This window comes from Promicromonospora sp. AC04 (genome assembly GCF_003058225.1).
GTDB lineage: Bacteria > Actinomycetota > Actinomycetes > Actinomycetales > Cellulomonadaceae > Promicromonospora.
Window position 1 is genome coordinate 57672 of record NZ_QBUG01000010.1, and the last position, 56564, is coordinate 114235.

Genomic DNA, 56564 nt, shown 5'->3' on the forward strand with positions numbered 1-56564 from the left:
GGGGCCGGGCAGTACGTCAACCCGGACTGGTCGGCGTTGGTCGAGACGGCGGCCGCCGAGGTGGGGGATCCCGGCGTCGCCGCGGACATGCGCGCCATCGCCGACGAGCCGACGTCGGTCTGGATGGACCGCATAGCGGCGATCGAAGGCACCGAACGGCAGCACGGCCTGCAGTGGCACCTCGACGAAGCGGTGGCCCAGTCGGGCGGTTCGCCCCTGGTGTTCAACGTGGTCATCTACGACCTGCCGGGCCGCGACTGCCACGCCCTCGCCTCGAACGGCGAGCTGCCCGCCACGGCGGCGGGGATGGCGCGGTACAAGACCGAGTACATCGACCCGATCGCCGCGCTGCTGAACCAGCCGGAGTACGAGAACCTGCGGATCGTCGCCACCATCGAGCCGGACTCGCTGCCCAACCTCGTGACCAACCAGTCCGACGCCGACTGCGTCGCCTCGGCGCCGTACTACCGCGAGGGCGTGCAGTACGCGCTCACCGAGCTGTACGAGGTCGGCAACGTGTACTCCTACCTCGACGCGGCCCACTCGGGCTGGCTCGGCTGGCCCGACAACTCCGGCCGCTCCGCGCAGGAGTTCGCGAACGTCATCGAGGGCAGCACCTACGGGTGGGACGCCGTGTCCGGCTTCGTCACCAACACGGCGAACACCACGCCGCTGGAGGAGACGTTCCTGCCCAACCCCGATCTCCAGGTCGGCGGCGGCCAGGTCAAGTCGGCCGGCTGGTTCGAGTGGAACCCGGACTTCGACGAGATCGACTGGACGGCACACCTCTACGACCTGATGATCGCGCAGGGCGCACCGTCGAGCATCGGCATGCTCATCGACACCGGGCGCAACGGCTGGGGCGGCGCGGCCCGTCCGACGGCGGTCAGCACGTCCACCGACCTGAACACCTACGTGAACGAGTCCCGGGTGGACCGCCGCAACCACCGTGGCGCCTGGTGCAACCCGTCGGGCGCCGGCATCGGCCAGCGGCCGACCGTGACGCCGTCGGGCCACGCCGAGTCGCACCTGGACGCATTCGTGTGGGTCAAGCCCCCGGGTGAGTCGGACGGCTCGTCGGTGGAGATCCCGAACGACGAGGGCAAGCGTCTCGACCGCATGTGCGACCCGACGTACCAGTCCAGCGAGCTGGGCGGGCGGCTGACGGGCGCCCTCCCGGACGCGCCGCTGTCGGGCCACTGGTTCCAGGCCCAGTTCGAGATGCTCGTCGCGAACGCGTACCCCGCGATCGGCTAGGGGCACCGGGCGCGGAGCGGAACCGGGCGCGGAGCGGAACCGGGCGCGGGGCAGCACCAGGTACCGAGGGGCAGGGCCACAGCGCGGTGGCCCTGCCCCTCATCGTCCCGCCGGTCCGGGCGCGCCGAGCCGCAAGTTACTGGTCAGCGCGAGGGCCGAGCCGCAAGATGCCCGTCAATCCGGCCAGCCTCGGACGCCGAACCGCAGGTTGCTGGCCTGTGTGTACGCCGAGCCGCAAGTTGCCGGTCCAAACTGGCGATGATCGACACGTATCTTTCGGCTCGAGCGGCGGGAGTGGGTAGTGACTTGCGGGTCGGCGGGCGGGGCTGGCTTGGCGTGGCCGCCGCGCCCGCAGGTCTTGGTGTGCGGCGGTTTTATCTCCGGGAAACTTGGGTGACGCTAATATCGCGGCCTGTCGACAGGGGAGTAGCCGTGGCTGAGCGCGTCACGTTCGAGAGCACTACGGGGCCGCGCCTCGCGGGCATCATCGACCTGCCCGACGGCGAGGTGCGCGGCTGGGGCGTGTTCTCCCACGGGTTCACGCTCGGCAAGGACTCGCCGGCCGCGGCGCGAATCTGCAAGCAGCTCGCGAGCGAGGGCATCGGGATGCTCCGCTTCGACAACCTGGGCCTGGGCGACTCCGAGGGCGACTGGGGCGACGGCTCGTTCACGCACAAGGTCGCGGACACCGTGCGGGCCGCCCAGTTCATGGCCGACGGCGGCCGGCCGGTGCACCTCCTGGTGGGGCACTCGTTCGGCGGCGCGGCAGTGATCGCGGCCGCCGGGGACGTCCCGGGCGTGCAGGCCGTCGCGACGATCGGCGCGCCCGTCCAGCCGCGGCACGCGGAGCACAACTACGACGCCGTCCTGGGCCGGGTGTTCGACGAGGGCCACGCCCAGTGGATGGTGGGCGGGCGCGCGCTGACGCTGAAGCGGCACTTCGTGGAGGACGCCCGGCGGGCCGAGCTTCGGTCGAAGATCCGGGAGCTCGGGTCGCCCCTGCTGGTGATGCACTCGCCGACGGACAGCACCGTGGACATCTCGAACGCCGGGGAGATCTTCCGGGAGGCCCGGCACCCACGCTCGTTCGTGTCCCTGGAGGGCGCCGACCACCTGCTCACCGCGCCCGGCCAGGCCAAGCGCGCGGCCCGGATCATCAGCGCCTGGGCAGACCAGTACCTGACGGCGTGACGATCAACTACGAAAAGGTAGTCGTCGACGATGACTACGTCTTCGTATTCGCCGCACAACGGCGATGAACCTCGTATGCCTCAGGACGGAGCCGTCACCCGCCTCCGCGTCAGCGTCTCCGGCGTCGACCGGTGGCCGCAGAACGCGAGCCCGTAGAGGAACGTGACGACGACGGCGAGCATCAGCACCTCCCCGCCGTCCTCCAGCGCGCTCAGGACCACGTGCCAGACGCCCCGGTTCGTCGTGAAACCGTGCACGGCGTCGATCCCGACGCCGCACAGCACCAGGAGCGCGAGGAGCACCGTGAGCACGCGGGACGCCGCCCGCCACTCGGGCGCCGCGAACCGGTACCCGACGGCGACGGCCGTCAGCAGGACCGTCCCGATGAACGCCAGCCACACGATCTCGCCGACCGGCTGCCCGTACGGGTACGGGATGGTGACGTTCGCGGAGACCACCTTGGCCATGCGCTCGTGCAGCATGAAGTAGTCGTCGGCCAGGAGCACGGCGAAGACCGCGGACCACCCCGCGAGCACCACCTGCCGGTGCGCGATCGCGAGGTAGAGCGCCAGCCCGGCCGCCCACGCCGCGAACAAGTACCCGACCACCTCAGGGACGCTGCGCTCCATCGCGAACCGGAAGCCCGTCCACTCCGGGATCCCCAGGAACGAGTGCGTGAGGAAGATCAGGTTCAGGCCGAGGGCCACCGTCACCAGCATGCCGAAGAGGCCCACGACGGGACGGTTTTCCAGCCCGAGGGCTACGGCGGCTCGCGTGTGCACTGAAGTTCTCCTCTGGTGACCCGATGACGCGGATGCGGACACGCTTCCGTGACGGGATGAGGCGGTGAGGAGAAGTTGATGAGAGTCCTCTCATCTGGCGTCGTCGGGGCAGCCGCGGCGCCGCGGCGCAGGTCACTCCCGCCGGACGGCGGGGCACCCCGGAGCGCCAGTAGACTTTGCCAGTAATTCCCTCACCTTCAAGGAGCCTTCGTGGGACGCGTCGTCGTCGAGGTCATGCCCAAGCCCGAGATCCTGGACCCCCAGGGCAAGGCTGTGGTCGGAGCGCTGCCGCGCCTCGGCTTCACCCAGTTCTCCGGTGTGCGTCAGGGCAAGCGGTTCGAGCTCGAGGTGGACGGTGAGGTGACGCCGGAGATCCTCGCCGCCGCTCAGGAAGCAGCGGCCACCCTGCTGTCCAACCCGGTGATCGAGGACGTCGTGTCGGTGACCGACGCGTCCGCCGAGGTGACCGGCGCGACGGTGAGCGCCTGATGTCGGTGACCGGGCCGGCGTCCGGCGCCGTGGCGGTGCCCGGGATCGACGGCGCCCGGATCGGCGTCATCACGTTCCCCGGCACGCTCGACGACCGGGACGCGGCACGCGCCGTGCGCCTGGCCGGCGCCGAAGCCGTGTCGCTCTGGCACGCCGACGCGTCGCTCCAGGACGTCGACGCCGTCGTGCTGCCCGGTGGGTTCTCCTACGGCGACTACCTGCGCGCGGGCGCGATCAGCCGGTTCGCGCCGGCGATGGCCGCGGTGGTCGACGCCGCCAAGGGTGGCATGCCGGTGCTCGGCATCTGCAACGGCTTCCAGGTCCTCACCGAGGCGCACCTGCTGCCGGGCTCGATGGTCAAGAACGACCACCTGCACTTCGTGTGCCGGGAGCAGTCGCTGATCGTCGAGAACGCGCGCACCGCCTGGACCAACGAGTTTCGCCGCGGGCAGCGGATCACGATCCCGCTGAAGAACCAGGACGGCCAGTTCGTCGCCGACGAGCGCACCCTCGACGAGCTCGAGGGCGAGGGCCGCGTCGTCTTCCGGTACGACGGCTGGAACCCGAACGGGTCGCGCCGCGACATCGCGGGCATCACCAACGACCGCGGCAACGTTGTGGGGCTCATGCCGCACCCGGAGCACGCGGTGGAGGCCGGCTTCGGCCCGGCGTCCGCCGAGGGACCGCGCGCCGGCGTCGACGGGCTGACGTTCTTCACGTCGGTGCTGTCCTCGCTGGTCCACGCGTGACCGTCGGCTCGGCCGGGGCAGGCACGCATGGCCGCTGAGGTTCTCTCGGATACCGCTATCGAGACGGTCGCCTGGGACCACGCCGACGCCGTGCGCCTCCGCGCCGACCAGCAGCGCGAGATCGACCTGCGGTACGCGCAGCCGGGCATGCCCTCGGTGACGGCCGGGCCGGACCCGCGCGACCAGGTGGATCCCTCGATCGTCTTCGCGACCCTGCTGCTGCGTGTTGGCGGCGAGCCTGCCGGGCACGCCGCGATGCGCGACCTGTCGGGCCGCGACGACCACCAGGGCGGCCTGCACCCCGAGGGGACCGCCGAGGTCAAGCGCGTGTACGTAGCGCCGGGTTTCCGCGGTCGCGGGCTGTCCCGCACCCTGATGAACGCGGCGGAGGACGCGGCCCGCGCCGCGGGCGTGCGGCACCTGATCCTGGAGAGCGGGCTCATGCAGCCCGAGTCGCTGGGGCTGTACCTGCGGCTGGGCTACGACCCGGTCGAGCCGTTCGGCGTGTTCGCGGACGAGCCCGACTCGCGGTGCTTCGGGAAGTGGCTGGTCCCGGCGCAGAGCGTCCCGGGCGGTGTGCCGGACGGCGGCGCGGTGGGCGGCGGCGCGGCGGACGGCGGCGCGGTGGGCGGCAGCGTGGCGGACGGCGGTGTGCCGGACGGCGGCGCGGTGGACGGCGGCGCGGTGGCGGGTGCCGCTGCCGAACGCCTGCCCGCTCCGTCGTCGGGCCCGGAGATTCGTGAGGTGCCCTGGGGCGATCCCGATGCGGCGGCGCTGCGGCGCGGCATGTGGGCCTTCCTGCGGGAGCTGTACCCCGACCTGGTGCGCGACGTCGAGGCACGCGGCGGGTACGACGCCGCTGACGCCGAGCGCGGGCGCGCCGCGTGTGCGACCTTCCTGGCGACGCTCGACGGGCGGCCGGTCGGCTGCGCGACGCTCGCGGCGGCGCAGGTGGGTCCCGCACACCTCACGATGGACCCGCTGATCGGTTACGCCGGGCTCGCGCAGTCGGGCGCCGAGCCGAGCGCCGACGACCCCGGCGGCTTCGAGATGCGCAGCGTGTTCGTGGACCCGTCCGCCCGGCGGGCGGGCGTCGCGAAGGCCCTGGTCCGGCAGATCGAGGACGCCGCCCGACGCCGTGGCGGGCTCGCGCTGTACCTCGCGACGGGCGTCCGGCAGCCCGAGGCGCTGCGGCTCTACGTGGGGGCCGGCTACCGGCCGGTACTACCGTTCCCGCCGCACGACGACCCGCAGAACGCGGAGCTCCTGTTCCTGGGCAGGAAGCTCGCGTAAGTCTTCTTGCTGGTTTCCCTCATACGCAACAAGCCTGGACATGTGCTGGTGCGTGTGGGTGCGACCCGGGCGTCGGGTGTCGGGGAGAGATCATCCGCTGGGGCTGAGTTGCTGACAGTAGACGTTGTCTACTGTCAGCAACACAGCCCGGGGGTACATGTTTCCCCCGGGGGCGACTCTCCGACGAGGTCACCGCTCCCGCAGGAACTCCAGCTGTGCGCGCACCGAAGAGCGAGCCGCGCCGAGTACGGACCGCTCGACGTCCGTGTAGACAGCGGCGGTCACCGCGTCCAGGAGCGGATCCGGGAGCGGCGTCTCGCCGCCGGGCAGCTCCGCCCTGAGCGTTGCGAGCGCCGAGCGCACCTGGTCCAGCCGCTCCAGGCGATGCTCGCGGTACGCGTGCACCGCAGCGCCGAGGTCTGGGATGACGGGTCCGTGCCCCGGCAACCCCATGACGCCGGTCTCACCCAGCCGTTCCGCCGTGCTGGAGAGCCGGTCGAGTGAGGCCAGGTAGTCCCGCAGCGAGCCGTCCGGCTCGGCCAGCACGGTGGTCCCGCGGCCCAGCACCGTGTCACCGGTCAGCACCACTGTGTCCGACGTCGCCCCGGTCGCCTCTCCCGTCGGCTCGCCCTCGGCGGCGGTGCCGCTCGCAGACACGACGAAGCACACCGAGTCCGCGGTGTGCCCCGGCGTGGCCAGCACCTCGATGCGCAGGCCGGCGACGTCCAGCACCTCGCCGTCGGCCAGCGGCCCGACGCCCGCGCCACCAGCGCTACCCGCGCCGTCGTCAGAGACGCCCGCGCCGTCGCCCCCGGCGCAGAACTCCGGCAGCGCACCCCGCGACGGCGCCCCGGTCAGCTCCCGGAACCGTGCCAGCCCGCCGGTGTGGTCCGCGTGCCGGTGGGTCACGAGCACCAGGTCCACCGGGCCGGATCCGGCCAGCGCGGCGAGGTGCGGCTCCAGCTCCGGCCCGGGATCGACCACCACGCAGCCCCGCGAACCGGGCGCACGCAGCACGTACGACCGGGTTCCGTCGAGCGTCATCGGGCCGGGGTTGTCGGCGCGCAACGCCCTCGCAAAGGGGGCAATGAGGTCCACCGGCTCACCATATCCAGTGGTCAACTGGGGTTGTTCCGGGACGGACTCCGGTGTGTGATCGGTAAGCACCTCCCAATGACGAGAGGATCCCCAGGATGTCCGCCAGTCCAGGCACGGCGCAGCAGCACCTCCACACCCGCAGAGTCCCCGCACTACTCGCCACGGCAGCACTAGCCTTGACCACTCTCCTCTTACCCACCCCGGCCACCCAGGCGAACCAGGCTGCCTCCGCAGCCGCAGACTCCGAGCTGGTCATCAGTGCGGGTCCGGTCGCCTTCGTGGACGACGGCGACACGGCGACCGTCACCCTCACCGTCCGGGCGGCCGACGACGGCGCGCTCGCCGAGCCCGTCAGCGTCGACTGGAGGACGGGCTCCGGCACCGCGACGGCCGACGCGGACTACGCCGCCGGCTCGGGCACCATCGAGTTCGCGGCGGGGACGCCGTCCGGCACCGAGCGCTCCATCCGGATCCCGACCCGGGAGTCGGACGGCGGCGAGACGGCGGAGACCGTTCCCGTGGTCCTGGAGTCGCGAGATGCCGAGGTCTCGGGTGCGTCCGCCGTCGTCGTGCGGGCGCACGACCTGCCGTACCTCGACCCGCGCCTGTCCACCAAGCGGCGTGTCGCGGACCTGGTGAACCGCATGACGCTCGAGGAGAAGGTCGGGCAGATGACCCAGGCGGAGCGCGGGAGCGTCGCGGGCGACCCGGCGGTCATCACGGAGCTCGGCCTCGGCTCGGTCCTGAGCGGCGGCGGCTCGCCGCCCGCCGAGAACACGCCAGAGGGCTGGGCCGACGCCATCGACGGCTTCCAGACGCAGGCGCTCGCGACGCGGCTGCAGATCCCGCTGATCTACGGCGTCGACTCCGTGCACGGCCACGGCAACCTGAACGGTGCCACGATCCTGCCGCACAACATCGGGCTCGGCGCCACGCGCGACCCGCTGCTGGTGGCGCGGGCGGAGCGCATGGTCGCCACGGAGACACGAGCGACCGGCATCCCGTGGACGTTCGCGCCGTGCGTGTGCGTGGCGCGCGACGACCGCTGGGGCCGCACGTACGAGTCCTTCGGGGAGCACCCCGCGCTCGCGAGCGTGCTCGGCGCCGCCGCCGTCGCCGGGTTCCAGGGCACGCGCCTGGACAGCAGCAAGTCCGTCCTCGCGACGGCCAAGCACTTCGCGGCCGACGGCGACACCGCCTACGGCACCGGCGAGGGTGACTACACGGTCGACCAGGGCATCACCGAGCAGAGCCGTGACCACGTCGAGGCAGTGGACCTGCCGCCCTACGTGGCCGCGCTCGCGGTCGGCGTCGGCTCGGTCATGCCGAGCTTCTCCAGCATCGACTGGACCGACGACGGCCTCGGCAACCCCGTGAAGATGCACGCCAACGACGAGCTGATCAACGGGTGGCTCAAGGACGACCACGAGTTCGACGGCTTCGTCATCAGCGACTGGCAGGGCATCCACCAGATCCCGCCGCTCGCGTCCGACTCGCCCACCACCGCGCAGATCGTCACCAGCGTGAACGCGGGCATTGACATGTTCATGGAGCCGTCGCAGTTCGAGCGGTTCCACACGCGGCTGGTCGCTGCGGTGCAGGACGGCCAGGTCACCGAGGAGCGAATCGACGACGCCGTGTCCCGGATCCTCGCCGCGAAGTTCGAGCTGGGGCTGTTCGAGGAGCCGTTCGCGGACCGGTCGCACGCCGACGAGATCGGCTCCGCCGAGCACCGGGCGATCGCCCGCAAGGCCGTCGCCGAGTCGCAGGTGCTGCTCAAGAACTCGCGCCGCGCGCTGCCGCTCGACGAGGACGAGAGCGTGTACGTCGCGGGCCGCAACGCCGACAACCTGGGTAACCAGGCGGGCGGCTGGACCGGCACCTGGCAGGGCTTCTCGGGCGACGTCACCGAGGGCACCACGATCCTGGAGGGCATTCAGGCGGTGGCCGACGACGTCACGTTCAGCGAGGACGCGTCCGCGCCGACCGACGGGGCCGACGTCGGCGTCGTCGTCGTGGGCGAGACCCCGTACGCCGAGGGGTTCGGCGACGTCGGCGGGCCCGAGTGGGCCTACGACCCAGCCGACGGCGGGGTGTTCCGCGAGGAGAAGTCGATGTCGCTGCAACCTGGCGACGCCGAGCTCGTGGAGAGGGTCTGCGCCGAGATCAAGACCTGCGTGGTCCTGGTCGTGTCCGGGCGGCCGCAGGTGCTCACCGAACAGCTCGGGTCGATCGACGCACTCGTCGCGTCGTGGCTCCCGGGCACGGAGGGTGCTGGCGTCGCGGACGTGCTGTTCGGCGACCGGCGGTTCACGGGCAGGCTGCCGGTCTCGTGGCCGCGGTCCGCGGACGACCCGGTCGTGAACGTCGGCGACGCGGACTACGACCCGCTGTTCCCGTTCGGCTGGGGCATGTCGACAGGCGGCCGTACGTCGCACCTCGACGACCAGCGGATCGCGCTGCAGGACGCGGTGCTCGACCCGGTGAACGGCGTGCCGCCGGCGGCGTCGAAGGCGATCGCAAGGTCGGACGTAGCGCAGCTGGAGGGCCGCGAGGCCGTGGCAGGCCGGATTCTGAACGCGGCGGCCCCTGAGGACGGGCACTAAGGGCAGGCGCTAAGGACGGGCGCTGAGGGAGGGTCGCCTCCGTCGAACCCGTCGGGAGAAAACCTCCCCGCGACAGGTGTGTTGCTCTGCGTCGACATCGTCTACGCAGAGCAACACACTCCCGGTGCGATGGTTCTCCCCCGCGGGCCTACCTCGTCGAGGCCAGGGCCTGTTCCACGTCCTCGATGAGGTCCAGCGGGTCCTCGAGGCCGATCGAGAGCCGGACCGTCGTCTCCGCGATGCCGACGGCGGCCCGGCCGGCGGCGCCGAGCTTGCGGTGCGTGGTCGTCGCGGGGTGCGTGATCAGGGACTTCGCGTCGCCGAGGTTGTTCGAGATGTCGATCACCCGCAGGGCGTCGAGGAATCCGAACGTGTGCTTCTTCGCGCTCTCGGCGTCGGTCCCCTCGGGGACTGCCAGATCGAACGTCACGACGGTGCCGCCGCCGCTCATCTGGGCCCGCGCGAGCTCGACCTGCGGGTGGGAGTCGAGGAACGGGTACCGCACCGCGCCCACCGCGGGGAGCGCCTCCAGGGCGTTCGCGACGGCGAGCGCGCCGGCGCCCTGCGCCGCCAGCCGCACCGGCAGCGTCTCCAGCCCCTTGACCAGGGTCCACGCGTTGAACGGCGACAGCGACGGCCCGGTGTTGCGGATGAACGTCTGCACAGGCCCGGTCACGTACTCGGCGGAGCCGAGGATCGCGCCGCCCAGCACGCGCCCCTGCCCGTCGATGTGCTTGGTCGCCGAGTAGACGACGACGTCGGCGCCCAGCTCCAGCGGCTTCTGCAGCAGCGGGGTGGCGAACACGTTGTCGAGCACCACCTTCGCCCCGGCGGCGTGCGCCAGGTCCACGACGGCGCGCACGTCCACGATGTCCTGCATGGGGTTCGACGGCGTCTCGAAGAAGACGACGTCCGCCGGCGTCGAGAGCGCCTCCTCCCACTGGGACAGCACGTGCCCGTCCACGTAGTCGGTGCGCACGCCCCACTTCTTGAAGATCTCCTCGAAGATCACCACCGTGGACCCGAACAGCGCCCGGGCCGCCACGATCCGCGAACCCGACTGCACGAGCGCGGCCAGCGACGTGAACACCGCGGACATGCCCGTCGCGGTCGCGTAGCAGGCCTCCGCGCCCTCCAGCAGGCGCAGCCGCTCCTCGAACGTGTGCACCGTCGGGTTGCCGTAGCGCGAGTACACGAACCGGTCGAGGTCGCCCGCGAACGCGGCCTCGGCGTCGGCCGCCGTGTCGTAGACGTAGCCCTGGGTGAGGAAGAGCGCCTCGCTCGTCTCCTGGAACTCGGTGCGCTGGTGGCCGCCGCGCACGGCGAGGGTCGCGGGGCGGACGCCGCCGGGGAGCGGCTTGCGGCCGGACCCGCCCGGGCTCGCGTCGGGCGGGAACGCGCCGGTGACCGTCATTCGGCGCCCTCCGTCCAGGGCAGCCCGGCGACCTTCCAGCCCTGCTGGTCGCGGACGCCGTCGGCCCCGGGAGCGCCCTCGAAGCCCTCCAGCACGTTGTACGACGGCGCGATGCCCGACGCCGTGGCGAGGCGCGCCGCGCCGATCGAGCGCTGGCCGGAGCGGCAGAGGAAGACGACGGGGCCGTCCGCGACGCCTGCCGCCTTGAGCTCCTCCAGGAACCCGGTGTTGGGGCGGCCACCGGCCCGCACCCACTCGGCGAAGACCGGCCGCTTCTCGATCGACGCGGTGTCGGGGATGCCGATAGTGCGCCACTCACCCTCGGTGCGGACGTCCACGAGGGTGGCGCCGGGGTCTGCGGCGAGCAGGTCCCAGGCCTGCTGGGGCGTGATGTCGCCGGCGTAGCCGTCGGCGGGGCGGGCTTCGAGGTGCGCGGGATCGCTCATGGTGCTCCTCCATCGGTCGTGGCGGTAGCACCCTCGTCCGTCCTCCGCTGTTGCGGGGAACGCTGGGTTGCTGCGGCGTCGTCGTGCCACGTCACTCGGCCGCTCGGGATGGTCGTTCGCAAGCCTACGACACGTGTCCGGTGGGTGGAATCCCGCCTCAGGATATGGACGGTACGGTGTTCCTGGCGGTGTCGTCCTGACCGCCGATCTTCCGCCGGCCCAACGGTTTGTAAGGTTTGACTTCGACGATCTGTAAGGTTTGAGTCTGACGATCTGTAAGGTTTGACGTCGACCATCTGTCGCGGAACGGTGGCCCGGCGCCTATGGTTCCTGCATGGACTACCTCCCTCGCGTGGTTGACGGCGAACTCAAAGACATGGTCGGGGGACTGCCTGCAGTGGCTGTCGAAGGCCCAAAGGGTGTGGGTAAGACGGCAACGGCGGCGCGCCTTGCCAGGACGACGATCCCCCTCGACGATCCTGGCCAGCGCCAACTTCTTGAATTGGACCCGGGCCGGCTGCGCGATGCGCCTGCCCCGATTCTTATCGACGAATGGCAGCTCCTGCCGAGTTCCTGGGACATGGTGCGCCGGGCCGTGGACGATGGTCATGGTCCGTACATCCTGACCGGGTCAGCAACACCTCGTGCGCGTGTCCATTCCGGTGCTGGTCGCATAGTCCGTCTACGGATGCGTCCGATGGGTCTTGATGAGCGCGGCGTCACTGAGCCGACGGTCTCGTTTGCAGAACTTGTCGATGACGGTGTCGCCACGGTCGAAGGGCGAAGCGACTTCAATCTCAACGACTACGCCGAAGAGGTGGTCCGGTCGGGATTCCCAGGTATGCGACAGCTCTCGGGGCGGAGGTTGGTGCAAGCGCTGGACGGGTACTTGGCCCGAGTGGTTGAGCATGACTTTGCCGAGCTGGGGCATGTCGTCAGGCGCCCTGAAGCACTTCGCTCCTGGTTGACGGCATTCGCTGCAGCGACTGCGTCCACCGCGTCATACGAGACGATCCTGAACGCTGCAACACCTGGCATCGCCGAGAAGCCCACCCGACAAGCCACGATCGCTTACCGGGACACCTTGGCAAGGTTGTGGATACTCGACCAGCTTCCAGCCTGGGTCGGGAGTCGCAACCATCTCGCATCGTTGACTCAGGCTCCGAAGCACTACCTGGCAGACCCTGCTCTTGCTGCGCGTCTGCTCGGAGTGGGAGCCAAAGCGCTGGTAGCCGAACCGCAGGCGCAGAAGTTCATTGCCCGTGACGGAACGCTTCTAGGTTCCTTGTTCGAGCACCTCGTCGCGCTGACGATCCGAGTCCATGCCGAAGCGAGCGGAATGAGAGTTCTCCACCTGCGCACCAAGGGTGGTGAGCACGAGGTCGATCTGATCGTAGAGCGTGACGACGGGAGGGTGCTGGCGATCGAGGTGAAGCTCGGCCCGATTCCTTCCGATCGGGATGTGCGGCACCTGCGCTGGCTAAGAGAGAAGCTCGACGACGACCTTGTGGACGCCGTCGTAATCACGACAGGTCCACTCGCATATCGTCGGCCACAGGACGGAATCGCAGTGGTTCCGTTGGCGCTGCTCGGGCCATGACACCAGTTGAGGAGCCGCTCGACGGCGGGAATATGACCGCGGTCGTGCGGGTCGGTGACACCGTCCGCCGGACCGCCGGGCCCTGGACGTCCACGATCCACACCTATCTGCGTCACCTGCGGGGATGCGGCGTGACAGAGGTGCCGGAGCCCTTCGGACTCGACGAGCAGGGGCGCGAGATCGTCTCGTTCCTGCCGGGGGACGTGCCAGGCTGGCCGGCCCCGGAGTGGCTCTGGTCCGAGCAGGTCCTGCACGACGCTGGGCGCCTCCTGCGGCGTCTCCACGACGCGTCCCTCGACCTCGAGCTGCCCGACGCCGTCTGGCGGCTCCCGGCGCGCGAACCCGCCGAAGTGATCTGCCACAACGACGCGGCGCCGTACAACATGGTGTTCCGCGAGGGGCGACTCGTCGGCCTGATCGACCTGGACATGTCGTCGCCCGGACCACGCCTGTGGGACCTCGCATACACCGCGTACCGACTCGCCCCGTTCTCGGGCGACGCGTTCGCGGGAGCGGGTTATGCCGTCGGGCATCTCGACCCGCTGGCACGCTTGGACGCGCTCGTCGCTGCGTACGGCATCGCGTACTCGCGCACGGAGGTGCTCGGCACGATGGTGAAGCGGCTGGAGGAGCTCGCCGCTTTCAGCGAAGCGCGGGCCGACGACGGCGGCCCGGCCGAGCTGCGCGAGCACGCCGTCATGTACCGCGCGGATGCCACCCGCATCGAGGGCCTCGCGCGCTGATCCGTAGTCCAGGGGGCGTCCGACTTGTAGCACATGGCGACCGGATCGTGAGACCAACATCTGAGACGCTCGTTGACATCAGTTTTGCCGCAGCACAGGATGTCGTCAGGTCATGAGCGCCAGCGTCAAGCCCCGGCTCGCTGGCCGGCAACCCTCCCTCCGCGGCGGGGTGCCCCGGGTGACGACCTGGCCGCGCGCAGCCCGCGCGTGGCAAGCGCGGGGGAACCTCCCCCAGGACTGTGCTGGAGGACGCCATGTCTGCAACCACTCTCAACCGTGACGCCACGGTGGCCGACGTCGCCCCGCTGCGCCCCGTGGTCGGCGGCGGCACGCTCGTCCCGCTCGTGGACGGCACCCGGGTCTCGTACGCGAACCTCGACGTCGCGGCGTCGGCCCCCGCCCTGCAGGCCGTCGCGGACCGCGTCACCCAGGTGCTCCCCCTGTACGCGAGCGTGCACCGCGGCGCGGGGTACCTCTCCCAGGTGAGCACGGCGCTCTACGAGACCGCCCGCCGCACCATCGGCGCGTTCGTCGGCGCCCGCGAGGACGACCTGACGATCATCACGCGGAACACAACCGACTCCCTCAACCTCCTCGCCGGCTGCGTCCCCGCGCAGCCCGACGGCGAGCCCGGTCGCGTGCTCGTCCTCGACGTCGAGCACCACGCGAACCTGCTGCCCTGGCAGCGCACCACCGGCGCGACCGTGCTGACCGGCGGGTCCACCGTGGCCGAGACCCTCGCCCAGATCCGCGAGGAGCTGGCCGACGCCGCCCCGCACCGGCCGTTCGCCCTCCTCGCCCTCACCGGCGCCTCCAACGTGACGGGGGAGTCGCTCCCGGTCGACAAGATCGTCGCGATCGCCCACGAGTTCGGGGCGCGCGTAGTGCTCGATGGCGCCCAGCTAGTGCCGCACCGCCGCATCTCCCTGGAGTCGACCGGGGTCGACTACCTGGCGTTCTCCGGGCACAAGACCTACGCCCCGTTCGGTGCGGGCGCCCTGGTGGGCCGCCGCGACTGGCTCGATGCCGGCACGCCCTACCTCGCGGGCGGCGGTGCCGTGCGGCGCGTCCGGGTCTCCGGCACCGACTGGCACGAGGGCCCCGCCCGGCACGAGGCCGGCTCGCCCAACGTGATCGGCGCCGTGGCCCTCGCGGCGGCCTGCGAGGAGCTGGCGGCTCTCGATCCGGCCGACGTCGCCGCCCACGAGAACGCGCTCCGCCGTCGGCTCGTGTCGGGGCTCGAGGCGATCGACCGGGTCGAGGTCGTGCGGGTCTGGGCCGACGCCGTCGACCCCGTCGGCGTCGTGACCTTCACCGTCACCGGCTACGACCCGGGCCTCGTGGCCGCGTACCTGTCCGCGGAGCACGGCATCGGCGTGCGGGACGGCCGCTTCTGCGCGCACCCGCTTCTCGGCCGCCTCGGGTTCGACGCCGGGGCGGTGCGGGCCTCGGTCGGCGTCGGCACCGCGGGCGAGGAGGTCGAGCGCCTGATCGCGGCCGTCGGCCGCCTGGTGGCGGAGGGCCCGCAGGCCGGGTACGACGTCGTCGACGGGCTGTGGGTGGTGACCGACGACCCGCGCCCCGTCCCCGAGGGCTCCGGCCTCGCGGGTCTCCTGGCGACGGCAGCAGCGGGCTTCGAGGACGACTTCGGCTGCCTGCCCGACGAGTCCTGAAACGGGTCGGGCGTGCAGGTCACCCGGTGACCTGAGCGTCTGACGCGTGAGCGGCTCACAGCGCGAGCGCCACGCAGATGCCGCCCATCGTCAGGTCGAGGCCGATGCACCACAGCGCCAGCGAGCGGTTGACCACGATGTCGCGGCGGTAGTGCACCAGGTCCCATCCGGCGTGCCCGGCCAGGGCGAGGCCCGCGAGGGCCAGCCCGACGCTCGGCTCCAGGTACAGGGCGACGGCGGCCACCCCGAGGTACGTGACCATCGCGGCCGCCTGTGGCCAGGTCGCGCGGCGTCCCAGCGCCAGGCCGATACCGGCAAGGACCAGGCCCACCAGCGCGAACGTCACCCAGCGCGGCATGCCGGTCAGCTCGGACACGACCGGGATCGCCGACGCCGGCACCACGGCCAGCCATGCCGTCCAACGGACGCCGGTCACCGCGGCGGCCAGGTAGCACAGGGCCGCGACGCCGACGGCGGTGGTCGGATCCTGCGCGACGGCGTCCTGCCAGGTGCCGCCGTCCAGAGCCGTCCCGGCCACCAGCAGGCCGAAGCCCGTGACCGCGCCGAGCACTATCCAGGCGGTGTTGGTGGGCCAGGTTCCGGTCCATGGGCTCGGTCGCGCGGGTGCGGCCGTCTCGAATGCCTCGGTCATCGTTCCGTTCCTCTCGTGTCCCCGTCGCCAGATACCCCAGAGGGGTACCAAACCACGGGTCGTCGAGCAGCGAAACCCCCTTCGGCGAGGACCGAAGCCCGGTGTCAGAGGTGCAGGTCGTCAGAGAGGGAAGCCGCTCGGGCGCGGGAGGGCTGCTTCCAGCTGGGCCGCCAGCGCCAGGAGCGTGAGCTCGCCGCCCGGCCGGCCGATGACCTGCACCCCCATCGGCAGCCCGGCGGGCGCCTCGGCGGTGGGCTCGGTCCAGTGCGTCGGCACGGTGATCGCCGGGAGCCCGGCGACGTTGAGCATGGACGTGAACGGCGTGTACTGGCACTGCTGCTCGAAGTTCAGCTCCGGGTCCTCGGCGTCGTACCACCCGATGGGCCGGGGCGTGAGCGCGAGCGCGGGCGTCACGACGGCGTCGTACGCGCTGACCTGCGCGACCAGCGACCGCTCGTAGGCGGTGAGCGTGCGCATCGCCTCGGCGAGCCGCCGCGCGGGCACCTCGCGGCCCGACCGGATCAGCCACTGCGTCAGCGGCTCCAGCTTGCCGAGCGTCTCCGGGTCGTCGATCGGCACGGCCGACGCGCCGCCCATCCACAGGGTCCGGAACGCGGGCGCGTACTCGGGCGCCTCGTCGAGGACCAGCTCGTCGATCTCGTGCCCGAACCCCGCCAGCGCGCGCAAACCCGCGTCCAGCCCGGCCCGGGCCTCCGGCGACACGGTGATGTCGTAGAACCCGTCCCACGCCGACGAGGTGGTCACCCCGATCCGGGCGCCGCCGCCGCTCAGCCCGGCGGCCGTCCCGGCGTTGGAGGTGGGCAACGTGGCATGCTGCGCTGCCGCGAGGTACGCCCCCGCCGCGTACGACGGCGCCCGCAGCGTGTACGGGTGCGCGACGCCGCCCCCGGCGCGCCTCGGGAGCATCGCCTCCAGCAGGAGGGCTGCATCGGCGACGGTGCGTGCGATCGGCCCGTTCACGACCAGCCCGCCCAGTGAGTCGATGCCGCTGCCCGCCGGCAGCAGCCCGCGTGTCGGCTTGAGGCCCACCACGCCGCAGGCTGCCGCGGGGATGCGGATCGAGCCGCCGCCGTCGGACCCGGGCGCGAACGGCAGCATGCCCGCGGCCACCGCCGCGGCCGCCCCGCCGCTGGACCCGCCCGCGCCGCGGGTCAGGTCCCACGGGGTGCGCGCGGGCGGGGCGCCCAAGGGCTCGGTGTAGGCGGGGAAGCCCAGCTCGGGCGCGGTGGTCTTGCCGAGGCTGACGATGCCGGCGGCGTCGAGCACCTGAACGATCTCGTCGCTCTCCTCGGCCGGCGGGAGCCCCGCGAAGGCGCGCGACCCGAAGCCGGTCGGCACGCCCGCGCGGTTCCACAGGTCCTTGTCCCCGGTGGGCATCCCCCACAGGCTGCCCGACGGCGGTTGCGTGCCCGCCGGACCGTCGCCGCGGGACCGCTGGAGCGCCTTGGCCCGTTCCCGGGCGAGGCCCGGTGTGACGGTGGCGAAGGCGCCGACCTCCGGGTTCAGCAGCGCCACCCGGGCGAGGAAGTGCTCGGTGACCTCGGCAGGAGTGAGCTCTCCGGCGGCGAGGAGGTCGCGGAGCTCAACGGCGGTCCGCTCGTGCAGGGCATCCATCCGGCCAGGTTAGGCGCACTCTTGCCGGGGCGGTAAAGCCACCGCGCGCAGAGTGCGGTTCTCGCGGCCGTGAACCAGATCGGCATCGGCACCACCTCCCCCTGGCGCCCGGAGGTCCGGACGCCCGGAGGCCCTGGCGCCCGGAGGTCCGGAGGCCCGGACGCCCGGAGGCGAGGTCCAGAGCTCTGGTGCGGAGGCGGAGAGCCGGTCAGTCCTTGCTCAGCAGCTCCCGGGCCTCGCCCAGCACCCCGATGAGCCGCTCGACGTCCGGGTCGTCCTCGGACGCATAGATCGCCACGGTGTCCGCGCCGGCCGCACCGAACCGGCGCACGCCGTCGGCCACCGCCTGGGCCTCGCCCCATACCGCGTAGCCCGCCAGCGCGTCGTCGGCCGCGTCCGTGCCCCAGGCGGTGAGCTCCGCGCGCAGGCGCGCCTCGGCGTCGGGCCCGGTGCCGCCGTACACGAACTGGATCACCGGGAAGGCGTCCGTGGCGGCCCGGCCCGCGGCGGCCCGGCCCTCGGCGATCCGCTCCAGCGTGGCCGGCAGCCCGGTCAGCCCGACGGATCCCTCGAGCACCACGCCGTCGCCCACCTCGCCCGCGAGGCGGAGAGACTTCGGCCCCGTCGCGGCAACCGGCACCGGCACGGGTCGTGCGGGCGGCCAGTCCAGCGCGACGTCGTCCAGGGACACGTACCGGCCCGACGTCGTCACGCGCTCCCCGGCCAGCAGCGCACGCAGCGCCGTCGAGTACTCCCGCATGAGCGTCAGCGGCGAGGCGGCCTTGGCCCCCACCTGCGCCATCCATGACTGGACGCCGTGCCCGATCCCGGGGATGAGCCGGCCCGGGAACATCCCGTCGACCGTTGCCACCTCCATCGCGGTGAGCGCCACGTTCCGCAGGGGCGTCGGCATCACGCCGATCCCCACGCGGACGCGTTCGGTGGCGGCCAGGATCGCGCTCGCGGCGGAGATCCCGCCCGACTGGAAGCAGTCCTCCCAGAGCCAGATCTCCTCGATCCCCGCGGCCTCGACGGCGCGCGCGAGCGGGACGATCCGGGACGGCGGGGTCGAGGGACGGATGATGCACGCCAGTGTGGTCATGGTCCCCACGCTGTCACGGAGCGAGCCGTCAGATCCAGCCCTTTCGCGCGGCGTGCCAGCCGAGCTGGATGCGGGTCGAGACCCCGGCGATGTCCATCAGCACCTTGACGCGCCGCTGCACGGTCCGCAGGGAGAGGCCGAGCTGGTTGGCCACCGACTGGTCCGTGAGGCCGGCCAGCATCAGCCCGAGGATCCGGGCGTCCTGTTGGTCGAGGTCCGTGCCGGCAGCGTGCTCGCCCGGCCGGGCGAACGGGGTCGCGTCCCGCCACACGCTCTCGAACAGGGCGATCAGGGCGTCCAGCAGCCCCGAGGGGTGGATGACCAGCGCGCCCACCAGGTCGGGCGCGACGTCGGAGCCCTCGGAGTCGACGACCGTCTGGATCGGCACGAACGCGAGCCGGCGGTCGATGATGAACAGCTTGATCGGCACCCGCTCGGAGAACCGCACGTCCTCGCCGTGCTCGATGGCCGCGGCGACGTCGTCCACCCGGAGCGTGCCGGTGTCGAGGAAGACGCGGTCCACCACCACCCGGTAGCGGACGCCGCGCGCCACGGCCTGGTCCTCCGCGGTGTTGTCCTCGGCGGACATCACGAAGACGGGCGGCTTGGTGAACGACTCGACGGTCTCGCGCGCGCCGAGCTGGAGCTGCATGATGCGGTGCTTCACGGCGTCCGCCCCGCGCACCACGTCGACGACGTCGGTGGCCGGCCGCAGGGCGGACGAGCGCCGGAACTCCTCCTCGAGATCGATCAGCTCCACCTGCGCCGCGCGGATCTCGTCGTTGCGCTGGGCGAGCAGCGCACCCAGCGCGATCTCGGGCGGAGCGGCCTGGAAGCGGGAGTCGTCGGCGCTCTGCCGGGTCACGAGGCCGTGGCTCTCCAGCCCGCGGAGCACGTCCAGCGCGTCGCCCGGGTCGCACCCGAGCCGGCGCCCCAGTTCTGCGGCATCCAGCGACGGAGACGCCACGAGCTCGCGGTACGCGAGCGACTGCGACTTCGTCAGGCCGAGCACATCGCCGAGCATGGCATCCTCCCGCCGGATGAATTTCACCGTGCCGTGGCGACGATACGCCAGGGCGCGTTTACGACATATCCCCCGACGCCCGATGTTGCGACTCGCCGCCAGGACCGGAGCCGGATTGGTAGCCTCCGGCACGTGATCACCGAAGACGTGAGCTTCCCCGCCGACGACGGCGAGCCCATCGCCGGCCGCTGGTTCCTGCCGGACGGCGACCCCGTCGGCGTCGTCGCGATCGCGCCCGCGATGGCCATGCCGATGCGGTTCTACCGGCACACCGCCGCCTGGCTCGCGGAACACGGCTTTGCGGTGCTCACCTTCTCGTACCGCGGCTCGGAGCCCGAGTTCTACGGCCCCATGCGGGACTCCACGGCGACCGCCCTGGACTGGTACCACGACGCCGAGGTGGCCGCGGTCCACGCCCGCACCAGGGCCGACGCCGCCGGCGTCCCGCTCACCTGGGTCGGCCACTCGTTCGGCGGCCAGAGCCTGGGCTTCCTGGCCGACGTCGGCGTCGACCGCTGCGTCATGGTCGCCTCGGGGACGGGCTGGCGGGGCAAGGCGTCGCCGGTCATCAGGACGTGGTCGCCGCTGTTGTGGCGGGTCATCGCGCCGGCCGCGATCGCCGTGCTGGGCTACTACCCGGGCCGGCGGCTCCGGATCCTGGACGATCTGCCCGGCGGCGTCATGCGCCAGTGGGGCCGCTGGTGCCTGCACCCGGACTACCTGTTCAGCGAGCACCCCGAGCTGCGGGACCGCTTCGCGAAGGTCGAGACGCCGGTCGCGGCCCTCTGGACCGCTGACGACGAGCTGCTGTCGGCCGACTCGATCCGGTACTGGTGCCGGGAGTTCCCGAGTGCGGAGATCGAGTTCGTCGAGATGCGGGCCGCCGACCACGGCCTGGGCCGCATCGGGCACTCGGGTTTCTTCCGCCCGAAGCGCGCGATCCTGTGGGAGAAGGTGCTGCTTCCGCGCCTCGCTGCCGGCTCGGCGTCGTCGTAGGGCGAGGAACGTGGGCGGGACCGCCGCCGACGTCGCCCCGGGGTGACTGCATGACGGCGGGGTATGTTGCTGTGCGTAGACATGGTCTACGCACAGCAACACACCCGGCGGGGATACACGTTCTGCGCGACGCCCGGCAGGCTTGCACCGGCGTCACAGAGGCGTGATCGTGCCCCGGAAGTGGCGGGTGTCCTTGCCGGACCGCCAGCCGTCGTACACGAAGCCGGTCGCCGCGCGGTCCTCGCGCTGTGCCCCGCCCGCCCCGCCCGCGGCGGCGTCGGCCGCGTAGCGGATCGCCACGTCCACGGTGCTCGGCAGGAGGACCGGCTTGAGGAACTCGACGGTCCACTCGTAGGTCTCGCCGCGGAGTGCTGGTCCGACCTCGGCCAGCGCGCGCGCCGCGCTGTACATCCCGTGCGCGATCGCCCGCGGGAAACCGAATGCCTTGGCACCGAGGTTCGACGTGTGGATCGGGTTCAGGTCGCCCGACACCGCGCCGTATGCCCGTCCGGTCCCGCTGCCGAGCTTCCAGCGCGCGGTCGGCAGGGGCGCCGTCCACTCCTCGCGCGGGGCCTCGGCGTCGGGCGCCGCCGCGCCGTCCGGCGCCGTGAAGCCCTTGGCGAGGTACGTCGAGACGCCCCGGTAGGCGAGGTCCCCGTCCACGAGGACCTCCGCGACCAGGTCCACCTGGACGCCGCGGCGGTGTGCGCGGGCGTCCTGGGCCCAGGCTCGCACCTCGATCGTCTCGCCCAGCCGCACCGGCCGGAGCACCCGGGCCACGTTCCTCAGGTGCACGAGGCCGAGCAGCGGCAGCGGGAAGTCGCTGCGCACCATCACGGCCGTGGCCAGCGGGAACGCCAGCACGTGCAGGAACCCGGCCGGCAGCACCTCGGACGACGGCTCACCGACCAGGTCCTGATACGCCGCCAGGTGCGCCGCCTCGCCCGCGGTGTCCACGCCTGCGACGCGGTAGGTCACCTCGGGCAGCCGGACCGCACCCTTCGGGCGCTTGCCGGCGGACCCGGCGACGCCCTTCGTGAACAGCCCGCCCAGCTTCGGCAGCTGGGCCAGCTCGCTCACGCCGTACGACGCCGGTGCGCCCGCCTCCGGCGCGTTCGTCACCTCGTCGGCGCTGCCCGTCACTTGCCCACCATGGACTGACCGCAGACGCGCAGCACCTGGCCGTTCACGCCGCTCGCCACGGGCGACGAGAGGAACGCGATGGCCTCGGCGACGTCGATCGGCAGCCCGCCCTGCTGGAGCGACGGGACGACGTGGCGGGCCACGACCCGCGTGCCGACCGGGATTGACCTGGTCATCTCGGTCTCGATGAAGCCCGGCGCCACCGCGTTCGCGGTGCCGCCCAGCGCCGCCACGAGCGGCGCCGTTGCGGCCGTGTGGCCGATCACGCCGGACTTCGAGTACGCGTAGTTGGTCTGGCCCTTGTTACCCGCGATGCCCGACGTCGAGGCGAGCGAGACGATGCGCAGCCCCTCGACCCCGGCGGCCAGCAGCTGCTCGTTGATGCGCAGCTGCGAGGCGAGGTTCACCGCGATGACGGCGTCCCACTGCGCGGGCTTCATGTTCGCGAGCAGCTTGTCGCGCAGGATCCCGGCGTTGTGCACCAGAATGTCGATCCCGCCCAGGTGCTTCGTCGCCTCCAGGATCTTGGTGCCGGCGTCGGGCGCCGTCACGTCGAGCTGCAGCGCGGTGCCCTTGATCTTGTTGGCGACGGCGGCCAGCGACTCGCCCGCCGCGGGCACGTCGACGACCAGGACCTTGGCGCCGTCGCGGGCCAGGGTGCCGGCGATCGCCGCGCCGATGCCGCGCGCGGAACCGGTGACGACGGCGACCTTGCCTGCCAGCGGCCGCGCCCAGTCGACGTCGGCCTGCGCGTCCGACGGGCCGACGGGCAGCACCTGGCCGTCGACGTACGCCGACTTGGCGGACAGGAAGAAGCGGAGCGTGCCGAGCGCGGAGGCCGAGTCGACGGCGGCCCCGCCGGTCAGCTGCACGCCGTTCGCCGTGGCGCCGCCCCGCAGCTCCTTGCCGACCGAGCGCGTGAAGCCCTCGAAGCCGGCCCGGGTCGCGGCGAGCGTCGGCGAGTCGCCGGCCTCGGGCGCCCGGGACACGACGACGACGCGGCCGTTGCCCGCGAGCTTGCGCAGCGTTCCGCCCAGGGCGAGCACCGCCTCCGAGACGGCCTCGGGCGACTCGGCTGCCGTGCCCACGAGCACGACGCCGCCCCAGCGGATGTCCGCGGAGTCGTCGCCCGAGCGGCGCACGTCGACGTCCCAGGCGACGAGGGCCTTGGCGAGCGCATCGGCGTCGCCGGCCGAGGCGTCGTCGGACACCACGAGCACCGGGCCCACCGTCAGCGGGGCGTCGGGGGCGTAGCGGCGCAGGATGGCCGGGCGGGGGAGGCCCAGCTGCTTCGAGAGCTTCTTGCCGAGTCCGCCGTTCACGAACTTGGTGTAGTTGTCAGCCACGAAATTCCTTCCAGATCTGAGGTCGAGGTCAGGCGGACTCGACGAGGGCGACGGCGCCGAGGCCGCCGGCGGCGCAGACCGAGATCAGCGCACGCGCGGGCTGCCCGGTCTCGGCGGCCTTCGCGGCCACCAGCTTCGCGGCGGTCGCGATGATGCGGCCGCCGGTCGCGGCGAACGGGTGGCCCGCGGCGAGCGAGGAACCGTTCACGTTGAGCTTGCTGCGGTCGATCTTGCCGAACGCGCCGTCGAGACCGAGCTCGGTGCGGCAGTACTCCTCGTCCTCCCACGCGGCCAGGGTGGTCAGCACCGTGGAGGCGAAGGCCTCGTGGATCTCGAAGAAGTCGATGTCCTCCAGCGTGAGGCCGTGGCGGGCCAGCAGGCGGGGGACGGCGGCGGCCGGCGCCATGAGCAGGCCCTCGTGGCCGTGCACGAAGTCGACGGCCGCGGTCTCGGCGTCCACGAACTTCGCCAGGACCGGCAGGTCGCGCTCCTCGGCCCACTCGCGCGAGGCGAAGAGGACGGCGGAGGCGCCGTCGGTCAGCGGCGTGGAGTTGCCGGCGGTCATCGTGGCGGCGGTGTCGAGCGACGAGCCGAACGCCGGCTTGAGCTTCGCGAGCTTCTCGAGCGAGGTGTCGGGGCGCAGGTTGTCGTCGCGCGTGAGGCCCCTGAACGGCGTGACCAGGTCGTCGAAGAACCCGGACTCCCAGGCGCGGGCGAGGTTCTGGTGCGAGTTGAACGCGATCTCGTCCTGGGCCTCGCGGCTGATGCCCCACTTGGCGGTGGTGATGGCCTGGTGCTCGCCCATGGAGAGGTGGGTGCGCGGCTCGCCCGTGCTCGGGCTGACCGGGGCCAGGTCCTTGGGGCGGATCGCGGCCAGCGCCTTGAGCTTCGCGCCCGTCGTCTTGGCGTGGTTCGCGTCCAGGAGCGCGGCGCGCAGCCGGTCGCTGACGACGATCGGCGCGTCCGACACGGTGTCCGTGCCGCCGGCGATCGCGGACTCGATCTGGCCCAGCTTGATCTTGTTGGTCACCGCGATGGCGGCCTCGAGGCCCGTGGCGCAGGCCTGCTGCACGTCATAGGCCGGCGTCGTGGGCGACAGGGAGGAGCCCAGCACGGACTCGCGGATCAGGTTGAAGTTCTTGCTGTGCTTGAGCACGGCGCCTCCGACGACCTCGCCGAGGCGCTCGCCCTGCAGGCCGAAGCGGGCGACGAGGCCCTCCAGCGCCGCGGTGAACATGTCCTGGTTGCTGGTCCGGACATACTTCTTGCCGGCGCGGGAGAACGGGATGCGGTTGCCGCCGATGATCACGGCTTCGCGCGTGGACGGGACGGGGGAGGGCGTAGTGGACACGGCGCTGTTCCTTCTCACTTCATCGTCGGGCAGATGGCCTCGCTGGTCGAGCTCGTCGAGGCCGATGAGGGCGGCGACCCGGATCGCCCCGGGGTGGTGCCCAGGACTCACAGTACCTGATACTCTCAGTCTCGTGAGACGAATCACAAGACCTCTAACGAGTCAAGGTGGGGAGGCGGACCGATGAGCATCGGAGTCGACGGTCGTTCGACCCGCTGGGACGACCACCGCACGGCCCGTCGGGCAGAGCTCGTCCGCGCCGCGCGCAAGGCCGTGCACCGCCTCGGACCTGCGGTCTCGATGGACGAGATCGCCGCCGCCGCGGGAACCTCCAAGTCAATCGTCTACCGGTACTTCGACGACAAGGCGGGCCTGCGGCTCGCCGTCGCCGAGACCGTGGTGATGCAGATGCACGACGCGCTCCGCGCCGCCGCGCAGCAGGCGGACAACCCCGAGATGGCGCTGCGCGAGATGGTACGGGTCTACCTCGAGATGATCGAGAGCTCGCCCAACGTCTACTGGTTCGTCACCCGGACCGCGATCGGCGGCAACGAGCCCGCGCCCGTCGAGAGCGGCCGCCGCGGCCGCCGCGCCCCGGCCCCGGCCCCCGCCGCCGACGACGCCGGCGCCGGCTCGCCCGCGGACCTGCACCCGCTGGGCGCCTACCTCGACTCGGTGATCGAGCTCGTCGCCGAGCCGTTCGCGCGGGCCACCGACGTCCCGCACGCCGATGCCGCGGCCTGGGCCGCTGGCGCCGTCGGCTTCGTACGCGGCTCCGGTGAGTGGTGGCTCGGCCACCGCAGCATCGAGACCAAGCCTCTGACCCGCGAAGAGCTGACCGAACGCGTGACGCTCTGGCTCTGGACCGGCCCCGTGGGCGTGCTGCACCACGACCGGCCCGGCGCCGCACCCGCAACTGCCTGACCCGACCCACCCTCCCGACACTCAGACCTGGCCCTCCGGCCGAACACCGAGGAGAACCGATGACGACCACCTCCGAGCCCGTGACCACAGCGCCGGCCCCTCAGGCCGCGGCGCCCAAGCCCGAGGCGACCCGTCCGTCGTCGGGCACCCGCGTGGACGTGCCCGCCCTGCAGCACATGCTGCTCGGCCGCTGGCCCGAGGTGCGGTCCGAGGCGCGTCGCCTGATGGCGGAGCACCCCGAGCTCTGGAAGAAGGAGGGGATCACCAAGGAGGAGCACCGGGAGATCGCCCTGGGTCAGCTCAAGGCGCTGGTGCCCTACGGGCAGGTGCTGCGGGCCTTCCCCGAGCGCCTCGGGGGCCGCGACCAGGCGGGCGCCAACCTCGTGAGCTTCGAGGAGCTCGTGACCGCCGACCCCTCGCTGCAGATCAAGGCGGGCGTGCAGTGGGGCCTGTTCGCCGCGGCGATCCTGCACCTCGGCACCGAGGAGCAGCAGGACCGGCTGCTCCCCGGCGCGATGGACATGACCGTTCCCGGCGCGTTCGCGATGACCGAGACGGGCCACGGCTCCGACGTCGCCTCCATCGGCACCACCGCGACGTACGACCCGGAGACCGAGGAGTTCGTCATCAACACCCCGTTCCGCGGGGCGTGGAAGCAGTACCTCGGCAACGCGGCGAAGGACGGCGTGGCGGCGACGGTGTTCGCCCAGCTCATCACCAACGGCGTCGACCACGGCGTGCACTGCTTCTACGTGCCGATCCGCGACCCGCGGACGCTGGAGTTCCTGCCCGGCGTCGGCGGCGAGGACGACGGCCAGAAGGGTGGCCTCAACGGCATCGACAACGGCAAGCTGCACTTCACGAACGTGCGCGTGCCGCGCCGCGACCTGCTCGCCCGCTACGGCCAGGTGGCCGCGGACGGCTCCTACACCTCCTCGATCGACAGCCCCGGCCGCCGCTTCTTCACCATGCTCGGCGCCCTGGTGCAGGGCCGCGTGTCTCTCGACGGCGCGGCGATCACCGCGGCGAAGGTCGGCCTCGCGATCGCCACGAAGTACGCCGACCAGCGTCGCCAGTTCTCGCCGTCGGCCGGTGCCGACGAGCTGACGCTGCTCGACTACGCGACGCACCGTCGCCGGCTCTTCCCCCGTATCGCCGAGGCGTACGCGATGCACTTCGCGCACGACGAGCTGCTGGACCTGTTCGACGACGTGTTCTCGGGCCGCGAGGACACCCCCGCCAAGCGCGAGGACCTGGAGACGACGGCGGCGGCGCTCAAGGCGACCTCCACCTGGTACTCCCTCGACACCCTGCAGGAGTGCCGCGAGGCTTGCGGCGGCGCCGGCTTCCTCTCCGAGAACCGCTTCACGAGCCTGCGCGCGGACCTCGACATCTATGCCACCTTCGAGGGCGACAACCACGTGCTGCTGCAGCTCGCGGCCAAGCGCCTCGTGGGTGACCACGGCAAGAAGATGGCGAAGGCGGCCAAGTCTCCGGCTGGCCTGGCGGGCATCGTGGCCGGGCAGGCCAAGGACGCGGTGCTGCACAAGCTCCCGCTGCGGAAGCTCGGCCAGTCGGTGGCCGACGGCGGCGGCGCGCGCGCCGCGGGTCGCCTGCTCGACGCCGACGTGCAGCGCGGGCTGATCGCCGGCCGCTACGAGGGCATGGTCGCTGCCACCGCGATGGGCATGCGCCCGGCGCTCAAGGCCGACTCGATCAGGGCACAGGAGATCTTCGACGACAACCAGGTGCGCCTGCTCGGGTCCGCGGCCGCATGGGCCGAGCTCGTCCGCTGGGACGCGTTCACGAAGGCCATCAACACGGTGTCCGACGCTGGCACCCGCAAGGTGCTCACCCTGCTTCGCGACATCTACGGCCTCACCACCATCGAGCGCCACCTCGACTGGCACCTGACCAACGGCCGCCTCTCGACCGGGCGCGCGAAGGCCGTGACGGCGACGATCGACCGGCTGCTCAAGGCGCTCCGCCCGCACGTGCTCGACGTCATCGACGGCTGGGGCTTCTCGCAGGAGCACCTGCGCGCCCCGATCGCCGACGGCTCCGAGAAGGTGCGCCAGGACGAGGCGCGCGCCTACTACCGGGAGCTGCGCGCGAGCGGCACGGCGCCGATCAGCGAGAAGGAGCTGCGCAAGCGGCAGGCGAAGCCCGCCTGATCCACGCGAAGAACCGCAGCGAGAGAGAACCGCAGAACCTGGGCTGTCCAGGCTGCGGTTCTCTCTCGCTGCGGTTCTACTTCGCGGTGATGAGGGTGGTCACGCGGCGTCCGGCACCGCGGCGACGGCCGGGACGGGGAGCTGCTGCACCGGAGCCGGGGCGGCCGGCTCGGTCGCGGGCTCCTCTTCCTCTTCCTCCTCGTCGTCGACGGGGCGCGCGAGCGGCCCGCCAAGGGTGACCGGGGCGCGCAGCAGCGCTGGATCCGGTTCGGGTGTTGCTCGTACCGCAGCAAAAGTGCCCGCCAGCCCGAGGAGGGCGGCGAGCACCGCGAGCGGTACGAGCTGATATGCGAGCGTGATTCCTAGCAAAGCGCCGCCGCCCACGGCGGCGATCGATCCGAGGACGATTACACGGGCCATCTGGAGCCTCCCTGCCAAGGTGTCTCCGAGGAGAAATTGCCTGACCCCAGGGGGGAACTCTTGTGGTGCCGGGCCCCCGCAGATGCCGCTCGGGCGTCTGGGAGCGCACGAAGGCATGGGCTGGAGTCCAGCTGAGCTGGGGCTCATCAGAATTTTTTGGCGAGCCTGCCTCGCCGTCGTTCCAGCAAACCTCAACCGGCGCGGCTCCGCACCTCGAATCACACCGGTCCTGGTCACGACTGGGTCACGACCTGGGCTGGCCGGCACTCACACCGGGTTGCAGTGCGCGGTGGCGGTGAGGATCAGCCCGACGTCGGGCCGCCAGGGCTCGAGGTTCCACGTGGTCTTGTCGGGCGCGCCCACCGCGTGGCACACGAGCTGGTGCTCCATGGTGGTGCTGTCCGCCTCGGGCTGGGCGGCCACGAGCTGGGTGCGGATCAGGTCGAGCCCGGCCTCGCCCGCGCGCCTGGCCCAGTCCGTCGGGTCGACGGCGAGCGACCGTCCGCCCTCGTTCTCGCCCCAGGTGGCGCTCTCGATCGCCTGCGTGCCCACCACGAACGTGACGCGTAGCGGCTCGGTGCCGGCGGTGCCGGCGTCGGGCGCTGTTCCGGCGGACCCGTCGTCGACCTCCAGCCGGGCGTGGGTCGCGTCCGTGTCGGTGACCTCGATGCGCGGCACGTCGTCCCCGGTGCCCGACGGCGGCGTCGGCGGGCTGACTGCGGCGACCGGCGTGCCGTTGCCGTCGAGCACGGTGATGCTGCCGTCGGAGTCGACGTCGAGCGCGCCGGGCGAGGCGAGGGCGAGGCGGGCGGAGCGGCCGGGGGCGAGGCTGAGGGTGACGGTCCGCGTGCCCGGCCCGTGGGCGTCGGCCTGCACGACGGCGGCCTGCTGCGATCCGACACGAAGGACGACGTCGTCGACGGTGACCGCGCTGGTGTGCAGCCTCGGCGCGGCGTCGTCCTGCCCTGGTGTCAGTGTCGAGTGTGATGCTGTGGACGTCGGCTCCCCGGCCCGGTCCGATCCGGCCGCGCGCTCGGTCAGGCCGCAGCTGCTCAGGGCAAGGATCGTGGCCAGTGCGGCGCACGCGGCGAGGGGCGACGTAACGGCTCGGCGGATCGGCACAGGCCCATTGTGCGGGTAGCGGGCGACCGGCACAGGTTGGCGTGCCGGGTGGCGCGCGTCGGCGTCACCCCCTATGGTTAGAACATGCGTTCGAACAAGGTGCTGGTGACCCGGGTTCCGGCCAACGTGCCGGGCCAGTCTCCGCGCGGTGCAGCTGCGCCGCGCGAGTCGGGGTTCGTGAGCCGTTTCGCGAACCTCACGGAGGCGGTCGACGCTGTGGCGGCGGTCGACTCCCTGCTTGCCTCGCTCGCGGCTTCACGTGCCGTGCTCATGGAATCGGTCCGGGAGTGGGTGGCCGATCAGCCCGAGCGGTTCGACGCCCCCGAGGTCGAGGCGGACGACCCGGCAGGGCTGGCGCCAGAGCTCGTCGAGCAGCTTGCTAGGGCGTTGCGGGTGCCGGAGGGCTCGGTCGTCGCCTTCATCGAGGAGTCCCGGGCGCTGGTGCACGAGCACCCGCGTACGCTCGCTGCGCTGCGCGGCGGGCACATCACGCACGCGCACGCGCAGACGATCATCGGCTACACGGACGGGCTGCGCCGGGGGAACCGGGTGGCGCTGGAGACTCGCCTGCTCAAGCAGGCACGCAGCACGACGCCCGGTGAGCTGAGCCTCGTCGCGCGGGCCGAGCGCGAGCGCCGGCTACGTCCGGAACGGAGGGCGGAGCCGCGGACCGCGCCCCGGAGTGCGCCGCAGGTCGAAGCGCCGTCGGAGCGCCGGGCCGGGCGGTCTGCGGGAGGGCTGGCCGGGCGCCAGGCCGCGGCCAGGTCCAGGCGTCAGCGGATCAGCGCTTTCCCCACAGGTCGTCCCACGCCGTGAACGGGTCGTTGGTAGGTGGGGTCTGCTTCTGGCCACCACCGGCGGCCGCCGGGGGAGCCGGTCTGCCCCAGGTGGGCGCGTCCCACACCGGCGCGCTCTGACCGTGCTGGTCCTGGCCGGGGCTGTACGGGGCCCAGTTCTGCTCGGCCGTTCCGCCGGACTGCTGATCGGCCGCACCGGTCCCGTACTGCTCCGAGGGCTGCTCGGGGGCGGCGGGGTACGAGTCGTGCGGGGCGTCGTACCCCTCGTCCGGGGTTGCGGGCTGGGCCGCCTGGTACGGCTCCAGCCAGGGCTGTGCCGACTCGGTCTGCCCCGACCAGAGCGGCGCGGCCGCGTTCTGCCCGGACCAGGGCTGGGCGGGGGCGGCGGGCGTCTCGTAGCTCGGAGCGCCACCGCCCGGAACGTCAAAGCCCAGGGCGTCGTAGCCCTGTGCGGCGTAGTTCTGTGCGGCGTACGGCACCTGGCCGAACCCCTCGTGCTCGCGGCCCGGCGACGGCGGGAGCGACGGAAAGCCGTCGTCGTTCCGCTGCGGGGCGGCGACCGCTGCGAAGGTCGTGGTGGCCAGGTACTGCTCGAACGGGACGTCGAAGGTCTCGTCCTCCGACCATGCCGGGTCCCAGGACTCGACGACGGGCGGGGCCGCCCGGCGGCCGCCGTCGGGCAGCGGGGGCAGGCTGATCTCGCCCGAGCTGTGCAGCACCCGGTCGTGCATCTGCCCCACCCAGTTGAGGGCGAGCTCGAAGCGCATCGTGCCGAGGCCGTTCACGCCCAGCTCACCGCCGAGGGCGGGGTGCGGGTTGAACGTGTAGACGTCCTCCTCGGTGAGGCGGATGCCGCGGCTCCGTGCGTCGCGGACCAGGTCGTCCATGAGGTAGGTGGCGCGGCCGTCGGGCGACTCCAGCTCCTCGTACATGGTGACGGCGGAGGTCCAGCGGAGCTCCAGGGTGCCCTCGACCGTGTCCAGGAACCACCATCCGTCCAGCGACTCGAGGAAGATGTCACCGAAGCAGGTGGCGAAGCGCGGGGTCTGCTCGCGAAGCCCCAGCCACTGCCAGGAGGCAAGCCCGAACTCGAAGGCAACCTTCGGGAAAGTCCGGAGCAGCTTCATGTCCGAATGAAACCACTATCGGGTAAACGTCGGGAACCCCCATGTGACATCTTTGTTTCACCCTGAGCGTGAGCCGACGAGCTCAGGCCAGGCCCGACTGGTAGGCGAACACCACGAGCTGGGCTCGGTCGCGCGCCGAGAGCTTGATCATCGCGCGTGAGACGTGCGTCCGGGCGGTGGCCGGGCTGAGCACCAGCTCCTCCGCTATCTCGTGGTTGCTCATCCCCTGCGCCACGAGGCCGACGACCTGGTGCTCGCGGTCGGTGAGGTCCCCGATCCGCGGGTGCGGCTCCAGTGCACGCGGGGAAGCGGCGGTGAACTCCCGGATCAGCGTCCGCGTGGCCGACGGCGCCAGCAGCGCACCGCCGTCGTGCACCGTGCGGATCGCGGCCACGAGATCGGCCGGCGGGGTGTTCTTGAGGAGGAACCCGCTGGCCCCGGCACGCAGGCCGTCGACGACGTACTGGTCGTGCTCGAAGGTGGTGAGCACGACGACGCGCGTGGCGGTGAGGTCGGGGTCCTCGGCGATCCGCCGCGTCGCCTCGATGCCGTCGATGCCGGGCATCCGGATGTCCATGAGCACCACGTCCGGCCGCAGGCGGCGGGCCTCGGCGACGGCGGCGATCCCGTCCGCCGCCTCGCCCGCGACAGTGGTGTCCTCCTCCCCCGAGATGAGGGCGCGCAGGCCCATCCGGACCAGGTCCTGGTCGTCCACGAGCAGTACCGAGATCATGCGACACCTCCCGCGGGCAGTGCCGCCCGCACCTCGAAGGACTCGTCGACGGGCCCGGCGTCGAGCCGCCCGCCCAGGGACTCGACGCGGTGCCGCATCCCGGTGATGCCGAACCCGGCGACGAACGCGCCGTCGGCCGTGCGCGGGTTGCGGACCGCCAGCCGGACGGCGTCCGGCTCGTACGCCACCTCGACCCGGGCGGCTGAACCGGCTCCGTGCTTGACCACGTTGGTCAGCGACTCCTGGAGCACACGGTAGGCGGCGAGGTCGACGGCGTCGGGCAGCGGCCGGGGTGTGCCGGTGACGGCGAGGTCCACAGAGACCCCCGCGGAGCGGACGCGCTGCGCGAGCACCTCGAGGTTGGCGAGCCCGGCCGTCGGCGCGCGCTCGGGACCGGCACCGCGGCCGGAACCGGGCCGGATCTCCGCGAGCGTGGTCCGCAGCTCGGTCAGCGCCTCGTTCGCGGCCTTCGAGATGGCCTCCAGCGCGGTGGTGGCGTCGTCCGGCGTGCCCAGGTGGAGCGCGATGTCCGCCTGCATCTGGATCGCGGCCAGGCCGTGCCCCACCACGTCGTGCACCTCGTGCGCGAGCTGCAGCCGCTCGTCGTCGCGTGCCTGCTGCTCCGCCGCCGTCCGCTCCGCCGCGCGCGCCTCGTGCCACATCCGCCGGGCGATGCCGATGCTGAACGGCACCGCCACGATGGCGCTCGCCGGCACCAGCGCGACCGGCAGGGGGAGCGCGGCCGGATGTGTGAAGACGTGGATCAGGAGCAGCGCCAGCGTCGCAGCGCCGTACAGCAGCGCCGGGCGGAGCGGGCGACGTCGGGCCAGGGAGTAGACCGCCACCACCAGGCACACCATCGCCGGGCCGTACGGGTAGGCGAGGAGCAGGTAGGTGACGGTGGCGGCGGTGACGACGCCCAGCGTGAGCACCGGCCAGCGGGTACGGAACACCGTCCCCACCGCCGCGATGGTCGCCAGCGTGTACGCCAGGCCGTCGACCGGGCGGACCCCGGCCGGTGCAGGCAGGAACTGCAGCGTGAGCAGCGTGAGCGCCGTAAGCGCTGCCGCCACCCCTACGTCGACCAGACGCAGCTTTCCCATGTCTCCCTCACCTCCAGCCCCACTGTGTCCGACGGCGGACCGTGCGTCACCCCCTGCGCGCCGTAGCCCGGTGTACGTAGTGGGACGTACGCGGAGCCGCCCGCCGACGTCGGGCGGCGCACTGCGGGTGGGTGGCCGTCAAGCTCGTCATGAACGTGCTGCTGTGCGTGCTGATCGTCGTCGCGCTGCAACCGGGCATGGCCGACGTCGGCGCGGCCGGTGTCGCGGTCGAGGCCGGGCAGGTCCCGGCTACCGACCTGTCCTCGCTCGTGTACCCGCCCACCGTGTCGCTCACGATGCTTGCGGTGGCCACCGTGCTGTCCGTGTACAAGCCGTGGGGGCGGGTGCGCCGGCGCTCGCGGGGCGTGCCCGCGAGAGCGTCACGGCCCACCGTTCCTGTATGACCCGGCGTGGACCTGCTCTGCTACGTGCTCGAGCCGTAGCGCGGCCTGCCGGGCGTCACCGCGCGACCCGCGGTGTCCGGCCCGCGCCCGGCCACCGCAGCAGCCCCGACGTGATCGCCACACCCAGCAGGAGCAGCAGCCCTCCGCCCGCCTCGGCCGCGTTCGGCACCTCGCCCTGCGCGAGCCAGGCCGCCGTCATACCGACCACGGGCACCAGCATCGTGAACGGCACCACCGCGCCCGCCCGGTAGCGGGCCAGCAGCGTGTTCCAGATGCCGTAGCCCACCAGGCTCGCGAGCCACGCGGTGAAGAGCGTGGACAGCACGGCGGCCCAGGTGGGGTGCGTGAGCGAGTACCCGACGTCGGCCGGGCCGTCCAGCACGAGCGCCAGGGCGAACATCGGCACCGGAACCACCAGCGCGGACCACACGGTCATGGACAGGCCGGCCAGCGGGCTCGGCCGGGCACCGGCCACCTGCGTCGCCGACCCGAGCCGCCGCACGATCACGTTGCCGGTCGCCCACGACGCCGCGGCCGCGAGAGTGAGCAGGAACGCGAGGCCCGGCGTCGCCGCCGACCGGCCGAGGCCGACGATCACCAGTCCCACCGCGCCGAGCAGGACCCCCACGAGCTGCGGCGTCGTCGGGCGCTCGCGGAGGGCGAGGCTCGCGAACAGGACCGTGAGGACCACCTGCGCCTGGAGCACGAGCGAGGCGAGGCCGGGCGGCATGTCGAGCCAGATCGCCGTGTACATGAGCGCGAACTGGCCGAGGCTGAGGAACAGCCCCACCACCAGCACGTCCTTCATGGGCACCGCGGGGCGAGGGACCAGGAAGATCGCCGGGACCAGCACCACCACGAAGCGGATCGCGAGGAACAGCACGGGCGGCACGTCGTCGACGCCGATATCGATCGCGAGGAAGTTGGTGCCCCAGATGATCATGACGAGCACGGCGAGGAGCGAGTGGCGCAGGGGCATGCGGTCATCGTTGACCGCGCCAACCCTGTACGTCCATCGCGTATCACTGGCTGACTCTTCAGCGGGGCTGAACAGTGGTCGCGCCCCGAGTACGTACTTTCACCATCTTGTTCCACGAGCGGGTGAAAAGTAGCGTCCCTGACAGCTTGCCAGTGCGATCGATCGCCAGGCCCGTCCCGCCTCCTGTACGGCGGGAGACACATCTTCGCGAAGGAGCGTCCGATGCGTAGCACCAGACACCGCACTATCCGTACCACCGTCACGGCGGCCGCCGCCGCGACCCTCGTCCTGTCCGCCTCGCTCGTCGCCTCCGCGGCAGCACCGAAAGCGCACGACGCCGGCTCGGCCCTGTCGGCGCAGGACGCGGCGCCGGCCGCCGTCGGCGCCCTGACCTGGTCGGACGAGTTCGACGGCGCAGCGGGCAGCGCCCCCAACGGCGCCAACTGGAACCAGGAGACCGGAGGCGGCGGCTGGGGCAACAACGAGCTGCAGGTCTACACCAACTCCCGCGACAACTCGGCCCTGGACGGCAACGGCAACCTCGTCATCACCGCCCGCTCGGACGGGAACGGCGGCTACACCTCCGCCCGGCTGACCACGGCGAACAAGGTCGAGCCGCAGTACGGGCGCCTCGAGGCCCGCATCAAGATCCCGCGCGGCCAGGGCATCTGGCCCGCCTTCTGGATGCTCGGCGGCCAGATCGACTCCGGTGTCCCGTGGCCCAGCTCGGGTGAGATCGACATCATGGAGAACGTCGGCTTCGAGCCGCACATGGTGCACGGCACGCTGCACGGCCCGGGCTACTCCGGCGGCAGCGGGATCGGCGCCGCGTACACCCACCCGCAGGGCTGGTCGTTCGCCGACGACTTCCACACCTTCGCGATCGACTGGCAGCCCGGCCGGATCAGCTGGTCGGTGGACGGGAACGTCTACCAGACCCGCACCACGGCGGACGTCGGCGGCAACCAGTGGGTCTTCGACCAGCAGTTCTTCTTCCTGCTGAACGTCGCGGTGGGCGGCAACTGGCCCGGCTACCCCGACGGCACCACGCAGTTCCCGCAGCAGATGGTCGTCGACTACGTCCGGGTGTACGACTCACAGCTCTGACGCGCACAGCAGGGCGGTCTCGTCGTCGCCGGACGGCGGGACCGCCCTGCCGCGTGACGCGTCGTAGACTGGCGGGGCGCTCCGGCGCCCAGAAACCTACCCCGCACGCGAGGAACTACATGACCGCGCCCGCGTCCCAGGCACCCTCCCGCTCGAAGCTCGCCGTTCCGAAACTGGACACGGTGGAGGCCGCAGCCGCCACCCCCGATGAGGTGCAGCCGTACGGAGAGCTCGGACTCAAGGAGGACGAGTACCAGCGCATCAAGGACATCCTGGGCCGCCGCCCCACCGCGGCCGAGCTCGCGATGTACTCCGTGATGTGGAGCGAGCACTGCTCCTACAAGTCGTCGAAGGTGCACCTGAGCAAGTTCGGCGAGAAGGTGACCGACGAGATGAAGGAGCACCTCCTCGTCGGCATCGGTGAGAACGCCGGCGTCGTCGACATCGGCGACGGCTGGGCCGTCACCTTCAAGGTCGAGTCGCACAACCACCCGTCGTTCGTCGAGCCCTACCAGGGCGCCGCGACCGGTGTGGGCGGCATCGTCCGCGACATCATCTCGATGGGCGCGCGCCCCGTCGCCGTCATGGACCAGCTCCGCTTCGGCGCCGTCGACCACCCCGACACCGCGCGCGTCGTGCACGGCGTCGTCTCGGGCGTGGGCGGCTACGGCAACTCCCTCGGCCTGCCGAACATCGGCGGCGAGCTCGTCTTCGACGGCTCCTACCAGGGCAACCCGCTCGTCAATGCGCTCTGCCTCGGCGTGCTGCGGCACGAGGACATCCACCTCGCCAACGCGACCGGCCTCGGCAACAAGGTCGTGCTGTTCGGCGCCCGCACGGGCGGCGACGGTATCGGCGGCGCCTCGATCCTCGCGTCCGAGACGTTCGAGGACGGCGTCCCCGCCAAGCGCCCGAGCGTCCAGGTGGGCGACCCCTTCATGGAGAAGGTGCTCATCGAGTGCTGCCTGGAGCTGTTCTCGGCCAAGGTCGTGGAGGGCATCCAGGACCTCGGCGCCGCGGGCATCTCCTGCGCCACCTCGGAGCTCGCCTCCAACGGTGACGGCGGCATGCACGTGGACCTCGACGACGTGCTGCTGCGCGACCCCACGCTGAACGCCGGCGAGATCCTCATGTCGGAGTCGCAGGAGCGCATGATGGCCGTGGTGCGCCCCGACCAGCTCGACGCGTTCCTCGCGATCACCGGCAAGTGGGAGGTCGAGACCGCCGTCATCGGCGAGGTCAACGGCTCCGGCCGCCTCACGATCGACCACCACGGCCAGCGGATCGTGGACGTCGACCCCAAGACCGTGGCGCACGAGGGGCCCGTGTACCACCGGCCCTACGCCCGTCCGGCTTGGCAGGACGGCCTGCAGGCCGACACGACGACGGCGGCCGGCCTGGCGCGTCCGGCGTCCGGCCCGGAGCTGCGCGAGACCGCGCTGAAGCTGCTGGCCTCGCCGAACCTCGCCTCCAAGGCGTGGGTCACCGACCAGTACGACCGCTTCGTCCAGGGCAACACGGCGCTCGCCCAGCCCGACGACGGCGGCGTCATCCGGGTCGACGAGTCCACCGGGCTCGGCGTCGCACTGGCGACCGACGCGAACGGCCGCTACGGCAAGCTCGACCCGCGCACGGGCGCCGCGCTGGCCCTCGCGGAGGCGTACCGTAACGTCGCCACGTCCGGCGCCGAGCCGCTCGCCGTGACGGACTGCCTCAACTTCGGCTCGCCGGAGCACCCCGACTCGATGTGGCAGCTCGTCGAGGCGATCGAGGGCCTCGCCGACGCCTGCCAGGAGCTCGGCGTCCCGGTCACCGGCGGCAACGTCTCGCTCTACAACGGCACCGGCGAGCCGGGCCAGATCGACTCCTCGATCCACCCCACCCCCGTGGTGGGCGTGCTCGGCGTGCTCGACGACGTCAGCACCGCCCTCCCGTCCGGCTGGCAGACCGAGGGCCTCTCCCTCCTCCTGCTGGGCACCACGCGGGACGAGCTCGACGGCTCGGCCTGGGCCGACGTCGTGCACTCGCACCTCGGCGGCCTGCCGCCACGGGTGGACCTGGCCGCCGAGAAGGCGCTGGCCTCGGCCCTCGTGGAGGCGCGGAAGGCGGGCCTCGCGGCCGCCGCGCACGACCTGTCCGAGGGCGGCCTGATCCAGACGCTGCTCGAGGCGTCGCTGCGCTTCGGCGTCGGCGCGTCGGTGGCGCTCGAGGGCGTGACCGGCCGCGACAAGGTGGACCCGTTCGTTGCGCTGTTCGCGGAGTCGACCGGCCGGGTCGTCGTCGCGATCGATCCCGAGCACGAGGGCGAGCTGACCCACCTGGCCGAGGACGCCGGCGTGCCGGTGCTGCGCCTCGGCACCACCGGCGGCGACGCCGTGGTGATCGAGGGCCAGTTCGAGATCCCGCTGGCCGAGGCCCGCGAGGCGTTCGAGGGGACCCTCCCGAGCATCTTCGGCTGAGCCCGACCCGTCAGTAGAGCGCCTGACCGGCCCACCCGCACCGAGGTAGCGGGTGAAGTCGGGCGGGCGCTCTACTTGTGCGCCCAGGTCACCACATGCGCAACCGCCCAGCCGATAGGGTCCGGGAGTGCGATTTGTCCATGGCTTCACCTCTTCCGTGCTCTGGATCATCGCGATCCCCTTGCTCCTGGTCGCGCTGGCCAGGGTGCTCCCGTTCGACGGCGTGGTTCCCCTGCCGCACCTCGTGGCGTTCACGCCGTGGGCGACGCTCGCGACGCTGCCGCTGCTGATCATCACGCTGTTCTCGCGCCGCTGGGTCCTGAGCCTGCTGCTCGCGGCCTCGCTCGCGGGTTTCTTGTACTGGATGGTGCCGTTCTTCACGCCCCCGGAGACGTCGACGGTGGCCGACCCGGCCGACGCAGGCACGCTGCGGGTCATGACGGTGAACACCCTGTACGGGCAGGCCGACGCCGAGAGCGTGGTCGAGCTGGTGGACTCGCAGAACGTCGAGGTGCTCGCGGTCCAGGAGCTGACCCCCGCCTTCGAGGAGGCCCTCGCCGACGCCGGGCTCGACGACCTGCTGCCGCACAGCTTCACCGTGCCCGCCGACGACGGCCCCGCCGGCAGCGGGCTCTGGTCGTCCACGGAGCTCACGGAGGTGGAGCAGCTGGCCGGCACGAGCTTCGCGATGCCGTCGGCCCTCGTCGCGGTGGGCGGCACCGACGTCCGGGTCACCGTGGTGCACCCGCACCCGCCGATGCCGAACGACATCACGACGTGGCGCACCGAGCTCGCCGCGCTCGCGGATCAGGTCCAGGCGGACAAGACGCCGCAGATCATGGCCGGCGACTTCAACGCCACCTACGACCACGCGAGCTTCCGCGCGCTGCTCGGCTCGCGGTTCTCCGACGCCACCCGCGAATGGGGTGCCGGACCGGCCGTGACCTGGCCGGAGGGCAGCCGGGTGCCCGCGCTCTTCGCGCTGGACCACGTGGTGGTGGAGAAGGACATGCCCGTCTCCGACGTCGTCTCCATGCAGGTCCCGGGCACCGACCACCGGGCGCTCGTGGCCACCGTCGTCGTCGAATAGCACAGCGACACCGCGCGAGGAGCGCGGAACCGGCTTATGTTCGCACTTGTGCCGACACGTCAGATGCGCCTCGCGCCCGCTGCCCCCGACGACGTGAGCGCTGCCCTCGCGGCACTTCGCGCCGAGGTCGGCCTGCCCGCGATGTTCCCGCAGGACGTGCTCGAGGAGGCCCGGACGGCCGTCGGGAAGGACTTCTCCGCGGGCCGGAAGGACCGCCGCGACATCGAGTTCGTCACCATCGATCCGCCCGGTTCCAAGGACCTGGACCAGGCGGTTCACGTGGAACAGTCGGGCGAGGGGTACGTGGTGCACTACGCCATCGCGGACCTCGGCGCCTTCGTGACACCGGGCGGCGCCCTCGACGCCGAGGTGCGCAAGCGCGGCATGACCGTCTACGGCCCGGACGCCCGCACCCCGCTGCACCCGAAGGTCCTGTCCGAGGGCGCGGCGAGCCTCCTGCCCGAGGAGAACCGCCCGGCCGTGCTGTGGACGGTCACCCTGGACGCGCGCGCCATCATCACCGGCGCCTCGCTGGAGCGCGTGGTCGTACGCAGCCGCGAGCGGCTCACCTACGCGGAGGTGCAGTCCAGCCTCGACGCGGGCACGGCGAGCGAGTCGCTGCAGCTCCTGGCCGACGTCGGACGCCTGCGCCAGTCGCTGGAGGCCGCGCGCGGCGGCGTCTCGCTGGAGGTGCCCGAGCAGGAGGTGGAGTGCCGCGAGGACGGCACGTTCACGCTGTCGTTCCGGCGCAACCTGCCGGTGGAGGAGTGGAACGCCCAGATCTCCCTGCTCACGGGCATCGTGGCCGCCCACCTCATGCGTCAGGCGGGCGTGGGGATCCTGCGCACCCTCCCCGAGGCCGACCCGCGCGACCTGGCGCGCCTGCACCGCACCGCCCGCGCGCTGCGCATCGAATGGCCCGACGACGTCCCGTACTCGCGCCTGGTCCCGACCCTCGAGTCGCGCATCCCGGAACACGCGGCGTTCCTCAACGAGGCGGTGACGCTCTTCCGCGGCGCGGGGTACGTGGCGTTCGGCATGCCGGGGCCCGACGGCGCCGTCGTGCCGCCGCCCGAGAACACCCGGCACGCCGCCATCGCCGCCGACTACGCGCACGTCACGGCGCCCCTGCGCCGCCTGGTGGACCGGTACGCGACCGAAGTCTGCCTCGCGATCCATGCCGGCACCCCCGTGCCCGCCTGGGTGCTGGAAGCCATGCCCGCACTGCCCGCCGTCATGGCCGAGACCGGCCGCCGCGCCTCGTCGTTCGAGCGGGAGTGCGTGGACATCGTCGAGGCATCACTCCTCGCCGACCGCCTGGGTGAGGAGTTCGACGGCGTGGTGGTCGACATCGACGACCCGGACAAGGAGGTGCAGCGCGGCCAGGTGGTGCTGCGCGACCCGGCGGTCCGGGCCCGCGTCGTCGGCCCGCGGCTCCCGCTGGGCGACGAGGTGCGGGTCACGCTCGCCGAGGCCGACGTCGCCGAGCGCCGCGTCACGTTCACGCTCGGGGGCCGTCCGGTCGACCCGGTGGCCGGCCGGTCGGCTGTTCCGGAGCGCGCCGGACGGCGTCCGTCGGCGGCGCGGCGGCCGTCCTCGGGGACGGGACGGCGCTCGGCCGCTCCGGCACCGTTCGCGACCCCGGGCGACGGGCCGGTCCCCGCGCACGGGACGGTCGTGCGGCCCGAGCGCGAGCTCGAGGCGGCGGGGAGCCCGGAGCCGCCTCCGCGGCCGGAGCCGAGCCCGAGCCCGCAGCCGCGCCCCACTCCCCGGCCGCAGCCGCGTCCCACTCCCGGGCCGCAGCCGCGTCCCACTCCCGGGCCGCGGCCGACCCCTCCTCCCCAGCCCCAGCCGCGTCCCCAGCCCCAGCCCCAGCCCCAGCCCGAGTCCGTTCCGGAACCGCGGGCCGGTGCCGGACTGGCGACCCCCGACCTGCCGCGCCGCCGTTACGACCTGGGCTATCCGCCGATGAGCCGGCCCGTGCGTCCCCAGGTCCGGGACGAGATGCCGCTGTCGGAGCCCTGGCCGCGGCACGCGCCGACCGCGGGCGCGCCGTCGCGGCCGGTGCCCGAGGTGCAGGCGGGGGTGCACCCGGACGTCGTCCAGGAGGCCGACTATTCGATCGTGTCGTCGCTCGAGCTGCCGGTGGTGGTGGCAGCGGACCTGCTCGCCGTGGAAGGTCGGGCGTCGCACGAGTACCGGTACTGAAGCGGCGGTCCGCAATACTGACCCCATGACCAATGCTGTTCCCGGTGCTGCCCGGAGGGCGGGTGCCGCCGCCGCGCTCGGCGCGGCGTTGCTCCTGACCGCCTGTACGCCGTCGGACGGCGCCGAGGAGCTGGAAGCCCTCTTCGACGAGGAGCAACAGTCCGACGACGTGCTCCCCGACAGCGTGCTCGACGACGTCGCCGTGGACGGCGGGACCACCCGCCGCCTCGGCACGGACGACGACGCCACCTTCTACGCCGCTCGGTCGAACGAGGGCGCCTCCACCTGCCTGGTCCTGGTCGACGACGCCGCGGGCGAGGGCGTCTCGAGCTGCACCATGACGCCCAACCCGACGGGCACCGAGGTCTCGAACGGCAGGAGCAAGGTCATGTTCGTCATGCCCGGCACCGACTTCACCGGCCTCGAGCAGTCCGGCTGGACGCGGCTCGGCGACTTCCTGGCGGTGCAGTAGTGCCCCCGCGGCGCCGGACGGATCCGGCGACCGGGCGTGCCGCCGTCGCGATGTGGGCGCGGGGTGAGGCGGAGCGCCGGGACGTGACCACTGCGGTGCGGTTCACGCTGGAGGAGCTGGCCGACATCGCCCCCGGGAACTCCGTGGAGGTGCGCGTGCCGCCGGCGGGCGCGGTGCAGGCCGTCGCCGGGCCCCGGCACACGCGGGGCACGCCGCCGAACGTGGTCGAGACCGATCCGGAGACCTGGCTCGGCCTGGCCACGGGCACCGTGGCCTGGGCGGACGCCGTCGCGGACGGGCGCGTGCACGCCTCGGGCGACCGCTCCGACATCTCCCATCTGCTGCCGCTGACGGTCGGGCGCCGGGCGGCGTCCGGGACCGGCGGCGAGCCGGAGCCTCCAGTCGTTCCAGGGTGAACCTGACGCCGGCGGCGTGTGCCGGGCAACGGATGTCGGTGACACCCGCTAGCCTCGGCGTCGATCTCGTGGCTCGGTTGCGGGCGGGTTCACCCGGTGCGGGGACGTCAGTTCTCCCGACCGGTGTCCGGCCGTAACCGCAGGTTAACGATGCAGTGATTGGTTGGTGGCACTCGTGCCGGACCGCCTGCGCAATCGATGCGCGCCCGGCCGCGGCGATGCCGCCGAGCAAGTCGTCCAGCAGCAGTGCACTCCACCCCGGCCACTCGGTCGGCTATTGCAGAAGGAGTCAGCGTGAGACCCAGCACGCTCCGGTCCCCGCGACCGAACCCCCGACCCCGTGGAAGGGCCGCAGTCGCAGTGGCGCTCTCCGCAGCGCTCGCCGTGCCCGCGACGGCGGCTGTTGCCGCGCCCTCGGCCACCGAGGACGGCCCGGACTCCGGGCACGTCGTCATCAGCGAGGCATACCTGGTGGGCGGCAGCGCCGGCCAGCCGTACCGGAACAAGTTCGTGGAGCTCTACAACCCGACGGACGAGCCCGTCAGCGTCGACGGCTGGTCGGTCCAGTACAAGTCTGCGACGGGCGCGTCGTTCTCCGGAGTCACCGCGCTGAGCGGCACCATCGCCGCCGGTGGCCACTACCTGGTGCAGGGCGCCTCGAACGCGGCCAACGGCGAGCCGCTCCCCACGCCCGACGCCGTGGGCAGCCTGAACCCGAGCGGCACGGCCGGCGTGGTCGCGCTCGCGTCGCAGGCCACCGCCGTCACGCCCGCCAAGGGCGCTGTGGCCGAGGGTGCCGCGGGCGTCGTCGACCTGCTCGGTTATGGCACCGCCGACACGTTCGAGACCGCTCCCGGCCCGGCCGGCCAGGGCACGGGCGTGGTCGGGTCACTGGAGCGCACCGGCGAAGCGGGCGACAACTCGGCCGACTTCGTGTTCACCGCCGAGGTGACCCCTAGCAACGGCGAGAGCTCGGAGCCCGAGCCCAGCCCCACCCCGTCGGAGCCGACCGAGCCCGCCGAGATCACCCCGATCGCCGAGATCCAGGGCACCGGCGACGCCTCGCCGCTCGCCGGCGCGACGGTCACGACGCGTGGCGTCGTCACCGCCGTCTACGCGACCGGCGGATTCAACGGGCTGTACCTGCAGACCGCTGGCACGGGCGGTAGCGAGGACCCGACGCCCGGCGCGTCGGACGGCGTCTTCGTCTTCTCGGCAGCGGCCGCCGCGGATCTGTCGGCGGGCGACCACGTGGAAGTGACCGGCGCGGTCTCCGAGTACAACGGGCTGACGGAGCTCACACCGTCGTCGAGCGGCTGGACCGTCCTGGACGAGCCCGCGACGGTTGAGCCGACGGCGACCGCCTGGCCCGCCACCGCCGCAGGGCGCGAGGCGCTCGAGGGCATGCTCCTCGCGCCACAGGGTGAGTTCACGGTGACGGACAACTACAGCACCAACTACTACGGCACGGTCGGCCTGGCCGCGGGCGACAGCCCGCTGGTGCAGCCCACCACGGCGGGCCGCCCGCTGTCCGCCGAGTACGACGCACAGATCGCGGACAACGCGGCGCGCGGCGTGCTGCTCGACGACGGGTCGAGCTGGAACTACAACTCGACCGCCAACAAGGCGCAGCCGCTCCCGTGGCTGACTGGTGGTGACCCTGTGCGCGTGGGTGCGGCCGTCACGTTCACGCGTCCTGTTGTGCTGGACTACCGGTACGACGCATGGGGTTTCCAGCCGACAGCGCAGCTGACACCGGACGTCGCCGACGCCGTGCAGCCCGCGACCTTCGAGGACACTCGCGAGGCAGCGCCCGCCGAGGTGGGCGGCGACCTGCAGGTCGGCACGTTCAACGTGCTGAACTACTTCAGCACCACGGGTGACGAGCTCACGGGCTGCACCTACTACAACGACCGCGCGGGCGACCCGGTCACCGTCTCGGGCGGCTGCGACGCTCGCGGCGCGGCCGAGGAGGAGGACCTGCAGCGTCAGCAGACCAAGATCGTCGCGGCGATCAACGCGCTCGGCGCGGACGTCGTCTCGCTGCTGGAGGTCGAGAACTCGCGCTACTTCCTGGGCAAGTCCCGGGACCAGGCGCTCTCGGACCTGGTGGACGCGCTCAACGCCGCAGCGGGCGCGGGGACGTGGGCCTACGTGGCCTCACCCGCCGAGGTGCCTGCCGACGAGGACGTGATCCGCAACGCCTTCATCTACCGCACTGCCACGGCCGAGCCGGTGGGCGAGTCGCACATCCTGCTGACGGGCGACGCCTTCGACAACGCCCGCCGTCCGCTGGCGCAGGTCTTCCAGCCCGCGGGCGGTGCGGCCGAAGCGAGCGACGACGTCCTCGTGGTGTCCAACCACCTCAAGTCGAAGGGCTCGGCCGGACCGTGGCCGGGCGACGCCGACCAGGGTGACGGCCAGGGTGCGTCGAACGAGTCGCGGGTGCGTCAGGCGAACGACCTCGTGGCCTTCGCGGACGCCCAGGCCCAGGCGGCCGGGACGGACAAGGTCCTGCTGGTCGGCGACTTCAACGCCTACGAGCAGGAGGACCCGATCCAGGTCCTGGCCGACGCCGGCTACGTCGACCTCGGCGCCGAGACCGGCGAGTACTCGTACAACTTCGACGGCATGGTCGGCTCGCTCGACCACGAGCTGGCCTCCCCCGCGGCGGCCGAGCTGGTCACCGGCGTGGACATCTGGAACATCAACGCGTACGAGCCGGTGGCCAACGAGTACAGCCGCTACAACTACAACGCGTCGATCCTCTACGACGAGACGCCGTTCCGGTCCTCGGACCACGACCCGGCGATCGTCGGGCTGGACCTCGGCGCCACCACCACCGAGCCCGGCACCGTCGACCTGGACCTCGTCGCCATCAACGACTTCCACGGTCGCATCGACGCCAACACCGTCAACTTCGCGGGCACGGTGGAGCAGCTGCGGGCGCAGAACCCCGACGGCACCGCGTTCGTCTCGGCTGGCGACAACATCGGCGCCTCGCTGTTCGCGTCCGCGCTGCAGCAGGACCAGCCCACCATCGACGTGCTGAACGCGTTGGGCCTGAAGACCTCCGCGGTCGGCAACCACGAGTTCGACCAGGGCATGACGGACCTTACGGACCGAGTCGTTCCCGCATCGGACTTCAGCTTCCTCGGTGCCAACGTCTACGACGAGGCCACGGGTGAGGCCGCGCTCCCGGAGTACGACGTGATCCCGGTCAACGGGGTCGACGTCGGCTTCGTCGGCGTGGTCACGGAGGAAACGCCCACGCTGGTCACGCCCGCGGGCATCGAGGGCCTGACGTTCGGCGACCCGGTCGAGGCGATCAACCGCGTCACGGACGAGCTGCTCGACGGCGACGCCGCGAACGGCGAGGCGGACGTGGTAGTCGCCCTCGCGCACGACGGTGCGAGCGCGGGCACGCCCGACGGCGCCACGCTGGAGGAGGAGATCGCCGCGGGCGGCCCCTTCGCCGAGCTGGTGCAGAACACCGACCCGCGTGTCGCGGCCATCTTCACGGGCCACACGCACAAGCAGTACGCGTGGGACGCCCCGGTCCCGGGTACGGAGGGGGAGACCCGTCCGATCGTCCAGACCGGAAACTACGGCGAGTTCCTGGGCCACGTCTCCCTCACGGTGGACACCGAGTCGTTCGACGTCACCGACTACACGGTCGAGAACGTGGCGCGCACGACCACTCCGGCCGCCGAGCTGATCGCGACGTACCCGGTGGTCGCGGAGGTCGACTCGATAGTCGACGCCGCGCTGGCCGAGGCCCAGGAGATCGGCGCGCAGCCGGTCGGCGAGGTCACCGCGGACGTCACGACGGCGTTCTCGGGCGGCTCCTACACGGACGGCGTCTACACCGGCGGCAACCGTGACGACCGCGCTTCGGAGTCGGCGCTCGGCAACCTCGTGGCCAACTCGCTGCGCGACTCCCTCGCCAGCGAGGAGCGGGGCGGCGCTGACATCGGCGTCGTGAACCCGGGCGGCCTGCGCAACGAGCTGTACTTCGGTGCGGACGGCATCATCACCTACGCCGAGGCCAACGCCGTGCTGCCGTTCGTCAACAACCTGTGGACGATCACGCTCACGGGCGCGCAGCTCGACACCCTGCTCGAGCAGCAGTGGCAGACGGACGCGAACGGCAACCGCCCCTCGCGCCCGTACCTGGCGCTGGGACTGTCGGACAACGTGTCGTACACCGCGGTCACGGCCGACGGGAACGCGACGCCGGGCGACAACATCTCGTCGATCACGGTCGACGGCGTGCCGGTGGACCCCGCCGCGGAGTACCGCATCGCGACGTTCTCGTTCCTGATCTCCGGCGGCGACAACTTCCGGGTCTTCACCGAAGGCACGGACGGCCGCGACTCGGGCCTGGTGGACCGGGAGGCGTGGATCTCGTACCTGGACAGCTCCTCGCCGATCACGCCGAGCTTCGCCCGCACCCGCACGGTCACGACGACCCTGCCGGGCACGGTCGAGGCGGGCGCCTCGACCGACATCAGCCTGTCGGGTCTCGACCTCACCTCGCTCGGCTCGCCGCAGAACACCGCCGTCGAGACCTTCCTGGTCCCGGCCGGCGGCGAGGCCGCCGAGGGCGTCTCCCTCGGCACCGGCACGGTGGCCAACGGCGCGACGTCGTCCACCGTCACCGTCCCGGCCGGCACGACGCCGGGCGCGTACCAGCTCCTGGTGACGGCGTCGCCGTCGGGCACAACTGCCCGGCTGCCGCTGACCGTGGAGGCGGCGGAGCCCGAGGCTCCCGCGTGGGTGCCGTGGAAGCTCTACTGGTGGGGCGACACCGTGTCCTACAAGGGCAAGGTCTACGAGGCGACCCGGCCGAACATCCTCCAGATCCCGGGCAAGGGAAAGCACAGCCCCTGGAAGCTGGTCGGCTGACCGGAGCGTGATCCCTCGCTGGTCGAGCTTGTCGGGACTCAGGTCTCGACAAGCTCGACCAGCGTTGTGCTTTCCGCGGCGAACCGGCTTTCGGACGACGAGTCCGGGGCGCGTACCCTGTTTGCGTGAGTGAAACCCAGGCACAGCACGACTCCTCCGACGATGTGGAGGTGCGCGATGTCATCGACCCGACGACCGTGCGCCGTGCGCCGCGGTACAAGGCCTTCTTCTGGACGGGCGCCCTGGTCGGGATCGTCATCGGGTTGCCGCTGTCGCTCTACCTGGTGAACACGCCCGCCGGCCTGGCCATGATGAAGCCCGGCGTCTACATCACGGTGCTGACCGCCTTCGTCACGACGGTGACCACCCTCCTGGCCGGCCTGTTCGCGGTGATCGCGGACCGCCGGAGCCTGCGCGGGCGCTGACACAGAGGTCACAGGCCGGGCCGGCGACTTCGATCAGCCCGCATGGGATACTCGGAACATGCCTCTGCGCGGAGATGGCCGCCTCAACCACGACCTCATACCCGGCGAGAAGGGCCCCCAGGACGCATGTGGCGTCTTCGGGGTCTGGGCACCCGGCGAGGAGGTCGCCAAGCTTGCGTACTTCGGCCTGTACGCACTGCAGCACCGTGGACAGGAGTCCGCGGGTATCGCCACCAGCAACGGTGAACAGATTCTCGTCTACAAGGACATGGGGCTCGTCTCCCAGGTCTTCGACGAGACAGCCCTGAACGCACTGACCGGCCACATCGCCGTCGGGCACTGCCGGTACTCCACGACCGGTGGCGTGACCTGGGAGAACGCCCAGCCGACACTCGGCGCGACGGCGTCGGGCACGGTGGCACTCGGCCACAACGGCAACCTGACCAACTCCGCCGACCTCGTCAACCTCGTGGCCGAGCGCTACGGCGCGCAGCGCCGCGGCGAGCTCGCCCGCGGCAACACCACGGACACTGCCCTGATCACGGCGTTGTTCGCGGGCGACGCGGACCACACGCTGGAGGCCACGGCCCTGGAGGTGCTGCCGCAGCTGCGCGGCGCCTTCTCCCTCGTCTTCATGGACGAGAACACCCTGTACGCGGCGCGCGACCCGCAGGGCGTGCGCCCGCTCGTGCTCGGCCGTCTCGACCGCGGCTGGGTGGTCGCGAGCGAGACCCCGGCCCTGGACATCGTGGGCGCCTCCTACGTGCGCGACGTCGAGCCCGGCGAGCTCATCTGCATCGACGCCGACGGCATGCGCTCGGTGCGCTTCGCCCAGGCCGAGCGGGCCGCCTGCGTCTTCGAGTACGTCTACCTGGCCCGCCCGGACAACACCATCAACGGGCGCTCGGTGCACGCGGCGCGCGTCGAGATGGGCCGGATCCTGGCACGCGAGCACCCCGTCGAGGCCGACCTCGTGATCCCGACGCCGGAGTCCGGCACGCCGGCCGCCGTCGGCTACGCGGCCGAGTCCGGCATCCCGTTCGGCCAGGGCCTCACCAAGAACGCCTACGTGGGCCGCACGTTCATCCAGCCGTCCGACACGCTGCGGCAGCTCGGCATCCGCCTGAAGCTCAACCCGCTGCGCGAGGTCATCAAGGGCAAGCGCCTGGTGGTCGTGGACGACTCGATCGTGCGCGGCAACACCCAGCGCGCCCTGATCCGCATGCTGCGGGAGGCGGGCGCGGCCGAGGTGCACGTGCGCATCTCGTCGCCGCCGGTGAAGTGGCCCTGCTTCTACGGCATCGACTTCGCGTCGCGCGCGGAGCTCATCGCGAACGGCCTGGCGGTCGACGAGATCGGGCAGTCGCTCGGCGCCGACAGCCTCGGCTACATCACCACCGAGGGCATGATCTCCGCGACCGAGCAGCCCAGCTCTCAGCTGTGTGCGGCCTGCTTCACCGGCAAGTACCCGATCGAGCTGCCCCCGGACGACCAGCTGGGCAAGCACCTCCTCGAGCAGGCGGAGCTGCCCCTCGGCCCGCCCGAGGACGGGCTCAAGCAGCTCGCCGTGAGCACCGGCGGCTCGACCGCGCTCGACCATCCGTGACCACGAACCGCACCACCCGCCCCCATCACTCTCTGGAGCACCCGTGACATCCGAAGGCCTGACGTACGCCGCCGCCGGCGTGGACACCGAGGCAGGCGACAAGGCCGTCGAGCTCATGAAGGACGCCGTGCGGCGCACGCAGGGTCCGGCCGTGCTCGGCGGCGTGGGCGGCTTCGCCGGCCTGTACGACCTCTCGGCCTTCAAGGGATACCGCGCCCCCCTGCTGGCGACGTCCACCGACGGCGTCGGCACCAAGGTTGCGATCGCGCAGGCCATGGACAAGCACGACACCATCGGGTTCGACCTGGTGGGCATGGTCGTGGACGACATCGTCGTGATGGGCGCCAAGCCGCTCTTCATGACCGACTACATCGCCACGGGCAAGGTCGTGCCGGAGCGGATCGCGGACATCGTGCGCGGCATCGCGCAGGCCTGCGAGGTCGCGGACACCGCCCTGGTGGGCGGCGAGACGGCCGAGCACCCGGGCCTCCTGGACCCGGACGAGTACGACGTCGCCGGTGCCGCCACGGGCATCGTGGAGGCCGACAAGGTGCTGGGCCCGGACCGGGTGCAGCCCGGCGACGTGCTGATCGCGCTGGCCTCCAGCGGCCTGCACTCCAACGGGTACTCCCTGGTGCGTGCAGTGATCAAGCAGGCCGGGTGGTCCCTGGACCGGCACGTGGACGATCTGGGGCGGGCCCTGGGTGAGGAGCTGCTGGAGCCCACGCGGGTCTACGCCTCGGACTGCCTGGCACTGGCCGCGGACGAAGCGGCTCAGGTCCACGCCTTCACGCACGTGACCGGCGGCGGGCTCGCGGCGAACCTGGCGCGGGTGCTCCCCGCGGGGCTCGTGGCGACGGTCGATCGCGCGTCCTGGGACGTGCCCGCCGTGTTCCGCATGGTGCGGAGCCTTGGTGGCGTGCCGCGCCGAGACCTTGAGAACACACTGAACCTGGGTGTCGGCATGGTGGCCGTCGTGGGCGCTGACGGCGCCGACGCGGCGCTTGCGCGGCTGTCCACGCTGGGCGTGCCCGCGTGGGTGCTCGGCAGCGTCGAGACCCTGGATGCCTCAGCGGCGCAGGAAGACCTGGTCGCGGGGACGAAGGGTGTGTCCGGTGGTGCGGTCAGGCTGGTGAACGACTACCGCGGGTGACGCGGTGGTGAGGCCTGGCCGAGGACTGGGCGCGGGGCCGGCGCAAAAGCGCCGGCACCCTCAGCGCGCGTTACCGTCCTGCTCTGCCCAGTCGGAGTACCTGTTGTCGTACTCCTCGTCCTCCGAGGAATCCCATCGCGACTGTGTCGCCACATCCGTATGGGAGTCTCCGCTGAGCTCCTGCTCGAGGGCGTGATAATTGGTGTCCGGGCTGTAGTACTTCAGCTCGCGAGCAACCTTGGTCTGCTTAGCCTTCTGACGGCCGCGGCCCATGGCTCCGACCCCCCTCAACGTAGGAGCGGGGCGGCACCGTGCATGGACGTGCGGCCCCGTAGCGTTTCGTCTGTCCAGGTTCCAACGTTACATGCTGGTACGGCGTTTCTTCCAGTCCGTGGACGTGATTCGTCCCATCCTCCGATGTGACATAGCAGTCAGGCGGAGTCCCTCCCCGCACCCCAGGGTGGCCGCAGAGTTGGCGACACGTTGACGATTTGTTTGCGGTAGGCAGATTGTCGCTGCGCTGGGGTCACGGTCTGTACCTGCCCTCAAGGCAATCGTGTTCGTGTGCCCAGAGCATCTGTCTCCGACGCTTTGCCGACTCCTGGGTGACGCACAGTTGCTGGCCGAACTTGTCGACGTGGCGTGCTGTGCGCTGTGGTGCCGTGATGCCGGATCGCGTCGTCGGCGTGTCGCACGTGTCCGAGACTCGCCCGAAACGGGCGCGCGTGGCGAGCCGCGGAGAAAGTGAGGAAATAAACCGCGTCCCCAAGTCGCCTAAATCCTGTTTGCTGCTAACAATGGTGCAAGAGCGGGTGTCGTCAACCGCCTGGTACGGCCAGGCCGGCACCGTTCCGGAGGAGGTGCGGGGATGTCCATCCACGGAGAATCCGAGGTCCTGCTCACGCCTGCCGAGGTAGCGAGCTTGTTCCGTGTTGACCCCAAGACAGTAACGCGTTGGGCAAAAGCGGGAAAGCTCTCGTCGATCCGGACACTTGGCGGTCACCGCCGCTACAAGGAGTCCGAGGTTCGGGCGCTGCTCGGTGCGGCAGCGGACAGCTCGGGCGACTCCGACAACTAGTCGGAAGTCGTTGACGGATTGGTCGGCAGGTAGGGACGAAGGCGCGCCGGGTGCTGCCCCCCAGCTCAGCCCCGCGCGCGCCTGAGCACAGCGGTGACGACTACAGCGGTCCCGATGGCCACCACGAGCGTGGCTCCGATCAGGACCTTGGCGTTGCGGGCCCGGCGCGGATCTTGCGCCGGGCCGTTCTTGTCGCCGAATGCTCCGGTAGCCATCGCGCCGACGTCGCTCGCGGCCTGCTTTGCCTCCCGTGCGATGCGGGACGCCTGGTAACCAGGGCTGAGCCGGGTGGTGAGCTCGTCGATGGTCGCTGCGAGGTCCGCGCGGGTGCGGAGCACCTCGGCCTCGAGCTCGCGGCTGTTGGGCGGCGGCGTCGGAGTGCTCATCGGTGCATCCCCTCCTTGATCGACGCGATGTCGTCCTTCACGCGCTGGACGCTCTCGGGCGGGGTGGTGGCCTTCTGCAGCAGCTGAGCGCCCACGAGCGCCAGGAGCATCGTGACGAGCAGCATGAAGCCGCCGATGGCGAGTGCTGACAGCCAGAGGGGCCACACCGTCCCCAGGCCGTACACGGCCGCCAGGAGCAGCACGCCGACGGCGTAGACGAGGATCAGGAGCGCCATGACGAGCAGCCCGGCACCGATGCCGGACTTCTTGGCCTTCTCCGTGAGCTCGGCCTTGGCGAGCGCGATCTCCGCGCGTACGAGGCGTGAGGTCTGCTCGGAGATCTGTTCGATCAGCTTCCCCATGGAGGCCGGCTTGTCGGGTCCTGGCGTGCCCGTCGGGGTGCTACCTGCCGCCCCTGTCTGGCTGTCGATCTTCACGTCGTCGATCATCTGCCCTCCCGTGCCGCCGGTTTCGGCCTGCGCCGCTGAAGACAACTCAACAGGTCAAGAGCTCACGGGGCAATTCCTGGCGCGGCGTGGCCGCGAGAATAAGTCTGAAGCGAACCATGCGGCAATACAGAAATGCTGGAGAGAATTGCCTTGGAGGCGCCTGGGAACCAAGTTCGCCGGCGCTGAGAAGAGGCCGCTACTCGGTGCGCCACTTGCTGCCAGAAACGTCGATGGGCCGCACTTTCGCGCATCTCATGCCGGGACTCCGGCGATCAGTACGGTGGGTTCGCGGCCCGGAGGGCGTCGGCGACCGTGCTCCGGGCATCACCGCGCCGCAGCAGCTCCTCGCCGCGAAAGAGCAGCACGATCCCGTTGCCTTCCATGAAGACGCCGCGGGCGGCGAGTCCGGCGCGCTCCCACATCAGCGACAGCTCGGTCACGAGTCGGGCGATCGCTCCGTCGGTCGGCCGATCGGTGTCGAACGTCCACTTGCCCAGCGGCACCGAGCCGATCGCGGCGAGCGTCCGCCCAAGTTCCCTCGCTCGTGGGTAGGCCTCGTCGAGAACCGGCATGAAGGCGCCGACGAAGACTTCTGCGGCCAGCTCGACGCGGTCCATCGCGAGCAGCGCGGCGAACTCCGGGGCGGGTCCTGCGGGGGGCTTCGGCACGGAGCCACGCTACTGCGTGGGCGACGCAAGAATCCGGGCCGCAACACGGTCGACACCGGATGTTCGGCAACGCGTCACCGAGGCCAAGACGAAGCGGGCCGCACGCTCAGAGAGCGTGATGGATGACGGAGGAATAGGGGCGCCGCGGCTCCCTCGATCCTCTTGATTCCCGGGTGCCCGCCGGAGGCGCTGGAGGACGCCAAAGGGGCGTGAGGGTTCATGTCCCCCTCCGGACATACCTTGGCCCCCCTCTGCTTGGACGGTCAGGACTCGAGGGCGTACCCGACCAAGACGGCGGCGGTGACCTCGACCGCGCCCGGCGCGAGGTCGTCGGTCGAGATCCCGCCGCCACCTCCGTGGCCACGGGTCATCTCGTCCATCTCGGGGTTCAGGTCCTGGATGTGGACCACGCTGCCGAGCCTCACCCCGGCGGCGTCGGCGTATACCTCGGCCTTGCGCCGGGCCGCTGCGACCGCCTCGCGGCGGGCCCGGTCACGCATCGTCGGCTTGTCGAGCACGTCGAAGGTGACGCTGTCGACATGCTCGGCGCCAGCCGCCACGATCGCGGTGACGAGCCGCTGAACGGCCTCGATCTCCCGAGTCTGGATCGCGTACTCGACCCGGCACCGGAACCCGAGAAGCTTCCGGGACTCGCCGTACCCGTCATAGGCCGACTTGATAGAGAGCCTCGAAGACGAGACGGCACTGTCCGGGATGCTGTGCGCCCGGATTGCCTCACGGACGCGGGTGACGGCCGTGCTCGCGTCGGCGAACGCCGCCTCGGCCTCTGGCTGGACCACGTCGACCGCGACGGCGATCCGTGCTATCTCGGGCTCGGCACGGACCACACCCGTGCCGTGGACGCTCAGACCCCAGGGCTGATCGATTTTCTGATGCATCAACACATTCAACCGCAGGTCACAGTGGTACGGCGCCTGGCTGGACGGCAGGCCGAGGGGGTGGGGCGACATGTGAGCACGAGGCGTCGTTGCATCTTGGTGCGCGCACCGCGCGCCGAACGGCGCGCCTTGATCTTGTAGAGGTCAATTCGGCAGCGGCACCACGTAGACGGCTGCCGGTTCGGTGAAGCCATCGCCGTACTCGTGGGCGAGATCTGCGATTCGCTCCGCTCCGAGGCGCTCGTAGAGCCGAATCGCGGCCCGGTACTTGAGAATGACATCGAACGCGATGGCGAGGCCGTTGGTTCGCGCGTAGTTGGCAGCCGCTTCCATGAGGAGGCGTCCGGCACCGCTGCCCCGGTGGTCGGGGTCTACGAAGAGTCGAACGGGGATCGCCAGGCGAGCGATGTTGCCGCCCGTCTGCTTTCGGCTGCACGCTCTCCCTGCCCGCCGTCGTAGTGGCGTCGCTGCGGCTCCACAGGACTCGGCAGATCGAGCGGGACGTGAAGCTCGGGAGGGAGTGGGATCCGAACGGCTACGTGTTCGGCACTCGCAACGGAACCATGATGAGTTCGAGGAACGTCTCCCGCGACGTTCGTCGAGCGCTCGCCAAGGTGCCGGGAATCGTCCCCGACGAGTGGACGCCGCGCGACTGGCGGCACACCTACACGTCGGTGATGTCGGCCGGAGAGGTGCCGCTGGAAGAGGTGTCCCGAACCCTCGGACACAGCAGCACCGTCGTCACCGAACAGGTCTACCGCCACGAGCTACGACCTGTGATCCAGACGGCGGGCGCGAAGATGGACGATCTCTTTCTGGCGAACGAGGTAGGCGGGGGCTGGCACATGGAACCCCTATTTGGTCCGGCCGAGGCGGACGGTCGAAAGGTGCCTGATCAGTAGTGCAGGTGTGCTCCGGGGAGTGCGGCGGTTTGGGCGTCACATCTGGAACGGTCGGTAACTCAAGGCGCGTTCCACGATCTCTTCCGCCGTCGGCTCATGATCGAATGCGTGGCTTGGGTAGAAGATGAGATCGGTGCCGTTCGGATCCGGTACCGCCGCCCGGAATTGCGCCACTGCCAGGGAGGCTTCGTGCTCGCTCGCTCCTGGCATGCCCGCCATGATGTAGCGCACGAGCGCAAGCAGCTCGTCGCGAGACGTCTCGTGCCTCATCGCGGTCCGCCTACTGTGCGTGACATTGGCCAAGTGTCCCTTGGCTCGTGGCCCTTCGGCGCCGACCGTGCGTCGGCCTAGCCAAGACCGATTGTCATGCGATTTGTCATGCAAGATCAAAACGAAGCGGCCCGCACTCTCCAAGAGAGTGCGGGCCGCTCCGTAACCGCAGGTCACACGGTGTTTTTGTGTGGCTCCGACCGGCGTCGATCCGGTGACCTTTCGATTTTCAGTCGAACGCTCTACCAACTGAGCTACAGAGCCCTAGCGCGAACGCCCGGAAAGTCGAGACCGACAATCCGGGCGCCTCTCGCGCGACCCTGACGGGACTTGAACCCGCGACCTCCGCCGTGACAGGGCGGCGCGCTAACCAGCTGCGCTACAGGGCCTTGATCGCTACCCGCGACCGGGGGGCTCGTTTCGAACCGTGAGGATCCTAACCCACCGCGGGCCAGAACCTGAAATCAGATTCCTGCACCGCAGGGATGACCTGCCTCACAACAGTCGAAACAGGCTCTTACGAGCCCCTTCGTACCCCCAACGGGATTCGAACCCGTGCTACCGCCGTGAAAGGGCGGGGTCCTAGGCCGCTAGACGATGGGGGCTGGGACCTGGCAAGTCTACAGACACTCGGAGGCCCCGCTGCACGGTCCACGCAGGGGCCTCGACGCGTCGTATGTCGGGGATGATGGGTGCGTGGTGGAGATGACGCGGGAGGACTTCGAGACGGCCGTCAGCGAGGGACTGGACCTCGTTCCGCCGGACCTCGCGGCGCAGATGGACAACGTGGTGGTGCTCGTCGAGGACGACGCGCCCGCGGAGGATCCCGAGCTCCTGGGGCTCTACGAGGGCGTGCCGCTGACGGAGCGCGACCACATGTGGGCCGCGGGGGCGCTGCCGGACCGCATCACCATCTTCCGGAACCCGACGCTCGCGATCTGCGACACGCGCGAGGACGTCGTCGAGGAGGTGGCCGTGACAGTGGTCCACGAGATCGCACACCACTTCGGGATCAACGACGACCGCCTCCACGAGCTCGGCTGGGACTGACGAACCCCGGGTCGCGAAGCAGGGCTTCGCGACCCGGGGTTCCCGGTCCAGGGGCAGGGCCGGTCAGTACGTGGTGCCGTACTCCCAGTGCCAGGCCTCCGGCTTGGAGCCGCCGGCCTGGGCCCAGGCCGGATGCTCCCAGCCGTACTTCCCGGCGTTGGCGACCATCCAGTTGTGCTCGGCGGTGCCGAACGACTCGATGCCGCCGGACAGGTCGACCGCCTGGCCCCAGCCGTGGTTCGACGTGCCGGGCACGGCTGCCAGGGCGCCCCTGGTGGCGGCGACCGTCACCTGCTCCGAGTAGGAGCGGTAGCCGTCTGTGAGGTCCAGGTTCCGGCCGAACGCCGCACGGAAGGCGCTGTTCAGGTCCTCGAGCGCTAGCGCGGCGTCACACCGCAGCTGCTCGCTGGACGTCCAGCTCAGCCCGCAGAGCACGCTCGACGGGATCTGACCGTTGCCGTAGTTCTTCGCGGCCTCGGCCATCTCCTTGGCCTCGGCGGCGCGGGCGGCGGCCTTGCGCTCGGCGGCACGAGCCGCACGGGCCTCGCGCCGCTCCTCGGCGGCCTTCTTGGCGGCGGCGATCTCCTCGGGCGTGGGTCCCGCCTTCACGGACACGACGGCGTCGCCGTCGGTCTTGGTGATGAG

General features: G+C 71.6%; 52 protein-coding genes, 3 tRNA genes and 1 riboswitch (2 of these 56 cut by a window edge). Of the genes, 27 read left to right on the forward strand and 28 right to left on the reverse strand.

The genetic code is table 11. From position 1 onward, the window contains the following. Both C8K30_RS23310 and C8K30_RS23315 read left to right on the forward strand, forming a co-directional pair. Positions 1-1257, forward strand: the 3' portion of a protein-coding gene (locus C8K30_RS23310) for a glycoside hydrolase family 6 protein (RefSeq protein ID WP_233257390.1). Its footprint begins 96 nt before the window's first position; only the last 1257 of its 1353 coding nucleotides appear in the window; its start codon lies beyond the left edge, outside the window; it ends in the stop codon at positions 1255-1257. A gap of 432 nt (positions 1258-1689) precedes the next feature. After that, positions 1690-2448: a S9 family peptidase gene (locus C8K30_RS23315; RefSeq protein WP_108495299.1), complete on the forward strand. Its 759-nt coding sequence runs from the start codon at positions 1690-1692 to the stop codon at positions 2446-2448. Positions 2449-2528: 80 nt separating this feature from the next. Here the strand turns inward: C8K30_RS23315 and C8K30_RS23320 are convergent, their stop codons facing one another. Continuing rightward, positions 2529-3230 (reverse strand): hypothetical protein, encoded by a 702-nt coding sequence (locus C8K30_RS23320; protein ID WP_108495300.1) that lies wholly within the window; start codon positions 3228-3230, stop codon positions 2529-2531. Between the two features lie 210 nt (positions 3231-3440). Between C8K30_RS23320 and purS the strand changes: the two genes are divergently transcribed. The 3 genes from purS to C8K30_RS23335 are packed head-to-tail and all read left to right on the forward strand — an operon-like array spanning position 3441 to position 5761. After that, positions 3441-3719, forward strand: coding sequence for a phosphoribosylformylglycinamidine synthase subunit PurS (purS, locus tag C8K30_RS23325; protein WP_108495301.1), 279 nt, complete (start codon positions 3441-3443; stop codon positions 3717-3719). Beyond that, on the forward strand, positions 3719-4468 hold the full coding sequence (gene purQ, locus C8K30_RS23330; protein WP_108495302.1) for a phosphoribosylformylglycinamidine synthase subunit PurQ: 750 nt from the start codon (positions 3719-3721) through the stop codon (positions 4466-4468). Before purS ends, purQ begins: the two co-directional genes overlap by 1 nt. Before the next feature lie 27 nt (positions 4469-4495). Next, on the forward strand, positions 4496-5761 hold the full coding sequence (locus C8K30_RS23335; RefSeq protein ID WP_108495303.1) for a GNAT family N-acetyltransferase: 1266 nt from the start codon (positions 4496-4498) through the stop codon (positions 5759-5761). Positions 5762-5950: 189 nt separating this feature from the next. On the opposite strand, the gene C8K30_RS23340 is transcribed toward C8K30_RS23335, so the two are convergent. Beyond that, a complete protein-coding gene (locus C8K30_RS23340) occupies positions 5951-6805 on the reverse strand; it encodes an MBL fold metallo-hydrolase (protein WP_108495483.1) in 855 nt (284 codons plus the stop codon). 230 nt (positions 6806-7035) lie between these two features. Here C8K30_RS23340 and C8K30_RS23345 point away from each other — a divergent pair, with 230 nt between their 5' ends. Further along, a complete protein-coding gene (locus C8K30_RS23345; protein ID WP_233257391.1) occupies positions 7036-9465 on the forward strand; it encodes a glycoside hydrolase family 3 protein in 2430 nt (809 codons plus the stop codon). Between the two features lie 148 nt (positions 9466-9613). On the opposite strand, the gene C8K30_RS23350 is transcribed toward C8K30_RS23345, so the two are convergent. After that, positions 9614-10879, reverse strand: a complete 1266-nt coding sequence (locus tag C8K30_RS23350; RefSeq protein WP_108495305.1) for an O-succinylhomoserine sulfhydrylase — start codon at positions 10877-10879, stop codon at positions 9614-9616. Then, positions 10876-11325 (reverse strand): rhodanese-like domain-containing protein, encoded by a 450-nt coding sequence (locus C8K30_RS23355; protein ID WP_108495306.1) that lies wholly within the window; start codon positions 11323-11325, stop codon positions 10876-10878. Before C8K30_RS23355 ends, C8K30_RS23350 begins: the two co-directional genes overlap by 4 nt. Before the next feature lie 334 nt (positions 11326-11659). On the opposite strand from C8K30_RS23355, the gene C8K30_RS23360 reads away from it, so the two are divergent. The 3 genes from C8K30_RS23360 to C8K30_RS23370 all read left to right on the forward strand — a co-directional run bounded on the left by C8K30_RS23360 (position 11660) and on the right by C8K30_RS23370 (position 15341). Next, on the forward strand, positions 11660-12925 hold the full coding sequence (locus C8K30_RS23360; protein WP_108495307.1) for an ATP-binding protein: 1266 nt from the start codon (positions 11660-11662) through the stop codon (positions 12923-12925). Beyond that, on the forward strand, positions 12922-13668 hold the full coding sequence (locus tag C8K30_RS23365; protein WP_108495308.1) for a phosphotransferase enzyme family protein: 747 nt from the start codon (positions 12922-12924) through the stop codon (positions 13666-13668). Before C8K30_RS23360 ends, C8K30_RS23365 begins: the two co-directional genes overlap by 4 nt. Positions 13669-13776: 108 nt before the next feature. Next, a riboswitch (SAM riboswitch) is annotated at positions 13777-13891 on the forward strand. Positions 13892-13922: 31 nt separating this feature from the next. Further along, the gene (locus C8K30_RS23370; protein WP_199230661.1) at positions 13923-15341 is read left to right on the forward strand and encodes an aminotransferase class V-fold PLP-dependent enzyme; all 1419 of its coding nucleotides are present in this window, start codon (positions 13923-13925) and stop codon (positions 15339-15341) included. Between the two features lie 55 nt (positions 15342-15396). Here C8K30_RS23370 and C8K30_RS23375 read toward each other — a convergent pair whose 3' ends face one another. The 4 genes from C8K30_RS23375 to C8K30_RS23390 form a co-directional block, all read right to left on the reverse strand. Then, positions 15397-15993, reverse strand: a complete 597-nt coding sequence (locus C8K30_RS23375; RefSeq protein ID WP_108495310.1) for a hypothetical protein — start codon at positions 15991-15993, stop codon at positions 15397-15399. Positions 15994-16113: 120 nt separating this feature from the next. Further along, entirely contained in the window at positions 16114-17628 is a 1515-nt protein-coding gene (locus C8K30_RS23380; protein WP_108495311.1) for an amidase, read from the reverse strand. A gap of 208 nt (positions 17629-17836) precedes the next feature. Next, positions 17837-18730, reverse strand: coding sequence for an LLM class flavin-dependent oxidoreductase (locus C8K30_RS23385; RefSeq protein WP_108495312.1), 894 nt, complete (start codon positions 18728-18730; stop codon positions 17837-17839). A 28-nt stretch (positions 18731-18758) separates the two neighbouring features. Next, positions 18759-19754, reverse strand: a complete 996-nt coding sequence (locus C8K30_RS23390; protein WP_108495313.1) for a LuxR family transcriptional regulator — start codon at positions 19752-19754, stop codon at positions 18759-18761. Between the two features lie 132 nt (positions 19755-19886). Here C8K30_RS23390 and C8K30_RS23395 point away from each other — a divergent pair, with 132 nt between their 5' ends. After that, positions 19887-20750, forward strand: coding sequence for a serine aminopeptidase domain-containing protein (locus C8K30_RS23395; RefSeq protein WP_108495314.1), 864 nt, complete (start codon positions 19887-19889; stop codon positions 20748-20750). Between the two features lie 153 nt (positions 20751-20903). Here the strand turns inward: C8K30_RS23395 and C8K30_RS23400 are convergent, their stop codons facing one another. Genes C8K30_RS23400 through C8K30_RS23410 form a run of 3 tightly spaced genes read right to left on the reverse strand, consistent with a single transcriptional unit; the run spans position 20904 to position 24590 of the window. After that, positions 20904-21893 carry a MaoC/PaaZ C-terminal domain-containing protein gene (locus C8K30_RS23400; RefSeq protein ID WP_233257392.1) on the reverse strand — a complete coding sequence of 330 codons (990 nt, stop codon included), beginning with the start codon at positions 21891-21893 and terminating at the stop codon, positions 20904-20906. After that, complete coding sequence (locus tag C8K30_RS23405; RefSeq protein WP_108495315.1) at positions 21890-23239, reverse strand: 3-oxoacyl-ACP reductase; 1350 nt, start codon at positions 23237-23239, stop codon at positions 21890-21892. The genes C8K30_RS23400 and C8K30_RS23405 overlap by 4 nt, the downstream gene beginning before the upstream one ends. A gap of 28 nt (positions 23240-23267) precedes the next feature. Next, positions 23268-24590, reverse strand: a complete 1323-nt coding sequence (locus tag C8K30_RS23410; RefSeq protein ID WP_108495485.1) for an acetyl-CoA C-acetyltransferase — start codon at positions 24588-24590, stop codon at positions 23268-23270. Positions 24591-24773: 183 nt separating this feature from the next. Here C8K30_RS23410 and C8K30_RS23415 point away from each other — a divergent pair, with 183 nt between their 5' ends. Next, a complete protein-coding gene (locus C8K30_RS23415) occupies positions 24774-25514 on the forward strand; it encodes a TetR/AcrR family transcriptional regulator (RefSeq protein ID WP_108495316.1) in 741 nt (246 codons plus the stop codon). A gap of 59 nt (positions 25515-25573) precedes the next feature. Next, positions 25574-27688, forward strand: coding sequence for an acyl-CoA dehydrogenase (locus C8K30_RS23420; RefSeq protein ID WP_108495317.1), 2115 nt, complete (start codon positions 25574-25576; stop codon positions 27686-27688). 99 nt (positions 27689-27787) lie between these two features. On the opposite strand, the gene C8K30_RS23425 is transcribed toward C8K30_RS23420, so the two are convergent. Next, on the reverse strand, positions 27788-28108 hold the full coding sequence (locus C8K30_RS23425) for a hypothetical protein (RefSeq protein ID WP_108495318.1): 321 nt from the start codon (positions 28106-28108) through the stop codon (positions 27788-27790). A 267-nt stretch (positions 28109-28375) separates the two neighbouring features. Beyond that, positions 28376-29230: a DUF2599 domain-containing protein gene (locus C8K30_RS31030; protein ID WP_199230662.1), complete on the reverse strand. Its 855-nt coding sequence runs from the start codon at positions 29228-29230 to the stop codon at positions 28376-28378. Between the two features lie 84 nt (positions 29231-29314). Here C8K30_RS31030 and C8K30_RS23435 point away from each other — a divergent pair, with 84 nt between their 5' ends. Beyond that, positions 29315-30046, forward strand: a complete 732-nt coding sequence (locus C8K30_RS23435) for a hypothetical protein (protein ID WP_108495319.1) — start codon at positions 29315-29317, stop codon at positions 30044-30046. On the opposite strand, the gene C8K30_RS30780 is transcribed toward C8K30_RS23435, so the two are convergent. From C8K30_RS30780 to C8K30_RS23450, 3 genes are all read right to left on the reverse strand, one after another. Next, positions 30012-31154 (reverse strand): T6SS immunity protein Tdi1 domain-containing protein, encoded by a 1143-nt coding sequence (locus C8K30_RS30780; RefSeq protein WP_158281108.1) that lies wholly within the window; start codon positions 31152-31154, stop codon positions 30012-30014. The two genes, C8K30_RS23435 and C8K30_RS30780, sit on opposite strands and share 35 nt — an antisense overlap. 82 nt (positions 31155-31236) lie before the next feature. Continuing rightward, positions 31237-31887 (reverse strand): response regulator transcription factor, encoded by a 651-nt coding sequence (locus C8K30_RS23445; RefSeq protein ID WP_108495320.1) that lies wholly within the window; start codon positions 31885-31887, stop codon positions 31237-31239. After that, the gene (locus tag C8K30_RS23450) at positions 31884-32990 is read right to left on the reverse strand and encodes a sensor histidine kinase (protein WP_108495321.1); all 1107 of its coding nucleotides are present in this window, start codon (positions 32988-32990) and stop codon (positions 31884-31886) included. The genes C8K30_RS23445 and C8K30_RS23450 overlap by 4 nt, the downstream gene beginning before the upstream one ends. Positions 32991-33121: 131 nt before the next feature. Here C8K30_RS23450 and C8K30_RS23455 point away from each other — a divergent pair, with 131 nt between their 5' ends. Continuing rightward, positions 33122-33394, forward strand: a complete 273-nt coding sequence (locus tag C8K30_RS23455; RefSeq protein ID WP_199230663.1) for a hypothetical protein — start codon at positions 33122-33124, stop codon at positions 33392-33394. Positions 33395-33449: 55 nt separating this feature from the next. On the opposite strand, the gene C8K30_RS23460 is transcribed toward C8K30_RS23455, so the two are convergent. Further along, positions 33450-34373, reverse strand: a complete 924-nt coding sequence (locus tag C8K30_RS23460) for an EamA family transporter (protein ID WP_108495322.1) — start codon at positions 34371-34373, stop codon at positions 33450-33452. Positions 34374-34595: 222 nt separating this feature from the next. On the opposite strand from C8K30_RS23460, the gene C8K30_RS23465 reads away from it, so the two are divergent. The 10 genes from C8K30_RS23465 (at position 34596) to purM (ending at position 50217) form a co-directional block, all read left to right on the forward strand. Further along, positions 34596-35480: a family 16 glycosylhydrolase gene (locus C8K30_RS23465; RefSeq protein WP_108495323.1), complete on the forward strand. Its 885-nt coding sequence runs from the start codon at positions 34596-34598 to the stop codon at positions 35478-35480. A gap of 119 nt (positions 35481-35599) precedes the next feature. Beyond that, complete coding sequence (gene purL / locus C8K30_RS23470; RefSeq protein ID WP_108495324.1) at positions 35600-37939, forward strand: phosphoribosylformylglycinamidine synthase subunit PurL; 2340 nt, start codon at positions 35600-35602, stop codon at positions 37937-37939. 127 nt (positions 37940-38066) lie between these two features. Then, on the forward strand, positions 38067-39029 hold the full coding sequence (locus C8K30_RS23475) for an endonuclease/exonuclease/phosphatase family protein (protein ID WP_146197578.1): 963 nt from the start codon (positions 38067-38069) through the stop codon (positions 39027-39029). Between the two features lie 48 nt (positions 39030-39077). After that, the gene (locus C8K30_RS23480; RefSeq protein WP_369940986.1) at positions 39078-41237 is read left to right on the forward strand and encodes an RNB domain-containing ribonuclease; all 2160 of its coding nucleotides are present in this window, start codon (positions 39078-39080) and stop codon (positions 41235-41237) included. Positions 41238-41262: 25 nt separating this feature from the next. After that, on the forward strand, positions 41263-41709 hold the full coding sequence (locus C8K30_RS23485) for a hypothetical protein (protein WP_132233000.1): 447 nt from the start codon (positions 41263-41265) through the stop codon (positions 41707-41709). Further along, entirely contained in the window at positions 41709-42125 is a 417-nt protein-coding gene (locus C8K30_RS23490) for a sterol carrier family protein (RefSeq protein ID WP_108495327.1), read from the forward strand. The genes C8K30_RS23485 and C8K30_RS23490 overlap by 1 nt, the downstream gene beginning before the upstream one ends. A gap of 360 nt (positions 42126-42485) precedes the next feature. After that, positions 42486-47033 carry an ExeM/NucH family extracellular endonuclease gene (locus tag C8K30_RS23495; protein ID WP_108495328.1) on the forward strand — a complete coding sequence of 1516 codons (4548 nt, stop codon included), beginning with the start codon at positions 42486-42488 and terminating at the stop codon, positions 47031-47033. Positions 47034-47158: 125 nt separating this feature from the next. Beyond that, positions 47159-47458, forward strand: a complete 300-nt coding sequence (locus C8K30_RS23500; RefSeq protein WP_132233006.1) for a hypothetical protein — start codon at positions 47159-47161, stop codon at positions 47456-47458. A 58-nt stretch (positions 47459-47516) separates the two neighbouring features. Further along, a complete protein-coding gene (gene purF, locus C8K30_RS23505) occupies positions 47517-49064 on the forward strand; it encodes an amidophosphoribosyltransferase (protein WP_108495330.1) in 1548 nt (515 codons plus the stop codon). A 43-nt stretch (positions 49065-49107) separates the two neighbouring features. Further along, a complete protein-coding gene (gene purM / locus C8K30_RS23510; protein ID WP_108495331.1) occupies positions 49108-50217 on the forward strand; it encodes a phosphoribosylformylglycinamidine cyclo-ligase in 1110 nt (369 codons plus the stop codon). 60 nt (positions 50218-50277) lie between these two features. Here purM and C8K30_RS23515 read toward each other — a convergent pair whose 3' ends face one another. Continuing rightward, positions 50278-50490 carry a DUF3073 domain-containing protein gene (locus tag C8K30_RS23515; protein WP_108495332.1) on the reverse strand — a complete coding sequence of 71 codons (213 nt, stop codon included), beginning with the start codon at positions 50488-50490 and terminating at the stop codon, positions 50278-50280. Between the two features lie 595 nt (positions 50491-51085). On the opposite strand from C8K30_RS23515, the gene C8K30_RS23520 reads away from it, so the two are divergent. Then, the gene (locus tag C8K30_RS23520) at positions 51086-51295 is read left to right on the forward strand and encodes a BldC family transcriptional regulator (RefSeq protein WP_108495333.1); all 210 of its coding nucleotides are present in this window, start codon (positions 51086-51088) and stop codon (positions 51293-51295) included. Positions 51296-51360: 65 nt separating this feature from the next. On the opposite strand, the gene C8K30_RS23525 is transcribed toward C8K30_RS23520, so the two are convergent. The 5 genes from C8K30_RS23525 to C8K30_RS23545 form a co-directional block, all read right to left on the reverse strand. Continuing rightward, a complete protein-coding gene (locus C8K30_RS23525) occupies positions 51361-51681 on the reverse strand; it encodes a DUF3618 domain-containing protein (RefSeq protein ID WP_108495334.1) in 321 nt (106 codons plus the stop codon). Further along, on the reverse strand, positions 51678-52130 hold the full coding sequence (locus C8K30_RS23530; RefSeq protein WP_108495335.1) for a phage holin family protein: 453 nt from the start codon (positions 52128-52130) through the stop codon (positions 51678-51680). The genes C8K30_RS23525 and C8K30_RS23530 overlap by 4 nt, the downstream gene beginning before the upstream one ends. 272 nt (positions 52131-52402) lie before the next feature. After that, complete coding sequence (locus C8K30_RS23535; RefSeq protein WP_108495336.1) at positions 52403-52798, reverse strand: hypothetical protein; 396 nt, start codon at positions 52796-52798, stop codon at positions 52403-52405. 263 nt (positions 52799-53061) lie between these two features. Beyond that, complete coding sequence (locus tag C8K30_RS23540; protein WP_108495487.1) at positions 53062-53697, reverse strand: SIMPL domain-containing protein; 636 nt, start codon at positions 53695-53697, stop codon at positions 53062-53064. Positions 53698-53841: 144 nt separating this feature from the next. Then, positions 53842-54105, reverse strand: a complete 264-nt coding sequence (locus tag C8K30_RS23545) for a GNAT family N-acetyltransferase (RefSeq protein ID WP_108495337.1) — start codon at positions 54103-54105, stop codon at positions 53842-53844. 50 nt (positions 54106-54155) lie between these two features. Between C8K30_RS23545 and C8K30_RS23550 the strand changes: the two genes are divergently transcribed. Beyond that, on the forward strand, positions 54156-54599 hold the full coding sequence (locus C8K30_RS23550) for a site-specific integrase (RefSeq protein ID WP_158281109.1): 444 nt from the start codon (positions 54156-54158) through the stop codon (positions 54597-54599). 36 nt (positions 54600-54635) lie between these two features. On the opposite strand, the gene C8K30_RS23555 is transcribed toward C8K30_RS23550, so the two are convergent. The 4 genes from C8K30_RS23555 to C8K30_RS23570 form a co-directional block, all read right to left on the reverse strand. Further along, positions 54636-54869, reverse strand: a complete 234-nt coding sequence (locus tag C8K30_RS23555) for a bacteriocin immunity protein (protein WP_108495339.1) — start codon at positions 54867-54869, stop codon at positions 54636-54638. A gap of 191 nt (positions 54870-55060) precedes the next feature. Further along, positions 55061-55133: transfer RNA gene (locus C8K30_RS23560), tRNA-Phe, on the reverse strand. Between the two features lie 51 nt (positions 55134-55184). After that, positions 55185-55258 (reverse strand) — tRNA-Asp (locus tag C8K30_RS23565). Between the two features lie 143 nt (positions 55259-55401). Then, a tRNA-Glu gene (locus tag C8K30_RS23570) sits at positions 55402-55474 on the reverse strand. A gap of 100 nt (positions 55475-55574) precedes the next feature. Here C8K30_RS23570 and C8K30_RS23575 point away from each other — a divergent pair. Further along, on the forward strand, positions 55575-55919 hold the full coding sequence (locus C8K30_RS23575) for a metallopeptidase family protein (protein ID WP_199230676.1): 345 nt from the start codon (positions 55575-55577) through the stop codon (positions 55917-55919). A 63-nt stretch (positions 55920-55982) separates the two neighbouring features. Here the strand turns inward: C8K30_RS23575 and C8K30_RS31035 are convergent, their stop codons facing one another. Then, a protein-coding gene (locus tag C8K30_RS31035) for a D-alanyl-D-alanine carboxypeptidase family protein (RefSeq protein WP_233257393.1) crosses the window boundary here: on the reverse strand, positions 55983-56564 show its 3' end. Its footprint extends 804 nt past the window's final position; the window shows 582 of its 1386 coding nt (coding positions 805-1386); its start codon lies off the right edge, out of view; its stop codon occupies positions 55983-55985.

Excerpts from the sequence above, each read along its gene's own strand:
- C8K30_RS23365 (WP_108495308.1), top strand. The coding sequence starts at position 12,922 with ATGACACCAGTTGAGGAGCCGCTCGACGGCGGGAATATGACCGCGGTC.
- C8K30_RS23360 (WP_108495307.1), top strand. The coding sequence starts at position 11,660 with ATGGACTACCTCCCTCGCGTGGTTGACGGCGAACTCAAAGACATGGTC.
- C8K30_RS23380 (WP_108495311.1), bottom strand. The coding sequence starts at position 17,628 with ATGGATGCCCTGCACGAGCGGACCGCCGTTGAGCTCCGCGACCTCCTC.
- C8K30_RS23575 (WP_199230676.1), top strand. The coding sequence starts at position 55,575 with ATGACGCGGGAGGACTTCGAGACGGCCGTCAGCGAGGGACTGGACCTC.
- C8K30_RS23445 (WP_108495320.1), bottom strand. The coding sequence starts at position 31,887 with ATGATCTCGGTACTGCTCGTGGACGACCAGGACCTGGTCCGGATGGGC.
- C8K30_RS23375 (WP_108495310.1), bottom strand. The coding sequence starts at position 15,993 with ATGACCGAGGCATTCGAGACGGCCGCACCCGCGCGACCGAGCCCATGG.
- C8K30_RS23540 (WP_108495487.1), bottom strand. The coding sequence starts at position 53,697 with ATGCATCAGAAAATCGATCAGCCCTGGGGTCTGAGCGTCCACGGCACG.
- C8K30_RS23485 (WP_132233000.1), top strand. The coding sequence starts at position 41,263 with ATGACCAATGCTGTTCCCGGTGCTGCCCGGAGGGCGGGTGCCGCCGCC.
- C8K30_RS23390 (WP_108495313.1), bottom strand. The coding sequence starts at position 19,754 with ATGCTCGGCGATGTGCTCGGCCTGACGAAGTCGCAGTCGCTCGCGTAC.
- C8K30_RS23465 (WP_108495323.1), top strand. The coding sequence starts at position 34,596 with ATGCGTAGCACCAGACACCGCACTATCCGTACCACCGTCACGGCGGCC.
- C8K30_RS23515 (WP_108495332.1), bottom strand. The coding sequence starts at position 50,490 with ATGGGCCGCGGCCGTCAGAAGGCTAAGCAGACCAAGGTTGCTCGCGAG.
- C8K30_RS23340 (WP_108495483.1), bottom strand. The coding sequence starts at position 6,805 with ATGACGCTCGACGGAACCCGGTCGTACGTGCTGCGTGCGCCCGGTTCG.
- purL (WP_108495324.1), top strand. The coding sequence starts at position 35,600 with ATGACCGCGCCCGCGTCCCAGGCACCCTCCCGCTCGAAGCTCGCCGTT.
- purQ (WP_108495302.1), top strand. The coding sequence starts at position 3,719 with ATGTCGGTGACCGGGCCGGCGTCCGGCGCCGTGGCGGTGCCCGGGATC.
- C8K30_RS23425 (WP_108495318.1), bottom strand. The coding sequence starts at position 28,108 with ATGGCCCGTGTAATCGTCCTCGGATCGATCGCCGCCGTGGGCGGCGGC.
- C8K30_RS30780 (WP_158281108.1), bottom strand. The coding sequence starts at position 31,154 with ATGAAGCTGCTCCGGACTTTCCCGAAGGTTGCCTTCGAGTTCGGGCTT.
- C8K30_RS23420 (WP_108495317.1), top strand. The coding sequence starts at position 25,574 with ATGACGACCACCTCCGAGCCCGTGACCACAGCGCCGGCCCCTCAGGCC.
- C8K30_RS23355 (WP_108495306.1), bottom strand. The coding sequence starts at position 11,325 with ATGAGCGATCCCGCGCACCTCGAAGCCCGCCCCGCCGACGGCTACGCC.
- C8K30_RS23385 (WP_108495312.1), bottom strand. The coding sequence starts at position 18,730 with ATGACCACACTGGCGTGCATCATCCGTCCCTCGACCCCGCCGTCCCGG.
- C8K30_RS23460 (WP_108495322.1), bottom strand. The coding sequence starts at position 34,373 with ATGCCCCTGCGCCACTCGCTCCTCGCCGTGCTCGTCATGATCATCTGG.
- C8K30_RS23555 (WP_108495339.1), bottom strand. The coding sequence starts at position 54,869 with ATGAGGCACGAGACGTCTCGCGACGAGCTGCTTGCGCTCGTGCGCTAC.
- C8K30_RS23530 (WP_108495335.1), bottom strand. The coding sequence starts at position 52,130 with ATGATCGACGACGTGAAGATCGACAGCCAGACAGGGGCGGCAGGTAGC.
- C8K30_RS23350 (WP_108495305.1), bottom strand. The coding sequence starts at position 10,879 with ATGACGGTCACCGGCGCGTTCCCGCCCGACGCGAGCCCGGGCGGGTCC.
- C8K30_RS23335 (WP_108495303.1), top strand. The coding sequence starts at position 4,496 with ATGGCCGCTGAGGTTCTCTCGGATACCGCTATCGAGACGGTCGCCTGG.
- C8K30_RS23370 (WP_199230661.1), top strand. The coding sequence starts at position 13,923 with ATGTCTGCAACCACTCTCAACCGTGACGCCACGGTGGCCGACGTCGCC.
- C8K30_RS23415 (WP_108495316.1), top strand. The coding sequence starts at position 24,774 with ATGAGCATCGGAGTCGACGGTCGTTCGACCCGCTGGGACGACCACCGC.
- C8K30_RS23525 (WP_108495334.1), bottom strand. The coding sequence starts at position 51,681 with ATGAGCACTCCGACGCCGCCGCCCAACAGCCGCGAGCTCGAGGCCGAG.
- C8K30_RS23520 (WP_108495333.1), top strand. The coding sequence starts at position 51,086 with ATGTCCATCCACGGAGAATCCGAGGTCCTGCTCACGCCTGCCGAGGTA.
- C8K30_RS23435 (WP_108495319.1), top strand. The coding sequence starts at position 29,315 with ATGCGTTCGAACAAGGTGCTGGTGACCCGGGTTCCGGCCAACGTGCCG.
- purF (WP_108495330.1), top strand. The coding sequence starts at position 47,517 with ATGCCTCTGCGCGGAGATGGCCGCCTCAACCACGACCTCATACCCGGC.
- C8K30_RS23450 (WP_108495321.1), bottom strand. The coding sequence starts at position 32,990 with ATGGGAAAGCTGCGTCTGGTCGACGTAGGGGTGGCGGCAGCGCTTACG.